The organism is Actinomadura sediminis (assembly GCF_042675525.1).
In the GTDB taxonomy this organism is placed as follows: domain Bacteria; phylum Actinomycetota; class Actinomycetes; order Streptosporangiales; family Streptosporangiaceae; genus Spirillospora; species Spirillospora sediminis.
This window is the reverse complement of the sequence record NZ_JBHTJA010000042.1, coordinates 1-56,138: the sequence shown is the minus strand read 5'-3', so window position 1 is coordinate 56,138 and position 56,138 is coordinate 1. Positions and strand designations below refer to the sequence as shown.

Genomic DNA, 56,138 nt, shown 5'->3' with positions numbered 1-56,138 from the left:
CGGGCTCGCGATCGGGCTCGCGACGGGATTGGCGGTGCGCGTGAGCGAGCGAGCCCAGCGGACGGCGGCCCCGGTGACGCCCATGAGCGGCATGCCCCCGGGCATCGCGTCCGTGCTGAGCGTGCTGCGGTCCTCGGCCGTCGTCGTGGACGCCGAGGACCGGGTGCTGCGCGCCAGTTCGGCCGCCCGGGCGTTCGGCCTGGTCAGCGGGGACCGGCTCGTCGTGGACGAGCTGCTGGCCATGGCGCGGCTCGTCCGCCGCGACGGGGAGATCCGCGAAACCGAGATACAGGTCGTCCCGTCCCGCATCCGCGCCCGCGCCGAGGGCCGCTGGTTCGCGGTGCGCGTCGCGCCGCTCGGGTCGCACGGCCTCGTCCTGGTCCTCGCCGAGGACCTCACCGACATGCGCCGCACCGAGGCGATCCGCCGCGACTTCGTCGCCAACGTCAGCCACGAGCTGAAGACGCCCGTCGGGGCGCTGTCGCTGCTCGCCGAGACCGTCGAGGGCGCCGCCGACGACCCCGAGGCCGTGCGCCGGTTCGCCGGCCGCATGCAGATCGAGTCCGTCCGGTTGAACAACCTCGTGCAGGACCTCATGACCCTCTCCCGGGTGCAGGGCGACGAACCGCTGCCCGACCTCGCGCCGGTCCCGCTGGACGACGTCACCGCCGAGGCCCTCGACCGCTGCCAGATCAAGGCGTCCAGCAAGGAGATCGAGCTCGCCACCGGCGGCACCGCGGGCCTGCGCGTCCGCGGCGACGCCGAACTGCTGATCACCGCGCTGCGCAACCTCGTCGACAACGCCGTCGCCTACAGCCCCGAACGCACCCGCGTCGTCGTGTCGACCCGCCGCTGCGACGACCGGTTCGTCGAGATCAACGTGACCGATCAGGGCATCGGCATCCCCGAGGCCGAAGTGGAGCGGATCTTCGAGCGGTTCTACCGGGTGGATCCGGCCCGCTCCCGCCAGACCGGCGGCACCGGCCTCGGCCTGGCCATCGTCAAGCACGTCACCAGCAAACACGGCGGGGACGTTACGGTGTGGAGCAAGGAGGGGTCCGGGTCGACGTTCACGATCCGGCTCCCGCTGCTCGACCCGCCCGTCCCCGCCGCCCTGAAAATCGCCCGGGAGGCAACACCGTGACCCGCGTTCTCGTCGTTGAAGACGAGGAGTCGTACAGCGACGCATTGGCGTACAACCTGCGCAAGGAGGGCTTCGAGGTGGCCGTGGCCGCCACCGGGCCCGACGCGCTGGACATCTTCGAGCGCAACGGTGCCGACCTCGTGCTGCTCGACCTGATGCTGCCCGGGCTGCCCGGCACCGAGGTGTGCCGGGAGCTGCGCACGAGGTCCAACGTCCCGGTGATCATGCTGACCGCCAAGGACAGCGAGGTCGACAAGGTCGTGGGGCTCGAGCTCGGCGCCGACGACTACGTCACCAAGCCGTACTCCCCGCGCGAGCTCATCGCCCGCATGCGCGCCGTCCTGCGCCGCCAGGGCGAGGACGCCGAGCCCCTCCCCGCGACGCTCGAGGCCGGTCCCGTCCGGATGGACGTCGAACGGCACGTCGTCAGCGTCGGCGGCGACCCCGTCCAGCTCCCGCTGAAGGAGTTCGAGCTGCTGGAGGTCCTGCTCCGCAACGCGGGCCGGGTGCTCACCCGCATGCAGCTCATCGACCGGGTGTGGGGCGCGGACTACGTCGGCGACACCAAGACCCTGGACGTCCACATCAAGCGGCTCCGCGCCAAGATCGAGGAGACGCCGTCCACGCCCCGGTACATCGTCACCGTGCGGGGCCTGGGCTACAAGTTCGAGCCCTGATCGGCGCCGCCCCTCCGCCCCGGCCGCGACCGGGGCGAGGGGTCGCGGCCGAACGCGACGAGGCCCGGACGGCGAGCGATCCGCCGTCCGGGCCTCGTGCGTCGCGCCCCCGGCGGCCGGATCCGGGGACGTTCGGTGCGCGGGGCCTCGCGGGCATCGGCGCGAGCCCGGACGGCCCCGCCCCGACGCTCGTCCGGAGGCCCGGGACGCGGAGGGGGAAAGGCGACGGCCGGGCACCCCGTGAGGGTGCCCGGCCGTCGCGTGCGTCGTGCCGGTCAGTGGCCGCCCGCGGCGCCCTCGCCGGTCGCCGGGGTCTCCGTGCGGCCGGGGGTCTGCTCGCCGCCGCCCGGGCTCGGCTCGCCGGTCGGGTTCTGCTGGTTGTCCGGGGTCTGCCCGCCGGTCGGTGACTGCCCGGTGTCCGGGCGCGGGCTCGTCGTGCCCGGCTGCGCCGTGCCCTGCGGGCTGACCAGCGGGTACGTCGCGTACTCCTGCTGGTGCGGGACGAGCGGGACCTGGATCTCCGCGGCCCCGGCCTTCTCGAACTGCAACCGGATCGGCACCAGGGCGCCCGCGACCAGCTCCTGCTTCAGGCCGCTCAGGACCACGCGCGGCCGCGCCGTGCCCGGCCTGCCCGTCGCCGTCGGCGCGGCGTCCGGGGTGCCGGCGGTGTTCTCGGAGGTCGGCGACTGCGTGGCCTCCGACGTGGCGCCGGGGCCGGTCGGCTGCACGGTGGGCGTCGTCTCGCCCGCCTCCGCGGGCGGCGGCGTCTCCGACTGATCGCCGCGGCCGGGCGACGGCTCCGCCGTGTTCAGGGCGCCCTCGTCGAGCAGCTTGACCAGCCCGCCCTCGCCGTCCGGCTGCGCGGCCGGAAGCGGGACGGCGCCGCCCTGGATGCGGGCGTCGGCGAACATCGGCGAGCTGACCGCGACGAGGCGGTCCGCGCGTCCCTTCACCTGGTTGATGAGGACGCCGTACAGCGCCAGCGAGGAGCCCGTCGGCGTCGGCCGGCCGGGTTCCGGCCCGAGCAGGAACATGTTCCGCAGCGCGATCTCGGTCGGCCCCTCCTGCGGGACGGCGGCGTCGATGGCGGCGGTCAGGCGGGTGGGGGCGGCGCTCTGCGGGGTCATGCCGGCGCCGCAGCCGGAGATCACCGGCGCGATGGCGACGGCGCCCGCGACGGCGAGCGTGACCACTCGACGGCTGTTACGGATCACGGCGTCGGTCTCCTCGTGGATAAGGCGTTGAGATCGGAAGATCGGCGTGAGACACGCCAGAGGAAGCGTAGCGAGGTCCGGCCGCGAACCCTGCTTCGGGGTGCCGACACGCGACGACCGCTCCGACAACCGCTCCGGGGAACGGCCGCGGCCCGGCGCGCCGCCCATGGCGTCCCGGGCGTCAGCCCACCGTCAGGTCCTTGATCTTCTGGTCCAGGTCCCTGCCCGCTTTCGGGTCCGGAACCACATGGGCGACGATCCCGTCCGGCTTGATCAGCACCGCGGTGAGCGCCGCGCCGGGCTTCGGCGCGTACGCGGCGGCCAGCAGGCCCCGCTCGTCCTCCACGACCAGCGGGGCGCCCTGGTGGGCGGTGCCGGCGCACTTCTTGACGTCCTTCGGCGGGACGGGCTCGCGGCCGCCGGCGCCGCGCGGATCGGGGACGAGCCAGAAGTTGAGCTGCGGCGCCCCCGTCCGGGCGGCGAGCTCGGCGATCAGCGGCCCGCAGCGGAACCCGGGCGGGACGATGCCGATCACCCCCGGACGCATCTCCCGCATCGGCTTGACCGACCCGTCCGCCAGCGTCACGTTCCCCGCCGGGAGCAGGCCGCCGACCTCCCCGGCGCTCGCGGTCGGGTTCGGGGCGAGCCGCGCGGTCGTCGGGCGGGGCGCGGGCTGCGGGCCGAACGTCGTCATCAGCACCCCGCTGATCAGCGCGACCAGCAGCGCGCCCGCGATGATCGGGACGGCGACGCCGAAGCGGGTGAGCGGGCCGGTGACCCGGCGGACCCGCGCCCGGCGCCGGCGGCGGCGCTCCTCCCGGCGGTAGGCGAGGACGTCGCGGTCGAGTTCGCGGGCGTCGTCGGGCACCACGATGTCGACGCGCGGAAGCCCGTAGTCGTCCGGGTCCGGGTCGCCGTCCGACCTCACGCCAGCATCACCATCCTCGATCCGCCGGTGACCGTCGTCCGCCTCCGTGGGAAGTGCGAATGTCCCGTTTGTGGTCCTTCCGGCGCTTCGTACCCGCGCTACGCGGCAGGCTCACCTTCCAGTATGAGGTGCTTGCGGGCGAAGCGCCGAAGCCTTCCCGGGGCGGGGTCTTGCCGTCCGCGCCGCCCGCCGGATAAGGGTCTCCGGGCCGCACGGACGTGACCGGACGGTCGCGTCACGTGACCGGAACAGGGGGCCGATGCACCATCAACGAGCTTTGTCAATGGTCCTATATGGGGGTTGACCTGCGCATATGCCGTCAAGGCCGGTGCGGCCTCGTTCGTTTACGTGCTATCCTGGTTCTAGCGGAAGGGGTACTTGTCACATGACTTTCCAGGTCGGCGACACCGTCGTCTACCCCCACCACGGGGCTGCTCGGATCGAGGCCATCGAGACTCGCACCATCAAGGGTGAGGAAAAGACCTATCTGGTCTTGAAGGTCGACAAGGGCGACCTGACAGTACAGGTTCCGGTTGAGAACGTCGAGGACGTGGGTGTCCGCGACGTGGTCGGCCAGGAGGGTCTGGAGAAGGTGTTCGAGGTGCTGCGCGCACCCTACACCGAGGAGCCCACCAACTGGTCGCGCCGGTACAAGGCGAACCTTGAGAAGCTCGCGTCCGGCGACGTCAACAAGGTCGCGGAGGTCGTCCGCGACCTGTGGCGGCGCGACAAGGAGCGCGGCCTGTCGGCCGGTGAGAAGCGCATGCTCGCCAAGGCCCGGCAGATCCTGGTCAGCGAGCTCGCGCTCGCCGAGAAGACCAACGAGGACAAGGCCGAAGCGCTGCTCGACGAGGTCCTGGCCGGCTGAGTTGGGCGCACGGTTTCCCCGGGTGGGCGTCGGTGTCGACGTCCACCCGTTCTCGTCGGAGCCGCGCCCGCTGTGGGTCGCCGGGCTGGAATGGCCCGGCGAGGGCCACGGCCTGGCCGGGCACTCCGACGGCGACGTCGCCGCGCACGCCGCCTGCGACGCGCTCCTGTCGGCCTGCGGCCTCGGCGACCTCGGCGCCGTCTTCGGCACCGACGACCCCCGCTGGTCGGGCGCGTCCGGCGTGACCCTGCTGCGCGAGGTCGCCCGCCTCGCCGACGAGGCCGGATACGACATCGGCAACGTCGCGATCCAGGTCATCGGCAACCGCCCGAAGATCGGCAAACGGCGCGACGAGGCCGCGAAGACCCTCGCGGAGGCCCTCGGCGGCGCCGACGTGTCGATCTCCGCGACCACCACCGACGGGCTCGGCCTCACCGGCCGCGGCGAAGGGCTCGCCGCCATCGCGAACGCCCTCGTCGTCCCGCGGTCATAGCCGCGACGGCAGCACCGTCCCCGACACCTCGCCCAGCGAGATCGCCGCGCCCCCGGCTCCCGGCGCCGACGCCCGCACCGTCACCGTGTCGCCGTCCTCCAGGAACGTGCGTTTCATGCCGTCGAGCTCCAGCGGCTCCCGGCCGTTCCAGCTCAGCTCCAGCAGGCATCCCCGGTGCTCCCGCTCCGGCCCCGACACCGTCCCGGACGCGAACAGATCGCCCGTCCGCAGCGGTGTCCCGTTGGCGGTCGCGTGCGCGAGCTGCTGCGGCGACGTCCAGTACATCGCCGCGAACGGCGGCCGCGCCGCCACCCGCCCGTTGATCAGCACCTCCATGCGCAGATCCAGCCCCCACGGCTCGTCGCACCGCAGGTAGTGCAGCGGCTCCGGGTCCTGCGCCGGCGGCTCCACCCGCGCCGCCTCCAGCGCCGCGACCGGCACCACCCACGGCGAGATCGACGTCGCGAACGACTTGCTCAGGAACGGCCCCAGCGGCGCGCTCTCCCACGCCTGCAGATCCCGGGCGCTCCAGTCGTTCACCAGGACGAACCCGAACACGTGATCGCGGAACGCCCACGTCGGCACGCCCCGTCCCGTGCCCGACGGCACCCCCGCCACGAACCCGACCTCCGCCTCGAAGTCCAGCCGCAGCGACGGCCCGAACACCGGCTCGTCCTCGTCGCCGGCCCGCCGCTGCCCCGACGGCCGCGCGATCGGCGTCCCGGACGGGAACACCGTCCCCGCGCGCCCGTGGTACGCGACCGGCAGCCGCTTCCAGTTCGGCGCGAGCGCCTCCCGGTCCGGGCGGAACATCCGCCCCACGTTCGCCGCGTGGTACTCGGACGAGTAGAAGTCCACGTAGTCCGCGACCTCGAACGGCCGGAGCAGCCCGACGTCCCGCAGCGGCACCAGATGCGGCTCCACCCGCTCCCGGAACCCCGCGTTCGTCAGCAGCTCGACGAGCCTGTCCCGGTTCGCCCGCCAGGCCGGACGCCCCGCCGCCATGAACGCGTTCAGCGACCCCGACGCGAACCACCGCCGCCCGTCGACCAGCCCGTCCGCCGACAGCCCCGCCAGATCCAGCACCCGGTCGCCGATCGCCACCCCCACGCGCGGCAGCTCCCCCCGCCGCGAGAACACCCCGTACGGCAGGTTGCCGATGCCGAACCCGCCGTCCGCGGCGCTCTCCACCCACGATTCGGTCGTCATGGAGACAGGTGTTCCCCGTTGTCGCGCATTCTGACCAGCCCGAGATCGTCGAGTCCCCGCACGAGCCCCGCCACGTCCGCCACCGCGAACCCCGTGAACGCCCGCCGCACGTCCCCGGCGGCCTCCGGGCCCAGCCCCCGCACCCCGTCCGCCAGCACGTCCGCCGGACCGGGTGCTCGCACCGCGGACGGGCGTCCCCCGCCGCCGGCCGCGTCGGGACGGTCCGGGGCGGACGGCTCGACGCCCGCCGTGAGCAGCACGACGCGGAGCAGGAGCGCCGGTGACGCGTGCGCCGCGGTGCACGTGAACGGCAGCTCGCGCTTCCGGCAGGCCGGGACGAACTCCGCCGCGTCCTCGGCCCGGAACTCGGCCCCGAGCGGGGCGCCGCGGGCGCGGGCGGCGGCGATCCGGTCGAGGGCCGCGAGCCGCCCGGGCCGGTGCCGGACGCCGATGAACGCGGGCACGTCCCCGGGGAGCCGCGCGATCGTCACGGCGGCGGCGCGCGCCTGATCGGCGTCCGGCGGCAGCGCGACGTGCACCGACACCGGCCGGACCCGCGGCTCGGCGCGCATCCCGTCCAGGACGCCCGGCAGCCCGTCCGTCCCGGCACCGGCGAGGACCGCGAGATCGAGCAGATCCTCCGGCACCAGATGGCGCCGCAGCTCCCCGAACCGCGCGGCCGGGCACCGCAGCCGCCCCACCGGCCGATGCTCCGCGAACCCCCGGTACGCGCGCAACGCCTCGCCCGCGGACGCGCCGCACGCGTCGAGCGCGGCGTCGTCGACGAGTCCCTCGAACACCATCCCCGAGACCTACCCCCGATCCCGCCCCCGAACGAGGGACGGCCCGTCCGGGCGGGCGTCAGCCGGCGGGCGGGGTGGGGCCGCTGCGGAAGGTCGTGGACGGCGGCGGGTGCGGCTCCCAGCGGTCGTCGGGGTCCGCGCCGGCGTCCGGGTCCTCGGCGCGGTCGGCGTCCGGGGTCTCGGAGTCGTGGTCGTCGAGGTCGGGCACGACGATGTCGGGCCGCGTCGTGCGCGCCTGCGCACGCGCACCGCGCGGCGGGCGCCCGGCGGCGCGCGCCACCTCGACGTCGGTCGGGAGCAGGGCCGGGACGGGCCGCGGCACCTCCTCCGGCTCGCGCTCGACGACCGGTTCGTCCGCCCACGCGGGCTCGTACCCCGGCGTGCGCCGGTGCCCGAGCCCCGACTCGCCCTCCGCCGACTCGTCCCGCGAGCTCTCGCCGGGCCGCCCCTCCCGCGCGGCTTCGGGCTCCCGTGCGGAGTCGGCCTCCCGCGCGGGTTCGTGCGCTTGTGCGGGTTCGTCTTCCCAACTCGGCTCGTTCCCCCGCGCCGGCTCGTTCCCCCGCGCCGGCTCGTCCTCCCGTGCGGGTTCGGGCTCCCAGACGGCCTCGTGTGCCCAGGCGGGCCCGTCCTCCCGCGCGGAGTCGGTCAACTGTGCGGGCCCGTCCTCCCGTGCGGGTTCGTCCTCCCGTGTCCGGGCGGGCGTGTGGGGCGGCGGGTCCGCGGGGGGCGGTTCGGTCGCCCAAGTGCGGTCGTGCGGGGTGCGGTCGTGCGGGGTGCGTTCGGGCTCGTCCGCCGGTTCGAGCGCGGGGACGGGCGGTGCGGGGGCGCCCGCGCGGGGGCGGGCGGGCTCGAGCACGGGGCCCGGTTCGACGAACGCCTCGTCCGGTTCGTCGAGCGGGAGTTCGTCCGGTGCGGGCGCGCGGGACGCCGGGACGACGCCCGGCAGGATGTCGAGGCCGGACGGACGCGCGGTGCCTTCGTCCTCCGGGAAGGGCAGGGCGGGGGCGTCCTCCGGTTCGGCGGACGCCTCGAGCGCGGGCAGCACCTTGACGTGGCCGCGCTGGGGCTCGACGGCCTCGGCGGGTTCGGCGCCCGGGCGGGCGACGCGGACCTGCTTGAACATCGTGAGCCACAGCCAGACGGCGAGGACGAGCATGACGTGCGGGGCGACGGCGACGCCCGCGCGGACGGGGTCGTCCGGGAGGGAGTCGAGGCCCCAGACGGCGTCCTGGACGGCGAGGGCGGCGAGTCCGGCGGCGAGCAGCAGGAGCAGCGCCCAGCGGAGCAGCCGCGTCCACCAGCGGGCGCCCCGGGTGACGACGAGCGACAGCAGCGTCACGCCGATCAGCGCGTCGGCCATCGCGGGGTAGATCGGTGCCCAGCGGTCGTCCACCCGCCCGGCGACGGCGAGGCCGCGCAGCGTGTCGTAGGTGAGCGCGAACGCGGCGGCGGCGAGCGCGGCGACGACGAGCCCGGCGGTCGCGGTGAGCAGCAGGCGCTGGGCGCGGCCGTAGCGGGCGGCGGGGGCGGGCGGGACGGGGTCGGTCGGCATGGCTCTCGTTCCGGGGGTTCGCGCCTGAGGGGTGATCTCCTTGTGAGGTTAGCCAGCCGGGGCGGCGCCGACTGCCCACTTCACCGTGATCATCTCGCGCTGCGTACGTTATGGGCCCCGACGTACGGTATGGGGAAACGTTCGGGTGGGGAGGGAGATCCCGTGCAGCGTGCAACCGATCGCAGGCGCGGGGTTTCCGCGCGCCCGCGGGTCCGGCGTCGTCCGGCCGGGTAGCGCGGTGGTGGTCTCCGGGGGCCGGCTGGGCGCGCCGGTCCGGACGTTCGACGCCCGTCCGGCCCGCCGCGGCGCGCTGGTCCGGCTGGCGGCGTGCGTGCTCGCGGCGGCGGCGTTGACCCCGCTCGCGGTGTGGGCGCTGGTCACGGGCCGGTGGGGGCTCGGGACGTCCGCGGCGCTGCTCGGCATGGCGTACGCGGGCGCGGCGGGCTGGATCGCCGGACGGGACGGCCTGTGGTCGGGCGTCCGCGTGGTGTCCCTGCACCCCGGGGGGATCGCGGTCGGCGCCGCCGAGTACGCGTGGGACGAGCTGGAGTCGGTCACCGTGTCCGGCGTCCAGCGCGGCGGGCGCGTCCGCTGGCGGTTCGCGGTCGCCGCGGCGGACGGGCGCGTCCTGCGGTTCGGCGATCCGCTGCCGGACGTGCGGGAACTCGGGGAGGCGATCGCCGGGGAGGTCGCGGACCGCAAGCTCGCCCGGCACCTGGCGGCCCTCCGGTGCGGCGAGCCGGTGCGGCTCGGGCCGTTCGCCGTCGATCTGGACGGTGTCGAGAAGGACGGCGAGCGGCTGCCGTGGAAGGCCGTCCGGGACGTGACGATCGACAACGGGCTCGTGTCCGTGTCGGGGCCGGGCGTGACGCTGGCCGCGCTCGCCGGCCAGGTGCCGGACGCGCTCGTCTTCACCGCCCTGTGTTCGCAGGTCAGCGCCCTCCAGGAATTTTCCTAGGGATTTTTCCGGCGAGAATGTCGAGGGCCCGGCGGCGGCTCCGATCCTTCGGTGACGGCCGCCGAGCCGAGGCGGCGCGAACGAAGGAGACCACCGTGAAGTACATGCTGCTGATCTACAACCGGCCCGGGTTCGTCGAGGAGCTGACCGAGGACGAGCGCACCGCGCTGTTCGGCGAGGTCGACGCGATCATGAAGGAGCTGCAGGAGTCGGGCGAGCTGGTCGGCGGGCAGGCGCTCGTCGACCCGTCGGAGGCCCGGACGGTCCGGGGCGGCGCGTCCGCCGCGGCGCCGCCCGTCGTGACCGACGGCCCGTACCTCGAGGCCAAGGAGCACCTCGCCGGGTACATCACCGTCGACTGCGAGACGCTCGACCGGGCCGTGGAGATCGCGTCCCGCTGGCCGGACGTCCGGTTCGGCGGGTACATGGAGGTCCGGGGGATCATGGGCGAGTCCGGGACGGAGATGTGACGACCCCGGGGACGCCCCCGCCGGCGGGCCGCGCCGTCGAGGATCTGCTGCGCGCCCTCGCGCCGCAGGTCCTCGGCGCGCTCGTCCGGCGGCACGGCGCGGGCGCGTTCGACGCGTGCGAGGACGCCGTGCAGGAGGCGCTGCTCGCGGCCGCCGTCCAGTGGCCGGAGCGGGGCGTCCCCGAGCAGGCGCGCGGCTGGCTGGTGACCGTCGCGTCGCGGCGGCTCACCGACCAGTGGCGCAGCGAGCGGTCCCGCCGCGACCGGGAGGCGGCCGCGGCCCACGACGCCCCCGCGCACGACGCGCCCGCCGACGCCGACCGGCCCGCCGACCGCGACGACGCGCTCACCCTGCTGTTCCTGTGCTGCCACCCGGCGCTGACGCCGTCGTCGCAGGTCGCGCTGACGCTCCGCGCCGTCGGCGGGCTCACCACCGGGCAGATCGCGCAGGCGTTCCTCGTCCCCGAGGCGACGATGGCGCAGCGGATCAGTCGCGCCAAGCAGAAGATCAAGGCGGCGGGCGCCCGGTTCGCTCCGCCCCCGCCGGACGAACGGGACGCGCGCCTGCGCGCCGTCCTGCACGTCCTCTACCTGATCTTCAACGAGGGGTACACGGCGTCGAGCGGCCCGGACCTGCAGCGCGCGGACCTCACCGCCGAGGCGATCCGGCTGGCCCGCGACCTGCACCGGATGCTGCCCGGCGACGGCGAGGTGACCGGGCTGCTCGCGCTGCTGCTGCTCACCGACGCGCGCCGCGCCGCCCGCGGCGGCCCGGGAGGGACGCTCGTCCCGCTCACCGAGCAGGACCGGACGCGCTGGGACCGCGCGGCCATCGCCGAGGGGACCGCGCTGATCACCGACGCGCTGACCTGGTCGCCGCCCGGCCCGTACCAGCTCCAGGCCGCGATCGCCGCCGTGCACGCGGAGGCGGAACACGCCGACGACACCGACTGGCGGCAGATCCTCTCGCTCTACCGCGTCCTGTCCCACCTGGCGCCGAACCCGATGGTCACCCTCAACGAGGCCGTGGCGCTCGCGATGGTGCACGGCCCCCGCGCGGGCCTCGACCGGCTCGCCGAGCTGGACGGCGACGAGCGCGTCGCCGGGCACCACCGGCTCGCGGCCGTCCGCGCCCACCTGCTGGAGCGGGCCGGGGACCCGCGCGCCGCGCGCGAGGAGTACCGGCGGGCCGCCCGCGCCACCACCAGCCTCCCCGAACAGCGTTACCTGCGGGCCCGCATCGCGGGGCTCGCGCACGAAGGAGACGAATGATGCGCACCGACACCCTGAAGGTCCCCGGCGCGACCCTGTACTACGAGGTCCGCGGCTCCGGCCCCGTCCTCGTCCTGGTGTGCGGCGGCATCTACGACGCCGAGGGCTACGCGGCCCTCGCCGACCGCCTCGCCGACCGCTACACCGTCGTCACCTACGACCGCCGCGGCAACTCCCGGAGCCCGCTGGACGACCCGTCCTTCCTGCAGAGCGTGGACGACCACGCCGCAGACGTGGGCCGGCTCGCCGCCGTCACCGACGAGCCGGTGCACGTGTTCGGCAACAGCTCCGGCGCCGTGATCGCGCTGGAGTTCGCGCTCCGGCACCCCCGGTGGGCGGCCGGCGTCGTCGCCCACGAGCCGCCCTACCTGGGGCTCCTCCCGGACGGCGAGGACTGGCCCGGCGTCCTCCGGGAAGTCGCGGACGCCTTTCACGACGGCGGTGCCGGTCCCGCGATGGGCCGGTTCGGCGCGGCGATGCGGGCGGACGGCGACGCCCCGGCGGAGGAGCGGCCGGAGGGCCCGGCGCCCGATCCGGCGATGATGGCGCGTTTCGCGGCGAACACCGCCGTGTTCGTCGGGAACGAGCTGCCCGTGTTCGGCCTGCACCTCACCGACTTCGACGCCCTGCGCGCCCACCGGGACCGGATCGTCCTCGCGGTCGGCGCCGACTCGGCGGGGCAGCCGCCCGAGCGCGCCGCGCGGGCCGCCGCCGAACGCATCGGCGTCCCGGTCGAGACCTACCCCGGCGACCACGGTGGTTTCGGCCCGCACGCGCCCGAGTTCGCCGAACGGCTCCACGCGGTCTTCTCGGCGTGGCCGCGCGGGTCGTCCCTGATCCAATAACCTGGGCCTGTGAGTCTGCGCCTTTACGACACCGGTACCCGTAGCGTCCGCACGTTCGAGCCCCTGGAAGAGGGCCGTGTGGGGATGTACGTGTGCGGTGCCACGCCGCAGGCCGCGCCCCACATCGGCCACCTCCGCTCCGGCGTCATCTACGACGTCCTGCTCCGCTGGCTGCGCGCGTCCGGCTACGACGTGACGTTCGCGCGCAACGTCACCGACGTCGACGACAAGATCATCGCGGTGGCGGCGGAGCGGGACGTGCCGTGGTTCGCGGTCGCCGAGGACAACCAGCGCACCTTCAACCGCGGCTACGACCTGCTCGGCTGCCTCCCGCCGACGATCGAGCCGCGCGCCACCGGGCACGTCCCGGAGATGATCGTGCTGATGCGGCGGCTGATCGACGCCGGGCACGCGTACGCGGCGGACGGCGACGTGTACTTCGACGTGAAGTCGTGGGCCGACCAGTACGGGCGGCTGTCGAACCAGCGGCTCGAGAACATGCGCTCCGCGGGCGACACGCCGAACGAGGACCTCAAGCGCGACCCCCGCGACTTCGCGCTGTGGAAGGGCGCGAAGCCGGGCGAACCGTCCTGGGAGACGCCGTGGGGCGAGGGCCGTCCCGGCTGGCACCTCGAATGCTCCGCCATGGCGACCAAGTACCTCGGCCCCACCTTCGACATCCACGGCGGCGGCGTCGACCTGATCTTCCCGCACCACGAGAACGAGATCGCCCAGTCCCGCGCCGCAGGCGACGGCTTCGCCCGCTACTGGCTGCACAACGGGCTGCTCACGGTCGACGGCGAGAAGATGAGCAAGTCGGTCGGCAACGTCGTCCTGCTGACCGACCTGCTCGGCAGGGCCCGCCCCGCCGAGATCCGGTACTACCTGGCCGCGGCCCACTACCGCTCCCTCATGGACTACACCGACGCCGCGCTCGCCGAGGCCGTCTCCGCCTACCAGCGGATCGAGGGCTTCGTCACCCGCGCCGCCGAGGTCGCCGGACCCGGCGAGCCCGGCCGCCTCCCCGCCGCCTTCACCGCCGCGATGGACGACGACCTCGGCGTCCCGCAGGCCCTCGCCGTCCTGCACGACACCGTCCGCGAGGGCAACGGCGCGCTCGCCTCGTCCGACGACGAGGCCGTGCGCGGGCACCTCGCGGCCGTCCGCGCGATGGCCGGGGTCCTCGGCCTCGACCCCCTCGCGGACGAGTGGACGCAGACCGGCGGGGACGACCTGCGGCCCGTCGTCGACGCGCTCGTCGGCGTCGCGCTCGAACAGCGGCAGGCGGCGCGCGCGCGGAAGGACTACGCGGCCGCCGACGCCATCCGCGACAGCCTCGCCGCCGCCGGGATCGTCGTCGAGGACACCCCGCACGGGCCCCGCTGGGAACTCAAGAAGGACTGAGCCCCCGGCCGCCCGGATAAACTGGGACGTTCGATTTCGGCGACGTCGCGAGGGGCAGGACCATGGCCAAGGGCAAGGGCAGGGGACCCACACCGAAGGCCGAGGACCGGCACTGGCACGGCAAGCGCCAGAAGGCCCGGGCCGTCAAGAACGCCAAGCGCACCGGGACGCCCACCGTCGGCCCCGGCGGCCGCAAGACCGCCGCGCCCGACCGCGCGCGCCCCACCCGTCCGGCCGGGGCCCGCCGCGCCAACGGGGAGGTCCCCGAGCTGGTCACCGGGCGCAACCCCGTGCTGGAGGCGCTCCGCGCCGGCGTGCCCGGCACCGCCCTCTACGTCACGTCCGGGACGGACGAGCGCGTCCGCGAGGCGATCCAGCTCGCCGCCGACCGGAACGTCCCCCTGCTCGAGACGGGCAAGAACGAGCTCGACCGGCTCACCGACGGCGCCGTCCACCAGGGCATCGCCCTCCAGGTGCGCCCCTACCGGTACGCGCACCCGGACGACCTGCTGAAGGGCGCCGCGCCCCTCATCGTCGCGGTCGACGGCATCACCGACCCCCGCAACCTCGGCGCGATCGTCCGCTCCGCGTCCGCGTTCGGCGCGTCCGGCGTGGTCGTCCCGGAGCGCCGCGCGGCGGGCGTCACCGCGGGCGCGTGGAAGACCTCCGCGGGCACCCTCGCGAACGTCCCCGTCGCGCAGGCGACGAACCTGTCCCGGCAGCTCAAGGCGTACCAGAAGGCGGGCTGCTTCGTCGCCGGGCTGGACGCGCGCGGCGGCGTCACCGTCGCCGACCTGGAGGTCGCGGCGGGCCCGTTCGTCCTCGTCGTCGGCTCCGAGGGCAAGGGGCTCGGCCGGCTCGTCGCCGAGACGTGCGACATGCTCGTCACGATCCCGATGCCCGGCACCGCCGAGTCGCTCAACGCGGGCGTCGCCGCGGGGATCGCGCTGTACGAGGTCAGCCGCCGCCGATAAAGTTCAACGTTAAGAGACTTGACGTTCGGGTAGCGGCCGTGGTGTTATCTCAACATTGAGATTATCAATGAGGAGACATCATGGCCGCCATCACCGCCCCCCGCGCGCTGAACACCAACCTGGGCGTCCTCGGCCTCGCCGCCCTGGCCCCCGCGAGCTGGGGCACCACCTACGTCGTCACCACCACCCTCCTGCCCCCGGACCGCCCCCTCCTCGCCGGCGTCCTGCGCGCCCTCCCCGCCGGGCTCGTCCTCCTCCTCGCCACCCGCCGCCTCCCCAAAGGCGCCTGGTGGTGGAAGGGCACCGTCCTCGGCATGCTGAACTTCGGCGCGTTCATGCCGCTGCTGTTCTTCGCCGCCTACCGCCTCCCCGGCGGCGTCGCCGCCACCATCGGCTCCGTCCAGCCCCTCGTCGTCGCCCTGCTCTCCCTCGGCGTCCTCGGCGTGAAACCGTCCCGCGCGATCCTCTACTCGGCCCTCGCGGGCACCGGCGGAGTCGCCCTGCTGACCCTCACCGGCGACGCCGCCCTCGACCCCCTCGGCATCCTCGCGATGCTCACCGCCACGAGCCTCATGGCGACCGCGATCGTCCTCGCCAAGAAGTGGGGCCGCCCCGAATCGCCCCTCGCCATGACCGGCTGGCAGCTCACCATCGGCGGCCTCGCCATCGCCCCCCTCGCCCTCCTCCTGGAAGGCGCCCCGCCCGCCCTCACCGCCGCGAACCTCCTCGGCTTCCTCTACCTCGGCGCCTTCGGCACCGCCCTCGCCTACGCCCTCTGGTTCCGCGGCATCGAGCGCCTCCCCGCGACCTCCGTCTCCCTCCTCGGCCTCACGAACCCCATGGTCGCGACCCTCGCCGGCCTGTTCGTCCTCGGCCAGACCCTCACCCCCTGGCAGATCGTCGGCTTCACCATCGCCCTCGGCGCCCTCGTCGCCGGCCAGACCCTCGACCGGAAGTGACCACCATGCGCATCGCCGTCTTCGGCGCCGCCGGCTCCATCGGCTCCGCCATCGTCACCGAAGCCCTCGCCCGCGGCCACCACGTCACCGCGATCGTCCGCACCCCCCGCCCCCTGCCCCCGGGCGCCGAACCCCGCATCGGCGACGCCACCGACCCCGCGTCCGTCGCACCACTGACCGACCACGACGTCGTCATCGGCGCCACCCGCCCCCCGCACGGCGAAGAGTCCGCGCTCCTGCACGCCACCGACACCCTGCTCTCGACCCTTGCAGGGACGAACGTCCGGTGCATGATCATCGGGGGTGCCGCGACACTCCGGATCCCCGGCACCCCGCGAACCGTCCTGCACTCGCCGCACGTCCACGACTCGTTCCGCGCCATAGCCGAAGCCTGCGCGGCCCAGCACTCCCGGTGCCTCGACGAATCCCGAACCGACTGGACGTACGTGAGCCCACCGGCCGTCCTCACCACGGGCCCCCGCACCGGCCGATACCGCCTGGGCGCCGACGAACTCGTCGTGGACCCCGCGGGCGACTCCACCATCTCGATGGCCGACCTGGCCGTCGCCGTCCTCGACGAGGCCGAACGGCCGAAGCACACCCGGGCCCGCTGGACGGTGGGGTACTAGCCGTCCGCGGGCGAGGTCACGGCGGCGTGCTGATCGGCCTGACCTCGATCGGCAACCCCGTCACCTGCGCGTACCGTGCGGCCAACGACAACGCCGCGTCCTCGTCCCCGGTCTCGATCACGACGAAGCCCCCGACGCACTCGTCCGCCTCCGCGTAAGGCCCGTCCCGCGCGACGCACTCGTCCCCGCGCATCCGCACCACCGTGCTCGCCCGCGGATGCTCCAACCCCGCCCCGAAGACCCAGTTCTCCGACAGCTCCAGATCACGCCGCAGGACCTTCAGCTCCGCCATGATGCGCTCCAGCTCGTCCGGCGGCGGCGCCTCGCCCACGGGCTGGATGATGTTCAGCACGTAACGCCCCACAGTGCCCCCCTCGAAGCGTCCGACACCCCCTCACTCCCCGGCCCGCGCCCGTCCAACCCCCGCCCCGCCGCGCACACCGCCGCCACGTCGACTACCATGCGGGACGAGCCGCGCCGGCGTAGCTCAATTGGCAGAGCACCTGTCTTGTAAACAGAAGGTTAGGGGTTCAAGTCCCCTCGCCGGCTCCCACGTAGAAGGCCCCTCCCGTTCCCGGAAGGGGCCTTTCTGTTACAGGAGCGTCTACGCGGCGGCGTCCATCCGGTCGGCGAAGGTGGTGGCCGCTTCGGTGAGCTGCTCGTTGACGACGTGGACGTGGACGCCCGCTGGAGCAGTGTGGTCGCGTGGACGTGCCGGAGGTCGTGCAGCCGAGCATGGGGGAGCGGCGCCGGATCGTCCTCGTTGCGCCGGGCGATCAGCGCTGGGCGCCCGGTAGCGTCGCGTGTGTGAGCGATGCGGCGATCGGTGCCTTCGTGGCCGGCCAGGCGGATGCTCGGCGGGTGACTCTGCGCCACCTTGCGGGTTGTGATCGAACCGAATTCATTGGGCTGGTGAGCGACAGCAAGGAATTGCACGAGCCGTGGATTTCTCTGCCGTCTGGTCCGGAGGAGTTTCAGGCTTACCTCGATCGTTATGAGCGGCCTGGTGAAGAGGCGGTGTTGGTTTGTTTGCGTGGGAGTGGGCGCATCGCCGGTGTGGTCAACATCAACAGCATCATCCGGGGGCGACTCCAGTCGGGCTCTGTCGCCTATGCCGCCTTCGCCCATGCCGCTGGTCAGGGTTACATGACCGAAGGGCTGGGGCTGGTGGTGCGTTACGCCTTCGAGGAGTTGCGGCTTCATCGGCTTGAGGCGCAGATACAGCCGGAGAACCACGCCTCCCTCAGGCTGGTTCGGCGGGTCGGTTTCCGGTATGAGGGCTACTCGCCCGAGTTGCTTTTCATTGACGGAGCCTGGCGAGACCACGAACGGTGGGCGATCACCAATTCTATGATCGACGTCTTTCCTGCGGCTCCGCATGCGACGTTGCCTGAACGTTGATCCTTCCCGGCGGGAGTTCGCTTGTCGTTACCGGGCCGGGTGCGTCTACGGTACGGCGATCTTGATGGTGTCCTCGACCCCGGCCCTCAGGGTGCCGATCTCGACCTCCTCGCCCGGTGCCGGGAGGTCGGACGGGCGGACGGTCTCGGGGGCGTGGAGGCCGATCCGCAGGACGCGCTTGCCGCGCAACGCGGCGTTCTTGTCGCCGCGAGGCACCCGGATCTCGTGGTCGTCGGCCGCGAACCGGTAGTCGCAGCCCAGGCCGAGCTTCGCGAACGTCTGCTTGACCTCGTCCAGTTCCTGCCCCTCGAGGGGCCGGACGGCGAGCGGCAGGGACAGGACCGCCTGCGCGCACAGCGGCCCGCTCACCCCCGGCATGGTCATCCGGACGGCCTGCGGGTTGCGAAGGGTGTACTGCTGGACCTGCAGGATGGGGAACCCGGATGTCGCGGCCGGCTTCTTGTCGGCGGGGTCGAACGGCAGCTCCCGGAAGACGGGCGCTCCGCTGCGGGACTGCGCGTTGAAGCCGTCCGTCACGATCTGGCTCAGGTTCTTGATGAACTTGTCGTAGTGCGCTGCGATGTCGCTCTGGACGCCGTACTTCTTGCGGGGCTCCTCGACGAGCGACAGGTCGGCGTCCAGATCCGCCGGGTCGACGAGCGCGTCGGTCACCCACCAGGGCGCCGAGTACGCGCCCTGGTAGCCCTGGATCAGGTACCGCTTGCCATCGTGGTGGGCTTCCACCAGCCAGTTGTGGATGCCGCCGAGGGTGCAGTCCAGGATGTAGATCTCGTTCTGGTCGGACGGTTTGAGCTTGAGCGCGTCCTCGATCTCGGCGGTCCAGGACTTTTCGCACTTCGTCTCCTTGATGGGGGAGATCGTGGCGCCGTAGTTGGCGCGTAGCCGCTTCACGGCGTTGAGGGCCACCGTGCCGCAGTTCGCCCAGGTGGTGCTGAGCTCTCTCTGCATCTTGGAGTGGGCTTCGCCTCCTTCGAGGGCCGACGCCCGCCAGCTCTTGAGCACCTCGCGCTCCGCCGGGAGGACGGCGTTGAAGATGGAGACGCTCATCAGGCGCCTGGCGGCGGCCGCGAGGTCCTGCCAGGTGGCGAACTCGTGCGCCTCCTCGGTGGTCTCGTCCCGGATGAGGGCGTTGACGTAGTCGACGAGTCCCTGGGCTCTCTGCTCGGTGTGGGCCTCTTTCGCCGAGGGATCGGCACGGCGGTCCGACTCGCGCGCGACGAGCGTGCTCGCGCCGTGCCGGACGAACTGCTTGATCGCGTCCTCGCCTTCGGGCGGCAGCGGAGCGGTCAGGGCATCCAGGGAATGGCTCTTGACGGTGAGGCGCATGATCCCCCCAACGTGATCATTCGAGCACAGAGTGTGCCGGGCGTTCAGTGTAGGTGTCACCGCATGTCAGAGCCATGAACCGGCTTTCGGGCGCCGAGCCGGAATCTGCGTTCCGGGCATGGCGTGTTGCCCCGGGTCAGCCGAGGTGCAGGTCTCGGTGGCGGAAGGCGGTCAGGCCCGTGGCGGCGAGGGCGGTGCTCGCGGCCAGGAGCCAGACGAACGGGGTCGCGGTGGCGTCGGCGCCTGGGAGGTCGGGGATGTGGGTGAAGGGGGAGAGGTCGAGGGCCCACTGGCCGATGTCGAGCATCGGGCCGACGAGGGTGACGAGGGCCGCGACGGCGACGGCGGCCCAGCTCGCGGACGTCAGGCGGGGGACGAGCCCGAAGAGCGCGACGGCGATCGCGGCGATGAGCCAGACGGCGGGGAGCTGCGCGAGTGCGGCGGTCAGGAGGGCGGGGAGTTCGCCGGGGTCGTGGACGAGCGCGGCGAGGGCGGCGCCCGTGGCGAGGCCGGCGATGGGGCCGGCGAGGGGGAACAGGAGGTGGCTGGACGCCCAGTGCAGTCGTCCGGTGGGGGTCGCGAGGAGGGGTTCGGCGCGGAGGGACGACTCCTCCGCGCGGAGTTTGAGGGTCGCGGAGACGGCGTAGCCCGCGGCGAGGAGCCCGAGCATGTTCATGACCATCGCGAAGTACGCGTCGGTGATGGTGGAGGTGCCGCCCAGGTCGGCGATGATGTCTTCGAGGTCGGGGTTGTCCTTGATGAGGTCGTTCATCCCGCCCGCGACGCCGCCGAAGACGAGCCCGAGGACGGCGAAGCCCGCGAGCCAGCCGTAGAACGGACGGCTCTGCAGGCGCCACCCGAGCCCGAAGGGGCCGCCGAGGCGGGGGGACGCCTCGGCGGGGCCGGGCCGCGGGGGGAAGATGCCCGCGGCGACGTCGCGGCGGGCCGACAGCCGCCATGCGGCGGCGACGAGGGCGAGGGTCAGCAGGACGACCGGGACGAGCAGCCACCAGCGTTCGTCGCCGAAGGGGCGCATGCGCTGCGCCCAGCCGAGGGGCGTCAGCCAGCCGAGCCAGGAGAGGGAGTTGCCCTCGCCGCCGGTGTCGGCCGCCATCCGGAGGACGAACGCGGCGCCGAGCGCGGCCATCGCGGTGCCGCGGGCGGCGCCGGCGCCCTCGGAGAGCTGGGCGGTGACGCCGGCGACGGCGGCGAAGACGATGCCGACCGCGGCCGTCTGCAGGCCGAGCGCGAGGGAGCCCGCGAGGGGCTGGTCCTGGGCGGCGACCGCGGCGGCCATGAGGAGCGCGACGACGATGTTGGCGGCGGTGGTGACGATGAGCGCGGCGGCGAGGGCCGCCTGGCGGCCGACGACCGTGGAGCCGAGGAGTTCGCGCCGTCCCGCCTCCTCCTCGACGCGGGTGTGCCGGATGACGACGAGCGCGGAGATCAGCCCGAGGGCGACGGGGACGAACGCGGACCGCTGGGTGACGAGGCCGCCGATGCTCGTGTCGTACAGGGGGCCGTACATCGCGAGGAACGTCGGGTTCGTCCCGCTGGTGGCGGCGTAGCCGAGGCGGTCGGCGGCGGTGGGGTAGAGGCTCTGGAACGTCGCGACGAAGTTCGCCGGGAGGACCGAGACGAACAGCACCCAGAGGGGGAGCAGGAACCGGTCGCGGCGGAGGACGAGGCGGACCATGCCGCCGGTGCCGACGAGCGCGGTCATGCCGCGGCCTCCTTGTAGTGGCGCAGGAACAGCTCCTCGAGCGTGGGCGGGCGGCTGGTGAGGCTCCGCACGCCGGCGGACGTGAGGTGCTTGAGGACGTCGTCGAGCCGGTCGGTGTCGACCTCGCAGCGGACGCGCGCGCCGTCGACGCGCAGGTCGTGGACGCCGGGGACGCGGGCGAGGCCGTCGGGGGGCGCGGCGAGGTCGGCGTCGATGGACGTGCGGGTGAGGTGGCGCAGGTCGGCGAGGGTGCCGCTTTCGACGGCGGCGCCCCCGCGGATGATCGTCACGCGGTCGCAGAGGGCCTCGACCTCGGAGAGGATGTGGCTGGACAGCAGGACGGTGCGGCCCTTGTCGCGTTCCTCGCGGACGCACTCCTGGAAGACCTCCTCCATCAGCGGGTCGAGGCCCGAGGTGGGTTCGTCCAGGATCAGGAGTTCGGCGTCGGACGACAGTGCGGCGACGAGGCCGACCTTCTGCCGGTTGCCCTTCGAGTAGGTGCGGCCCTTCTTGCGGGGGTCGAGCTCGAAGCGGTCGAGCAGTTCGGCGCGCCGGGCCTTGTCGATGCCGCCGCGCATCCGGCCGAGCAGGTCGATGACCTCGCCGCCGGACAGGTTCGGCCACAGCGTGACGTCGCCGGGGACGTACGCGAGGCGGCGGTGCAGTTCGGTGGCGTCCCGCCACGGGTCGCCGCCGAGGAGCCGGACGGTGCCGGCGTCGGCGCGCAGCAGGCCGAGCAGGACGCGGATGGCGGTGGACTTGCCGGCGCCGTTCGGGCCGAGGAAGCCGTGCACCTCGCCGGGACGGACGTCGAGGTCGAGCCGGTCGAGCGCGCGCGTCCGTCCGAAGGTCTTGACCAGGCCGGACACCTGGACGGGGTTCGTCTGTGTCACCGGGGTTCTCCTTGTTCGGGGGTTTCGACGGCACACCGGCCGCCGCCCCCGCGGTCAGGGGAGGCGGTGCGGTGCCGGGGCGGGCGCAGGGTGCGGGGGCGGGTCGGAGTCGGCCTTGCGGGCGGCGGCGGCGCTGGTGGACAGCCGCGGGAAGTCAGGCATCCCCGCCCTCTTCCGTGGCGTCCCGCATCTTCCGCAGGACCTCGCGGGTCTGCTCTTCGAGTTCCGGGGTGATCAGGTTGTCGGTGTGGACGTCCATGAGCGCCATCGCGAGCCGCGGGTAGCCCTCGGGGGTGAGGATGTCGGTGCCCAGCGTGCGGGAGAGGTGCTCGTTCAGGACGACGATCCCGAAGTTCATGGCGGTGATCACGGCCGCGTACGCGTGGAGGTCGTCGGTGGCGGGTTTGCGCATGCCGGTGGAGCCGCGGGCGAGGATGTCCTCGCTGAACTCCACCGAGTCGTCGAACAGCGTGCGTGCGGCGTCGGAGTCCTCCACCAGCGCGCGCGCCATGTACTGCTGGACGGGCAGGGCCGTCTGCATCGCGATCGTCAGGAAGTTCGGGTTCGCCATGCCGCCGGACAGCGCCTCTTCCTTGACCCGGCGGATCGCGTCGATGGCGTAGGCGTCGCAGGCTTCGCGCAGGGCGGCCTTGTTCGTGAAGTGGTGCTGGACGAGCGCGGGGGAGACCCCGGCGGCCTTCGCGATCCCGCGGATCGTGGCGCCCTTCTCACCGAGCTTGGCGAACTGCAGCATCGCCGCGTCCCTGATGCGCGCGCGCGTCGTCAGGTCTTCCGGCTCTCGCCGCTCGTCCACACCGGCCCCCATACGCCCGTCCAGTCCCTGTACGTTTGTACACTGTACGTCCGTACAGGGGTGCTCGGCAAGATGCGCGGGGGTGATGGCGGCGTTCCGGCGCCGGTTCAGCCGTTGGCGACCGCCGACGCGATGGCGGCGGCGACCGGGACGACCGCGAGCGCGGTCATGACGAGGATCTGCGGGGCCCGCCGCGACGGGTGCCGGTCCCGCAGGACGACCGTCCGCGCCATCTTGTCGTGCAGGCACTGCCGCAGCGGGCGGTCCCACAGCGTCCACAGGACGTTGACGAGCGCGAGCACGCCGATGACCGAGCCGGCGAACCCCCAGAAGACGGGATAGGCGAGCGCGCGTCCCATACCGCGGAAGGGCGTCAGGGGTTCTTCGGGCGCGTCGACGCCGGCGACCCGTATTTTCAGCAGGCACTTGCCGAGCGTGCGTCCCCAGAAGGCCAGTTGAAGGGCTTCGCAGAGATAAAGGCAGGCGAGAAAGAACACCGCGAGCGAAATCCCGACCGCGAGCGGGGTCTCGTTCTCCCCGTAGGCGTTCTCCTCGTACGTCAAAGTCAATACGCTGAACACGACGCCCGCGATGATCATGACGAGGACGACCTGGTCGATGATCCGCGCGGCCAGCCGCCGTCCGGCTCCCGCCAGGTCGAGGTCGGTGTCCTCGTCGCCCGGCGGCAGCCACGCCGAGGACGCGCCCTCCGGCGGCTGGTACCACCCGGGCGAGTCCTCGGGGACCGTGCCGGTGCGTCGCGGGTCGTATCCGTATTCGTGCATGGGGGCGCGACCCTTTCCGTTGGTGAACCGGATGGCGAAAGCCGTGAATCTCGACGCCGGACGGCCGGATGTGGCCATTTTCTCGATGGTGCGGCGGAGAATGGCGCGGAAGACATTAGCCAGCCCCGGGTGGGCTGTCCAATCGATTACCGCCGGTCGGCGGGCGCGGCGGTCAAGGAATGGCCGCGGCGGGCATGGCCGGCCGGCGGAGGCCATCGGCGGGCGCGCGGCGCGGGGACCGGCCGCGCCGGTGCCGGGACGCGGCGGGCAAGGGATTGTTCTGATTCTCGTCAATAGCGCATCGGCGATCTTGGTCCTTTGGTCTCATGGTGTCGCCAAATCGATACATAGAGTCATGTCGCGGATAGGGGGCCGGATGGTCGGGGGAACGGACGCGACGGCACGCCGGGGGGCGGAACGGGGCAGAAGGGTCCCTCCGGGGCGGTACGCGGCGATCGCCGGGGACGAGCGGTTCCGGCGGCTGGACCGCAGGTTCCGCCGGACGGTCGCCGTCGGCGCGGGCGCCTTCCTGGGGTGGTACTTCCTGTACGTCGCCCTGTCGGCGTTCGCGCGGGGGTTCATGGCGCGGCCGGTGGCCGGGAACGTCAACGTCGCGATGCTGCTCGGGGTCCTGCAGTTCGCCTCGACGCTGCTGCTGGCCGCCGCGTTCGCCGCCTACGCGCGGCGGCGCCTCGACCCGCTCGCGGACGAGCTGCGCGCCGAGGCGGACGGGCCGCCCGCGCCGCCGCCGGGGGCCGCGCCCGCCGCGTATCCCGCACCGCCGGGACGTCCGGCGCCCGTCGCGCCCCGCGCGTCGGACGGACGCTGGGACGTCCGGATGGGGGAGGCGCGGTGACGGAGCTGACCTTCGGGGTGTTCGTCGTCTTCGTCCTGATCACCCTCGGGATCACGGTGTGGGCCCGCGCCAACACGCGGGGAGCGGACGACTTCTACGCGGGCGGCCGGAAGTTCTCGGGCGCCCAGAACGGGACGGCGCTCGCGGGCGACTACATGTCGGCGGCGTCGTTCCTCGGCATCGCGGGGCTCATCGCGCTGTCCGGATACGACGGGTTCCTGTACTCGATCGGGTTCCTCGTGGCGTGGCTGCTCGCGCTCCTGCTCGTCGGGGCGATCCGCAACGCCGGGCGCTTCACGCTCGCGGACGTCCTCGCGCAGCGGGTCCGGCGGCAGCCGCCGGTGCGGCGCGCGGCGGTCGTCTCCACGGTCACGGTGTCGGTCTTCTACCTGCTCGCCCAGATGGTCGGGGCCGGGGCGCTCGTGTCGATGCTGCTGGGCGTGCACCCGGGCGAGCGGTTCCTCGGGATGTCGGCCGATGTCGCCGAGACGGTCACGATCGTCGTGGTCGGGTCGCTGATGATCTGTTACGTCATGTTCGGCGGGATGAAGGCCACGACCTGGGTGCAGATCGTCAAGGCCGTGCTGCTGATGGGCGGCACGATCGTCCTGACGGTGCTGGTGCTGAGCCGGTTCGGGTTCGACCCCAGCAGGATGCTCGGATCGGCGGCCGACGCGAGCGGCCGCGGCGACGCGTTCCTGCGGCCCGGACTGCACTACGGGCGGGACGTCGAGGGCGACCTCTACCGGACGATCATCGGCAAGCTCGACTTCTTCAGCCTCGCGCTCGCCCTCGTCCTCGGCACCGTGGGGCTCCCCCACATCGTCGCCCGGTTCTTCACGGTGCCGGACGCCCGCGCCGCCCGCACGTCCGTGTCCTGGTCGATCGGGCTCGTCGGCGCGTTCTACCTGATGACGCTCGCGCTCGGGTTCGGCGCGGCGGCGCTCGTCGGGCGGGAGCGCATCGTCGCCCAGGACCCGTCGGGCAACACGGCGGCGCTGCAGCTCGCGCACGCGGTCGGCGAGCACGTCGCCGGGCCGGTCGGCGGGGACGTGCTGCTCGCGTTCACCGGCGCCGTCGCGTTCGCGACGATCCTCGCCGTGGTGTCGGGCCTGGTGCTGGCGTCGTCGACGTCGCTGGCGCACGACTACTTCGGCCAGGTGCTGATGTTCGGACGTCCCCGCGAGTCGCAGGAGGTCGCGGTGGCGCGGGTCGCGGCGTTCCTGGTGGGGGCGCTCGCGGTCGTCCTGGCCGTCGTCGCCCGCGACCTCAACGTGGCGTTCCTGGTGGCGCTGGCGTTCGCGATCGCCGCGGCGGCGAACCTCCCCGCGATCGTCCTGTCGCTGTTCTGGCGGCGGTTCAACTCGACGGGCGCGGTCGCCGGGATCTACGGCGGGCTCGGCAGCTCGCTGGTGCTCGTGTTCTTCTCGCCGGTCGTGTCGGGGAAGGCCGACCCGGTGACCGGGCGGAGCCTGTCGCTGTTCCCCACGGGCGTCGACTTCCACCTGTTCCCGCTGGAGAACCCCGGGATCGTGTCGGTCCCGATCGGGTTCGCGTGCGCGGTCGCCGGGACGTTCCTGGCCCGCGAGAAGGCCGACCCGCTGCGCTACGACGACCTGTCGGTGCGGGCGCTCACGGGGGCCGGGTCGCACTGACGGCCGGGCCGGGTCGCACCGACGGCCGGGCCGGGCGTGGCCGTGTCCGGCCGGTGAGGCGAACCCCACAGCGCGGCATCGCGGGCGAGACGTTCCGCCCCGCCCGGAGCGTGCCTTAATGTGCCGTGTGCCCGGGCGGCGTGATGATCCCGTGGCAGAATGTGGCTCGCCGTGGAGCACGGTCGACACCGGGAGGAGGTGCGGCAGGGTGTCCCAAGCCGGTCGGCACCGTTCCCGGCGTGCTCGTCCGGCCCCGCGCCCCCCGCGGACCCCGATCCCGCGCCCGGCCCGGCGTCCGGCCCCGCGCTCGGCGCGGACGACCGCCGCCCTCGCCGTGGTGACGCTCGCGGCCGCCGCGGTCGTCCCGTTCGCGATGGCGCCCGACGGCCCGGACCGCACGCCCCGTCCCGTCCGCGGCGCCGCCGCAGGGGCGCCGGTCGCCGCCGCCGACCAGATCCGCGCCCGCGAATGGCACCTGGAGACGGTCCGCGCGGAGCGGGCGTGGAAGTGGTCCACGGGACAGGACGTCACCGTCGCCGTGCTCGACACCGGCGTCGACGCGAACCACCCCGACCTCGTCGGCAGCGTCGTGAACGGGCCCGACCTGACCGGCGGCGGGCGGCCCCCCGGCACCCGCTACTGGGGCCTGCACGGCACCTCGATGGCCAGCATCATCGCCGGTCACGGGCACGGCCGCGCCGGCTCCGAGGGGATCATCGGGGTGGCGCCGCAGAGCCGCGTCCTGTCGATCCGGGTGACGCTGGAGAACGACGACCCGCTGCGGCGCGAGCACCGGCGGGAGGCCGGGGACGGCGACGCGATCGCGCAGGGCATCCGGTACGCCGTCGACCACGGCGCCGACATCATCAACATGTCGCTCGGCGGCGGCCAGCAGTACTACAACGGCACCCCGGCGCAGGCGAGCGCGATCCGGTACGCGCTGAACCGGGGCGTCGTGCTGATCGCTTCCGCGGGCAACGACGGCTCCACCGCGAACCGGAAGAACTTCCCCGCCGCCTACCCGGGCGTCATCGCGGTCGGCGCCCTCGACCGGCGGCTGCGCCTGTGGGAGGACAGCAACCGGCACTCCCACGTCTCCGTGTGCGCACCCGGCGTGGACATCGTCAGCGCCGACAACGGCAAGGGCTACGTCGTCGGGACGGGCACGAGCGCGTCCTCGGCGATCGTCGCGGGCGTCGCCGCGCTCGTCCGCGCCCGCTACCCGAAGCTGACGCCGGACGAGGTGCGGCGCGCGCTCGTCCAGGGGTCCCCCGCCCGGCCCGGCCACCCGACCGGGTTCGCCGGCTGCCCGGGGACCGTGGACGCCGTCCGCACCCTGCTCGCCGCGCACAGCCTCAACAAGGTCTCGACCGGCCCCGTCCAGACGCCCACCCCGGTCCCGACGCCCGAACCGGTCGCGGAACCGGAGGGCGAGGGCACGGGCATGCTGCTGCCGCTCGTCCTCGGCGGCGGCGGGGTGCTGCTCCTGGTCGGGGTGACGCTCGGCTGGCGGCAGCGCGGGCGCCGCGAGGACGACGACGAGGAGACGATGCCCGAGTACGGGCTCCCCGGGCCGCCGCCCGACCCGGTGCCGCGCAGCCCCGCCCGCCCGCCCGCCGCCGCACCGCCGTCCGGAGGCGACGGGCCGCCGATGGCGCCGGTCAACGCGCCCCTCTGGCAGAACAACCAGGTCGCGCCGCCGTCCGGATACACCGACCCCGGGGCGCCGGTGCGCTTCGACCCCCCTCCGACCCCGGGCGCACCCCCGCCGGACGTCGCCCCGCCGCCCGTCCGATTCGAGCCGCGCCCGCCCCCGCACCCGTCCGGTGGCCCCGCGGGTCCGGACGCCCCACCGGTGTCGAACGGCCACGACTTCGGCGGCGCGAACGTCCTCGACGGCACCGCCCGCAACGCGACGAGCGAGACGAACGGGAGCCGTGCGGGCGGCGCGGCCTTCGCGGGCGACGGCATGTTCACGGGCGGCGATCCCCACGGGACGATCCCGGGCACCCCGCCCGCAGGGCGAATGCCCGCCGATGGCGGGACGTTCCCGGACGAGGCGGCGGCCGGGGCTCCTGCGGGTGGGACGCCGCTGGGCGGGATGCCCGCTGGTCGCGGGACGTTCGCGGGCGAGGCGGCGGGCGGGTCGCATGCGGGTGGAGCACCGGCGGGCGAGGCGCTCGGCGGCGGGACCCCCACAGGCGGGATGCCCGCCGATGGCGGGGGATTCGCGGGCGATGCGGTGTCGTCGGGAGATGAAGCGAACGGGACGGCCGCGAGCGGTGGAAGGTTCGCGGGCGGTGGGGCGGCCGGGGCGAGCCGGGCTTCCGTGGACGGGACGCCCGTAGGCGGGGAGTTCGCGGGCGGGTCGGCGAACGCCCCGGGCGGTGTCGGCGAGGACGCGGGGACCGGCGAGGACCGCGGCGCCGGCGAGATCCCGATCTTCGATGACGAGGCGTGGGAACGCTTTCGGCGGAGCGCCCTCGGGGGCACCGGCGTCCGCGACGCCTCGCCGCGGCCGGCCGTCCCGACGCCGCTGCCCGCGGGGGGCCCGGAGCCCGGTCGGCCGCCCGCGACCCCGGGCGAGGCCCCGCGGGACGGCGCGGGCCCCGTGCACGCGCCGTCCGGGACGACGCCGGCCGCGCCGGACGGTCCGGCGGGGCGCGGCGAGGCGGCGCCGGGCGACGAAGAGGAGTACCGGCCGCCCTGGTGGTGACCCGGCGGGACGCGTGCCGCGGGGCGCACGTCCCCGGTCGCGCGGTACTCCGGCGGGCGTAGGGCGGGAGTCTCCGGGCGGCCGATGACGCCCCCCGGAGCCGTCGCGGAGCATCGAACCATCCGATGAAACAGGAGGTCGATGACCATGTGGACGACGCTCGCGACGCAGATGCACCCCGGTGGGTGGTCCGACGGCGGGGACGCGCCCGCGTTCTGGCCGGTGTTCCCCGCCATGTTCGGGCTGTTCTGGCTCGCCGTGCTGGCGACCGGGTTCTACTTCATCCGCCGCCGCGTGACCGGAGGCGGGAGGCCGCACGGCGGCGGCGACCCGCTGAGCGGGGCGCGGTCGATCCTGGCCGAGCGGTTCGCGCGCGGCGAGATCGACGAGGACGAGTACCTGACGCGCATGTCGGCGCTGCGCGCCGACGCGTGACGGTCACTCGGCGCCGGCCTCTTCGAAGATCCGCTCGATGCCGTCGTCCGGGTACATGGGCGCCTGGGCGGCGGCCGCGTCGGCGAACCGGGTCAGCAGCCGCGCGAACTCGGCGCGCTCCCGGTTCGTCCAGCCGGCCATCAGTTCCTCGAAGTAGGTGCGGCGGAAGCGGTCGGCGACCTGCTTGACGCGGGTGCCGGCGTCGGTCAGCCGGAGGTTGGCGCGGCGCGCGTCGACGGGGGACGGGCGCCGCGACACCAGGCCGGCGTCGATGGCGTGCCCGACCAGCCGGCTGGCGGTCGACGGGTCGACCTCCAGCCGTTCCGCGACGGCTCCGACGGTGATCTCGGGGCCGTCGCCGTCGTCGTGCCCGGCCGCGTCGAGGAGCGCGGCGACGGCGTTGACGACCATCAGGTTGGACAACTGCAGGGGCCGGCCGTCCGGGCCCGCGGCGGTCTGCGCGCGGACCCGCTTCATCAGGTCGGGCTTGGCCCAGACGCGCCGCAGGTGGAACAGCGCGGTCGCGATCTCGGCCAGGGTCTCGTCGGGGACGTCGCGGTCGGACGACTCGGCAGGCCGTTCGGTTGCGCTGGTCTCCGTCGCCATGCAGCTGTCTCCCGTTCGTTCGGCGTACCGTCAACCCTAACCGGTGTACCGTGCACACGATCTTTATATGGGCCATATCTCGCCGGGTGTTTCCGCTGGGGCCGCAGCGCGGTTCCGGGACACGGGGCAAATGAAGATCTCCAGGTGAGCGGGGTTGTGATGCACTGAAACGGCGGCGGCCCGTTCCCCGCGAACCGCCGGTGGCCGTCCGCACGGGCGCGTACCATGGCACCCTGCCGAACCGGACGACCCGGGATCAGTGACCACAGAGGGGATCTCATGTCGGCGGCAGACACCCCCCGTGACGCCCTCCGACTGGACGTGAGCATGGACGAAGGCGCCCCCCGGCGACCCGTGACCGACGACCACCAAGCCGCTTCCCCCGAAGCGGACGCGGGTGTTCCCCGACCCCGCGCCCCCGAGCCCGGGACGTCCGGGACGTCCGGCGGCCCGGCCGAGGCCGGTGTGCCCGGCCCCCGGGCCCCGGAGCACGAGGCGGCCGAGACGGACGAGACGGACGAGACCGGCGCGGGCGGCGACGAGACCGCCGCGGCCGACGACCTCGAGCCCGGCGTCCTCGCGGACGACGACGCCGCGTTCCCGTCCGGGGGCCTCTCCGAGCGCGACCGCCAGATCCTCGCCTTCGAACGGCGCTGGTGGAAGTACGCGGGCGCCAAGGAGCAGGCCATCCGCGAGCTGTTCGACATGTCGGCGACCCGGTACTACCAGCTGCTGAACATCCTGATCGACCGGCCCGAGGCGCTCGAGTGCGACCCGATGCTGGTCAAGCGGCTGCGCCGGATGCGGTCGCAGCGGCAGCGCAAGCGCGCCGCGCGCCGCCTCGGCATCCGGCCCTGACCCGGCGAGACTGGTCCGCGTGACTACTCCCCGATCTGTGAAACGACTCGACGAACGTCCCGTGACGCCCGCCGGCGCCGAGGGGATCGACGCGATCCGGCGGACGCCCGGACGGGCCGTGCTCGCCTTCGACTTCGACGGCACGCTCGCCCCGATCGTCGCCGACCCCGCCGAGGCCCGCGCCGAGCCGCGCGCCGCCGGCACGCTGGCCCGGCTCGCCGCGCGCGCCGGCGCGGTGGCGATCATCACCGGACGTCCGGCGGCGGTCGCGGTCGAGTACGGCGGGTTCGCCGGGATCGACGGGCTCGTCGTCCTCGGGCAGTACGGGATGGAACGGTGGGAATCGGGCGAACTGAGGACGCCCGAGCCGCTCCCGGGCGTCGCCGAGGCGCGCGCGAAGCTGCCCGGCGTCCTCGAGGCGGCCGGGGCGCCGCCCGGGACGTTCGTCGAGGACAAGCAGCACGCGCTCGTCGTCCACACCCGGCGGTGCGCCGAACCCGAGGTGGCGCTCGAACGGCTCCGCGGCATCATCGCCGCCCTCGCCGAACGGACGGGCCTCGCGCTCGAACCCGGCCGGTTCGTCCTCGAACTGCGGCCGCCCGGCATGGACAAGGGCGTCGCGCTCCGCGCGTTCGTGGACGAACGCGACGAACGCCCGTCCGCCGTCCTGTTCGCGGGCGACGACCTGGGCGACCTCGCGGCGTTCGACGCCGTCGAGGCGCTGCGCGCGGAGGGCGTGCCCGGCGTGACGGTGTGCAGCGCGTCGAACGAGGTCACGAAGCTGGCCGAACGCGCCGACGTCGTGGTGGACGGCCCGTCCGGCGTGATCGATCTCCTCGACGCCCTGCTGGACGGCTCCGCCTGACCTCCGGCCCGCCGTGGGCTATCTGCGAGTGATAAGAGCCTCGTCCGGTTTTGTAGGTTCTCGCTCGACTACGGGGTCACCTGTGGATTCCGGTGACGATTGAGCCAAAATATGGTGCTCACAGGGGGAACCGCGCGAAGCTCCGGGGAGGCTGGACGTGAACATGGACCCGACGGTGCCACGTCGTCCCGACGGGACGGCGCCGCCGCCCCTTGCCCATGGCGTCGCGGCGCCTCCACCCGGCAACCCGATACCGCCCGGCGCGCCGACGAGCCCGATCGTCCACGGCCCGCCGCCGGGATGGACGCCGACCGGCGCCCCGGCACCGCCGCACGCGCCGGGAACCCCGCCGGGCGAGGCCGCCGGGACATACCGGACGGACGGCGTGTACCGGGGCGACCGGGCGCCCGCACCGGGAGGCGAACGCCCGCTCGCCCCCCACGCCCAGCAGGCCGCCGGAAGCGGCCCCGCCCCGACGCCCACGCCCGACGCCCAGCGGGCGTTCGCGCCGGGGGCGGGGGCCGTGGGCGGGTCGGCGTCCGGTCCGGCGAGCGCGCCGCTGCCCGGGGTCGGGGACGAGCCGGGGGCCGTGACCGGGCCGATGGGGGTGCGGGAGACCAGCGGCGTCCAGGTTCGGCTCGGCACGCGGGGCGGACGGGGGCGCCGGGAGCGGGCTCGCGCGGAGCGGGCGGCGGGGGAGCGGCCGGGGCCCGGCGAGCACCCCGGGGAGCGGCCCGGCAAGCGCGCCGGCAAGCGTGCGGGGATCGTCGCGGGCGGGGTGGTCGCGCTGGCGGCGCTCGTGATGGCGGGCGTCGTCCTGTCGTCGAGCACGCGTGAGGGCGAGGCGGGGAACGCGGCGTTCGGCGGTGAGGGCGGCGAGCGGCCGAACGGGACGGCGTCCGTCCCGCTGCCGGAGGCGGGGAAGCCGGTCGAGGTGGGCACGGCCGACGGTTCGCGTTACCGGATCGCGGCGGTGACCGCGGGGGTGAGCGACGGGACGATGCCGTCGACGCATTCGGCGGCCCCGTCAGGGACGTCCTACCCCTACATCGAGTACCTCCTGACGAACCCGAAGGACGAGCGGGTGCTGCTGGACTTCCCGGGGGACGTGTTCGTCAAGGCGGAGCTCGTGGCCGCCGACGCGCGGGGACGCTGCATGCCTCAGGCGGGGGTGCCCGAGGAGATGTGCACGCCGCCGACCAGGAGCCGCGTGGTCAAGACGCTGGTGGGCGGGGAGCCGATCCAGGGGGAGGGCGGCGACAAGTGGATGCCGCCCGGTTCGTCGTACCTGGTGCGTGCGACGGTCACCGTTCCGGTGGATCGCCGCATCGACGGCACGGACCTGGGGCTGTACATCTGGAAGCAGCTCTACATGAACGACCAGCTCGCCAAGCCGGCGCCGTTCCCGAGCTGAGCGAGGCCCGAGCCGACGAGAAGGGGCCGTCGCGCAGATGCGCGGCGGCCCCTGACCGGGTTCGCTCCTGGGTTCACTCCGCTTCGGGGTCATCGGCGAGGATCCCGTAGATGCGGCGGCGGGCGTCGTTGACGACGTCCAGCGCGCGCGCCTTCTGCGTCTCGCTGCCGACCGCCATGACCTGCTGCAGGGCGCCCATGAGCTGCCCGACGGCCTCGCGTCCCCGCAGGACGTTCTCGCCCGCGGCGTCGGTGACCTCTTCCCAGGGGGCGGTGGTCTGCTCGGCCGCCTCCGCGCGGCCCGTGTCGGTGAGCTCGAACAGGCGCTTGCCGCCGTCCTCGCGGCTGGTGACCAGGCCCTCGTCCTCCAGCATCTGGAGGGTGGGGTAGACCGAGCCGGGGCTGGGCCGCCAGACGCCGCCGGTGCGCTCGTCCAGCTCCTGGATCATCTCGTAGCCGTGCATGGGGCGTTCGGCGAGCAGCGCGAGCAGGGCCGCGCGGACGTTGCCGCGTCGGGTGCGGCGCCCGCCCCGGCCGCCGCGCCCGCCGCCCCGGTGGCCGTGCCCCCAGGGGCCGGGGCCGCCCGGGCCGAAGGGGCCCATGGGGCCTCCGGAGCCGAAGGGGCCGCCGCGCCGCGCGCGCTGTTCGAAACGCCGGAAGGGGCCGGGGCCCCGCATGTCGTGTGCATGCATCGCTGTCTCCTCATCTGATCGGTTGCGATGCATTAACGATATATCGCTAAGTTGTCGTTGGCAAGTGCCGGGTTCCGCGGGGGCCGAAACGAAACGCCCGGGCCCGCTCGTGGAGGACGAGCGGGCCCGGGCGCGAACGCGGCGTCGGACGCCGACGGCGGGGTCAGGGGCCGGTCACCTGCAGGTGGTCGAGGATGTCGGTGGTCGCCTTGCGGTCGTCGGTCTCCTTCACCCGGATCCAGAGCCCGAACCGGCCGGACGAGTGCCGCAGCCCGACCTCGGTGACCGACGCGGTCCCGGACGTGCAGCCGGTGAACCGCGTGATCGTCCCGGTGAGCGACTTGTCGGGCGACGTGTAGTTCTCGGGCCCGCCCTTCTGGCACTGCGGGTGCCGCGCGGCGGTCGGCGGCGGGAGCCGCCCCTGCCGCGGGTCGGTGGTGACGCCGATGAACACGCCGGGGACCGCCCCGTCGCCCTGGAAGCCGTCCACGCTCGTGGTCGCGCGCAGGACGGGACGCTCCTGCGGGTCGTTCAGCCCGACGATCGACGGCGCCCAGGTCTCCTCCGGCTGCAGCGGCCACGCCTTCGGCACCGCGGCCTTGATCTTGCCGCCGTTGTTGGAGACCTGGGCGAAGTCCTTCGGGATCGCCTTCTCCTCGCCGCCTTCCCCCGACCCGCCGCCGTCGCCGGAGAACAGGGTGCCGAGGAGGAGTCCCGCGACGACCGCGACCGCCAGCACGACCGCCGTGATGATCAGCGGCGTCCCGTACCGTCCGCCGGCGCCCTTGACCCGCCCGAGCGGCCCGCCGCCCCCGCCCTGCCGCGGCCCGCCCTGCGCGGGCGGGGGCGGCTGGAAACCGGTCGGCGGCGGCCCCTGGTCCGAGTGCGGCATCGGGCCGGGCGGCCGCCCCGCCGGGAACGCGGCCGTGCGCTGGTCGTCGCCGCCCGGTGCGGACGACGGATGCTGCGACGGCATCGCCATCGTGGCGTCGTCGGCGGCCCCGGACGACGACGGCCGCGCCGCGCCGAACGCGCCGCCCCCCGGACGCGAACCCGGGTGGTCGACGATCGTCTGGTCGCCGTCCGCGGCCGGCGGCGGGTCGAACCGCGTCTGCATGCCCGGCGGCACCGCCCCGGACGACGACGGGGACGACGACGGGGACGACGACGGGGACGACGCGGCGGGCGCGGGCGCCCCGTCGCGGCGGAAGTCCTGGACGGTGGCGTCCGGGTCGATCCGCGGTTCGGCGGGCGCGGCCGGTTCGGCCCCGGCCGCGCTCCCGGCCCCGGCCGGCACGGCCTCGTCGAGCATCGTCACGTCGGAGGCCGGGGGAGCGGGCGGCGGGGCCGGCGCGGAGGGCCGCGACGTGGCCCGCGCCGGCGGCGGGACGAGCGTGGACAGGGCCTCGGCGAACGCCTCGGCGGTCGGCCAGCGGTTCTCCCGGTCGACCTCCAGCGCGCGCAGCACGACCTGGTCCATCGCGGCGGTCACGCCCTCGCGCAGCTCGCTCGGCGGAGACTTCACCGGCGCCGGGCCGGGGGCCCGCCCGGCGAGCATGTGGTAGGTCAGCGCGCCCAGCCCGTAGACGTCCGCGCGGACGTCCAGGCCGCCGCCGAAGCGGGCCTGCTCGGGGGACATGTAACCGGGGGTGCCGACCGGCAGCGTGAACGCGCCGGACGCGTGCGCGAGCGCCTTCGCCAGCCCGAGGTCGGCGATCAGCAGCTTCTCGCCGCCGTCGGGGGTCGACTGGAACAGGACGTTCGACGGCTTCAGGTCCCGGTGGATCACGCCGAGCGCGTTGATGACCTCGACGCCGTAGGCGATCTCCTCGGCGAGCGCGATGGCCTCGTTGACCGGAAGCGGCCGTTCGCGCATCCGGTCGGCGAGCGTCCCGCGGTCCGCGTACGACATGACGAAGTACGGGCGTCTGTCGGGGAGTTCGCCGATGTCGTGCACCCGCACGAGACGCTCGGAGTCGGCGCGGCGCAGGATGCGCGCCTCTTCCAGGAACCGGTTGCGCACGTCGAGGTCGTCGACGAGGCTCCCGGACAGGACTTTGATCGCGACCGGCGACTCCAACGCGTCGTCGTGCCCGAGCCACACGGACGCGAACGCCCCGGACCCCAGGGCGCGATCGATTCGGTAACGGTCGACGTTCGGTGGGAAGGACACTCCCGTATCATGCCCAACAAACGGGGTGAGTGTGCGATCGAGCATTGAGGCACGGCATGGCATTCGATGAACGGACCGAGGAGCTGGCCCTGCTGGCCGCGCAGGGCGACCAGGCCGCCCTCAACGCGCTCCTCCGCAAGATCGAGCCGGACGTGCTGCGGCACGCCGCCCGGTTCCTGCCCTGCCGGCAGGACGCCGAGGAGGCGTGCCAGGACGCGCTGCTGCAGGTCGCGCGGAACATCCACCGTTTCGAGGGCCGTTCCCGGTTCAGCACGTGGCTGCACGTCGTCGTCGCGAACTCGGCGCGCTCCACCTACCGGTCGCTGAAGCGCCGCTCCGTCGAGCAGGCGGGCGAGCTGCCGCAGCAGCGCCCCGACCCGCGCCGCACCAGCGTCATCGCGGGCTCCCGCGTCGACATCCTCGACGCCATGGAGGACCTCGAGGCCCGCAAGCCCGACCTCATCCAGGCGCTCGTCCTGCGGGACGTCTCCCAGCTCGAGTACGCGGAGATCGCCGAGCAGCTCAAGCTCCCGCTCGGGACGGTCAAGTCGCGCATCCACGAGGCGCGGCGGCAGGTGCGGCAGACGCTCGGCGAGTCCTACACCTGAGCCTGGCCGCCGCGGGACGGCCGCGGCGCGGCGCCGTCCGCGGCGCCGTCCGCGTAGCGCGACGTACCCGGAAACGTCCGGACATCCGCAGGTCGGCGGGCGTCAAGGGTCGGTAATCGCGCCGCAACGATCCGTCGATGCGCCGGGCGCGGCGCGCGCGCCGCCGCGAGCATTCCGTGCATGTCACCAGGTCCCGCCGCCCGCACCGAGCGACCGATCTTCGTCATCGGCTGCCCCCGCTCGGGGACGACGCTGCTCCAGCTGATGCTGCACTCGCACCGGCGCATCGCGATCGCCCCCGAGACCAAGTTCGTCCTGCCCGGCTATACGCAACGGTGCGAGTTCGGTGACCTGACGGACACCGCGAACAGGCGGGCGCTGGCCGAGTGGATCACCGGCCGCCGGCAGACGAAGTTCCACGAGCTCGGCCTGGACGCCGCCGAGATCGCCGACGAGATCGTCGCGGCGCCGCCCACGCTCGGCTCCGCGTACGGGGTCGTGTTCCGGGCGTACGCGCGCAGGTTCGGCAAGCCGCGCTGGGGTGACAAGCGGCCGAGCTACGCGCGGCACGCCGGCGCGCTGCTGCGCATGTTCCCGGACGCCCAGTTCGTCCATCTCATCCGGGACGGCCGCGACTGCATCGCGTCGCTGCAGGAGATGCCCTGGTACGACCGCGACATCCACCACGCGATCTCCGCGTGGCGGGAGGCGATCGACCAGGGCCGCCGCCTCGCGTCCCGGCTCGGCCCCGACACGTACTACGAGCTCCAGTACGAGCGCCTCGTCGCCGACCCCGCCGACGAGCTGATCCGGCTCTGCGGCTTCCTCGGCGAGGACTTCGACCCCGCGATGACGAGCCCGCAGGGCCTCGCGCGCCGCACCGTCCCGCTGCGCAAGCGGTGGCACGGCCGCACGCACGACGCCGTCACGTCCACCCAGGTCGGGTCGTGGGCGCAGCGGCTCGACCCCTGGCAGATCAGCCTGGCCGAGGCCGCCTTCGGCGACCGCCTCGCCGAGTACGGGTACGAGCCGAGCGGCCTGCCCCGGCCCGCCGCCGCGCACCTCGCCCAGTACGCGAAGGTCGGCGCGCACCGCCGGATGGCGCACCGCAAGCAGGCCGTCCGGGAACGCTGGCGCCGCCACAACGAGCCGAACCCGGTCGAGTGCCTCCTGCCGCCCGAGCCCGCACGGCTCGCGTCCGGCGCGTGACGGACGCGGACGGCCGCGTCAGTCGAGCGCCGCGAGCTGCTCGGCGAACCAGCGCTGCGGCGGCAGCGCCGTCGCCGCCGCCGCGAGCCGGGTGCCGCGCGCCGCGCGCTCGTCCCGCGGCATCAGCAGCGCCCGGTGCAGCGCCTCGGCCGTCTGCGTCACGTCGTACGGGTTCACCATGAGCGCGTCGTCGGACAGCTCCGCCGCCGCTCCCGCCTCCCGCGACAGGACGAGCGCGCAGCCGCGCCGCGACAGCACCGGGCCCTCCTTCGCGACGAGGTTCATCCCGTCCCGGATCGGGTTCACCAGCAGGACGTCCGCGAGCCCGTAGGCCGCGAGGGAGCGCGGGTAGTCGTCGTTCACCTGCAGGATCAGCGGCTCCCACGCGGCGGTGCCGAACTCCTCGATGATCTGCTCGGCCGTCCGCCGCACCGCCGCCGTGTACTCGCGGTACTCGGGCAGGTCGTACCGCGACGGGTACGCGAACGCCAGGTGCACCACGCGTCCGCGCCACTCCGGATGGTTCACGAGCAGTTCCCGGTACGCCGCGAGCCCGCGCACGATGTTCTTCGACAGTTCCGTCCTGTCGACGCGCACGATGAGCCGGCGGTCGCCCACCTGCTCGCGCAGCGCGCGCGCCCGCTCCGCGACGTCCGGTTCCGCGGCGCGTTCCCGCAGCGCGGCGCCGTCCACACCGAGCCCGTGCACGCCGACGCGCGTGACGTGCCCGCCGCACGCGACCGTCCGGGCGGCGCGGTCGACGCGGGCGCCGGGCAGCAGCGCGCAGCAGTCCAGGAACGCCGAGGCCCACCGCTCGGTCAGGAACCCGGCGTGGTCGGCGCCGAGCACGCCCAGCAGGAGCTGCTCGCCGATGTCGTCGGGGAGCAGCCGGAAGTACTCGGGCGGCGCCCACGGCGTGTGCGAGAAGTGGACGATCTTCAGGTCGGGCCGCCGCTCGCGCAGCATCCGCGGGGCCAGCGACAGGTGGTAGTCCTGGACCGCGGCCTTCGCGCCCGGCGCGGCGTCCCGCGCCAGCGCGTCCGCGAACGCCGCGTTGTACGCCTCGTACGACTGCCAGTCCCGGCGTGCGCGGGCGTCGAAGTGGGGCCGCCGCGGAGTGTCGTACAGCAGGTGATGGACGAACCACAGCATCGAGTTCGCGATCTCGTTGTACGCGCGGTGGAACGTGGACGCGGGGATGTCGAGCATCCGCACCGCCGCGCCGCCGGTGTCGTGGCCCGCGAGGTCGATGCGCCCGTCGGGGGCCCGCCGCGCGGCCGTCCGGTCCGCGTCGCCCAGCGCCGCGCACACCCACAGGACGCGCGGGTCGGCGGGCCGCCCGGACGCCTCGCCCGCCGCGCCGTCCGCGTCCCCGGCGTCGCGGCCGTCCGGGGCCGTGCCGGTGACGGCGGCGAGGCCCGAGACCAGGCCGCCGCCCCCGCGGCGCATCGTCAGCGCGCCGTCGTCGGACAGCGAGAACGACACCGGGCCGCGGTTCGACGCCACCAGCACTTGGCTCATACCGGCAGGGTCTCAGTTGGGGTCGCGGGGCTTCAACGTGACCCGGGAGGTAGGGCGAAGGTGACGCAATCGCCTGATTAAGGGATCTTGCGGGGGGTAGCGGGCACGGATGAGCAGGAAAGAGACGACGAAGACGGTGCTCGTCGCCCTGACCGCCAACCTCCTCCTCGCCGTCGCGAAGATCATTGCCGGGCTGGCGTCGGCGTCCAGCGCGATGCTCGCCGAAGGCGCGCACTCCATCGGCGACAGCCTCAACCAGTTCTTCCTGCTGATCTCCATCCGCCGCAGCGCACGGCGGCCCGACCGCCGCCACCCCTTCGGCTACGGCAACGAACGGTACTTCTGGTCGCTGCTCGCCGCGGGCGCCATCTTCGTCGCGGGCGCGGGCTACTCGATCTTCGAGGGCGTGCTGACCATGACCGGCCACACCCGGGACGACACCGGCGCCGGCCTCGCCTTCGCCGTCCTCGGGCTCGCCGCCGTCCTCGAGGGGACGTCGTGGATCCGCGCCTTCCACCAGGCCCGCCTGGAGACCCGCCGCAGCGAGCACGACATGGTCGAGCACGTCCGCCGGTCGCCCGACATCACGTTCAAGACGGCCCTGTTCGAGGACTCCGCCGCGATGATCGGCCTCACGCTCGCCGCCACCGGGCTCGCCCTCCGCGAGCTCACCGGATCCGACTTCTGGGACGGCCTCGCGTCCGTGCTGATCGGGCTGCTGCTGGCCGGGCTCGCGTTCGTCATCGGCCGGGAGAGCAAGGGCCTGATCATCGGCCGCGCCGCCGACCCCGCCGTGCAGCGCGGCATCCAGGCCGAGATCGCCGGGGCGCGCGGCGTCACCGGCGTCGAGGCGCTGCTGACGATGCACTTCGGCCCCGAGGAACTGCTCGTCGCCGCGAAGGTGCACTTCTCCGACCACATCAGCGCCGACGAGGCCGAGGACGTCGCGGGCGCCATCGACCGCCGGCTCCGCGAGCGGTACCCGCTCGTCCGGCACGTCTTCCTCGACCCCACCCAGGCGCCCGGCGGCCCCCCGAAGGGCGCGCCGCCCGTGACGCACGTCCGCCCGGAGAAGGAGGGCGCGTGATCAAGAGCACGTCCGGGTAACGTCTCAAAGCGTGGAACCCGCCTGTCTACGATCCGGTCAGGTCATGTAAAGTCACGCATACGAGCCCAAAGAGCGCTCGCACAACTGAATACCGCTCATCCAGAGGGGTGGAGGGACCGGCCCTGCGAAGCCCCGGCAACCACCCGGCTCATGTGCGCTCGCGACCCCGCGAGGCCGGCCGGGAGAAGGTGCCAACTCCGGCCTGCGACCAAGGTGGCGCAGGAAAGATGGGGAGAAAGGCCTCGCCCTCATGGCAACCACGCCTGCCACCGCCGACCTCGGCCCCGCTACCGCCCTCGTCTGTCGCGAATGCGGTTCGACCAGCGAACTCGGCCCGTTCTACGCGTGCGACGAGTGTTTCGGCCCCCTCGAGATCTCCTACGACTTCGGCGGCATCACCCGCGCCGACATCGAGTCGGGCCCCCGCAACATCTGGCGGTACCGCGGCCTGCTGCCCGTCCCGTCCGACGTGGCGTCCACCCCCAACATCGAGCCCGGCCTGACCCGGCTCGTCCGCGCCGACAACCTCGCCGAGGCCCTCGGGCTGCAGAAGCTCTGGGTGAAGGACGACAGCGGCAACCCGACCCACTCGTTCAAGGACCGCGTCGTCGCCGTCGCGCTCGCCGCCGCCCGCGAACTCGGCTTCAAGGTCCTCGCGTGCCCGTCCACCGGGAACCTCGCGAACGCCGTCGCCGCCGCCGCGTCCCGCGCCGGGATCCGCTCCGCCGTGTTCGTCCCGTCCGACCTCGAGTCGCAGAAGATCATCACGACGGCCGTGTACGGCGGCACGTTCGTCACGGTCGACGGCAACTACGACGACGTGAACCGGCTCGCGTCCGAGATCGCCGGAGAGCAGGACGACTGGGCGTTCGTGAACGTCAACGTGCGCCCGTACTACGCGGAGGGCTCCAAGACCCTCGGCTACGAGATCGCCGAGCAGCTCGGCTGGCGGCTGCCCGACCAGATCGTCGTCCCGATCGCGTCCGGCTCCCAGCTCACCAAGATCGACAAGGCGTTCCAGGAGCTCATCAAGCTCGGCCTCGTCGAGGACCGCCCCTACAAGGTGTTCGGCGCGCAGGCCGCGGGCTGCTCCCCGGTGTCCGCCGCGTTCAAGGCCGGGCACGACGTGATCCGCCCGGTCAAGCCCGACACCATCGCCAAGTCGCTCGCCATCGGCAACCCCGCCGACGGCCCGTACGTCCTGGACGTCGCCCGCCGCACCGGCGGCGCGATCGAGGACGTCACCGACGAGCAGGTCGTCGAGGGCATCCGGTTGCTCGCCCGCACCGAGGGCATCTTCGGCGAGACCGCGGGCGGCGTCACCGTCGCGACCCTCCGCAAGCTGGTCGAGGACGGCGGGCTCGACCCGTCCGCCGAGACCGTCATCATCAACTCCGGGGACGGGCTGAAGACCCTGGACGCCGTCGCCCCGGTGGTCGCGCCGAGCGCGAACATCGCCCCGTCCCTGGAGGCGTTCCGCGCCGCCGGCCTCGCCTGAGAATCGAAGGAGCCGAACCATGAGCACCGTGTCCGTCCGGATCCCGACGATCCTGCGCACCTACACCGGCGGCGAGGCGGAGGTGAAGGCCGAGGGCGAGACCCTCCGCGCCGTCGTCGCCGACCTCGAGGCGAGCTACTCCGGCATCTCCGCCCGCATCCTCGACGACGCCGGCAAGATCCGCCGGTTCGTCAACGTGTACGTGGGCGACGAGGACGTCCGGTTCGCCGAGGGCCTCGACACCCCCACCCCGGCCGGCACCCAGATCTCGATCATCCCCGCGGTCGCGGGCGGCTGACGTCCGTCCCGTCCGTCCCGTCCGGCGCGCGACCGACCGCGCGCCGGACGGGCACAAGCCGACATCCCTGGGCCAATTGCCCGAACGGCAGATCAAGCCACATTTCGCAATGGCGTAATCGCGACATTTAACATCGCGCCGACGCACCCGAGGCCGTCGCTTTGCCACTCGCCGCCCCACCGCGTCGATCTTGACTCGTGCTGTCCGTCGGCTTGAGTTTTCTTGCCATTCCCTCTCGGAAGAGTTGAGTCGAGTGCTCGATTCCGAGCGCGCGGGTTCGCGAAGGAAAGGTATGGCATGAAGCGTATTGTGCGGGCAGTGGTGATCGCGGGCATCGCGGCGGGGGTGCCGCTCGCCACGGCTCCGGCGGCGATGGCGGACATCACGATCGTCTACGTGGAGAAGGCCGAGATCGGCCACAACGGCCCCACCTACGTCCTCGAGGAGGGCCCCGGCGACCTGTCGTTCAGCAGCGTCACCGGCTCGCCCAAGGCGCAGTCCGCGGTCGGGAACGAAGAGGTGAAGACCGGCAAGATCTCCAACACCGTCAAGGGCGGCAAGGGCAACAAGGCGGGCACCGAGGTCGAGGGCTCCGAGCAGGACCAGGAGGCCAAGGACCACGGCAAGAAGCACCACGGCGAGAAGCACGAGGAACACGGCAAGAAGCACGACGCCGAGAAGGACCACGGCAAGAAGCACGAGGACGCCGGAGCCCACGCCGAGCACGCGGACGCCAAGGAGGCGGGCGCCGAGCACGCGGACAGCGAGCAGGCGGGCGCCGAGCACGCGGACGTCCAGGAGGCGGACGCCAAGGAGACGGGCGCCCGCGAGGGCGCCGAGCCGGCGAAGTCGCACGACAAGCCGAAGCCGAAGAAGAAGCACGTCGTGAAGGAGATGACCGTCGGCCACAACGGCCCGACCATCGCCGCCGAGACCGGGCCGGGCGACCTGTCGTTCGCCAGCACCACGGGCTCGCCCAAGGCGCAGTCCGCCGTCGGCAACGAGGCGGTGAAGACCGGCGACATCTCGAACACCGTCAAGGGCGGCAAGGGCAACGCCGCGGGCGCCGAGGTCGAGGGCTCCGAGCAGGACGCGAGCGCCAAGTAACCGCCGAACGCGCCCCCGCGGGCGCGTGAACCGCTACCGACGGCCGTCCCGGACCGAACCCGGGGCGGCCGTTCGTCCCCGCCATGCCGCGACCGATGTTCGAGCAGCGATGTTCGCCCGGATCGACGTCGGTCAAGATGGTGCCGTGAGCGCTCGAGTGTTGCCCCCGAGGATGTCGCCCTCTTGCTCCGCGACCTGTGTATCCGTCTCGGGTTTTGCCTGCCCCCAAAAGACCTGGCCGAGTTCTGCGCTTCCCCACCGAACGACGTCGACTCGTTCACGGAGGCGGTCTTCCGAGCCGAAGGCTCGGACGCATCGCCGTACGGGGATCTGTGGCACCAGGTCCGGGAAATGGTGGCGCGGGCTTTCGAGGAAAGCGGCGCCTCCGGTTCGTGAGAACGGCGCACGCCCGTGGCGTCGTTCGTCCGAGAACGGACGCCACGTGCGGTCGGTCGCGAGCGGCGCCACCTTGCTCTCGAACGGCAAACGCCGGAGTAGCCCGGCGGCGCTTGCCCGTCAGCCGGTACCGTCTCGACCGTGTTCCCGGTCGATCCGTGCAAGTGTCGCCGCGAGATCGTCTCCGGTGGCTGCCGTATACATAGCCATCGCGGCGCTGGGGATGCGGCCTCTCTTGTTCACACTGAGCCCCTTCTCCTCTGCCCACGTGCGCAGCCTTCTTGCATACTCGACACGCGCGATGCGGCGTGCATAGGAAAGACCGCTTTCCCGCCTGGAAGCCTGTTGATCTGATGGACGGTGTTCGATCGAGGGGCACGCATGGCTTACAGACTCGTGTTCTTCTGCAAGGGAGCGGAGCAGGAGACCGCCGTGGGAGCCATGGACCGTGTGCTTGACACCCTGCTGGAGACCGGGCCGCCTCTGGTCGGCGAGTACCGGGGGCCTCCTGAGCCTCAGTCGGGCGAGTGGCTGGAACCTGACATCGATGTCGTCCATAGCTTCAGGCTTGTCACCGGGACAGAGCGGGAGGGCCCGCCCCCTGACTACCTCTTGCTTGAAATCCATGCGGGTGTGCGGTTCATCGCTGAAGACGTGATTGCGACGGACCCCGATGATGACCACGGCGTGTGGGGGAGCGAGCTCATGGTCATCATCACTCTGACTGGTGACCGTCCGGATTGGCCACTGGTGGATCGCATATGGACGGTGCTGGAAGGACTCTGGTCAGCGGTGCCATGGGACGAAATATCGGGCTTTGCGGTCGCGACCGAGACTCACAGACCGCTTCGAGGCGACATCTCGCCCTGAGGTGGGCCGACGGGCACCGTATCGACCACGGAAAGCGGTCCGAAGTGCCTATTCGCGCGGGCGGCCCCAGCCCGGCACGGGCGGCATCGCGCGAATGAGTGCTTCGGCGGGTTCATGGGGGTCGCGAGACCTCCTGGTAAGCGCACGCTCGATCCCCTGAATGCCGCGACCGTCAGCCGGACGCCGACGTTTCAACGCTGCGGCCGTCACCGAGTCGAGTAGATCGGGTCGGCGCCATGGCCTCTCCTCCGGCCTTCCACTTGGAGACCATGCGTTCACTGATGCCCAGGTGTCCGGCGCATTCCCGGATGCCCATGCGCTTGGCCTCGCGCGGGGATCGGTTTTCGCGGCCGGTCCAGGGGCCGTTAGAGGGGTTCTCCCGGAATCTCGCCGTATTCCTTGCGGAGGTCATCGAGGATGGGGTGTTCCGCCGGGAACTCGATGTCGTTGATTGCGGTGATCGCCCGGACGCCTACGGTCGTGTTGGTGGCGAATGCGGCTTGCATGCGGGGCAAATCCGCGACGTTGACCGGTGCCAGGGACGTCCGGTCGTGGGCCTGCTGGAGAAGTCGCATGGTGACGCCGGGTAGGACTTCGGCGTTCGGCCAGATTACTTGTTCGCCGTCGTAGAACCCGATGTTCCACGTGGCGCCCTCGGAGACGTAGGACTCGGTGTCGAGGAACAGGGCGTCGTCGAATCCGTCGAGTTGGGCGCTGCGGCGGTGGCGTAGGGCGCCGAACAGGCCGACGTGTTTGACCTCGGGGAGGTCGCGGATGTAGCTGGCGGTCTGGACGCGCATCGGTGCGGGTGGCATGGCGCCGGCGGGCCTGGTGGTGATGAGCACCTGTGGTTCGGCCTCGGTTCCGGGGTGACCGAGTTCCAGGGCGGGGTCGAACACGGTCACGCGAACGACGAACGAGTCGTCTCGTCCGGCGATGGCCTGGGCGACGAGTTCGCGTACGCGGTCACGGTCCAGTTCGGTTGCGAAGAGGGCGCGGCAGTCCCGAGCGAGTCGTTCCAGATGGTGCGAAAGGCCGCGAACCCGGTGTTCGTCGACTCGCATTGAGGTGAAGTGGCCGTAGTTGACGAGCGCAAGCGCCTGGAGTTGTTCGGAGGTGGCCGGTGCGCCGTTCAGTTCCGCCATGGCCTGAGTTTGTCAGTCCGCGGTCCGGCGGCACGTTGCCGGAGGCGGCGCGGGGGCTTCGTGTCTGACTGTGCGGAGCGGATCGTTCTCGCGTGCCTGTTCTGCGGGTGTCGGGGTGCGGGGGCGCACCCTGGAAGACGGCGACGGCAGTCGGGGCGGCCCTGGTCGGAGGCTCCGGGGCTGGTCAGGGTGGGTCGGCGGAGGTAGATGAAGCTTCCTGCGGAGAGGGTGCGCGTTGCTTGCACTCGACAGGGTAGAGTGCTAAAAAACGGTTGGCACTCCACTGTGGAGAGTGACAACTTCACAGTCTGGGTCGGGGCGATGAGGCTCTGGAGCGGCGGCGGAATGGCAGTCGTCGGCCGGGGTCGTCCGTCGCGGGCGTCGGCTCGATCCGTCTAAGCCACCTTGTTCCGGGAGGACTGGAGCCTATGGCTGCAAAGATGATCGCGTTCGACGAGGACGCCCGGCGCGGTCTCGAGCGGGGCATGAACCAGCTCGCCGACGCCGTGAAGGTGACGCTCGGCCCCAAGGGCCGCAACGTCGTGCTGGAGAAGAAGTGGGGCGCCCCCACGATCACCAACGACGGTGTGTCGATCGCCAAGGAGATCGAGCTCGAGGACGCCTGGGAGAAGATCGGCGCGGAGCTCGTCAAGGAAGTAGCGAAGAAGACCGACGACGTCGCGGGTGACGGCACCACGACGGCGACCGTGCTGGCCCAGGCGCTCGTGCGCGAGGGTCTGCGCAACGTCGCCGCGGGCGCCAACCCGATGTCGCTGAAGCGGGGCATCGAGGCCGCGGTCGAGCGGGTCAGCGAGGAGCTGTCCAAGCTGGCCAAGGACGTGGAGACCAAGGAGCAGATCGCCTCCACCGCCTCCATTTCCGCCGGCGACCCGCAGATCGGCGAGATGATCGCCGAGGCGATGGACAAGGTCGGCAAGGAAGGCGTCATCACGGTCGAGGAGAGCCAGACCTTCGGTCTGGAGCTCGAGCTGACCGAGGGGATGCGCTTCGACAAGGGCTACATCTCGCACTACTTCGTCACCGACCCCGAGCGGATGGAGGCGGTCCTCGAGGACCCGTACCTCCTGATCGTCCAGGGCAAGGTGTCGGCCAACAAGGACCTGCTCCCGGTCCTCGAGGGCGTCATGCAGTCCGGCAAGCCGCTGCTGATCATCGCCGAGGACGTCGAGGCCGAGGCGCTGGCGACGCTGATCGTCAACAAGATCCGCGGCATCTTCAAGTCCGTGGCCGTCAAGGCCCCGGGCTTCGGCGACCGCCGCAAGGCCATGCTGGGCGACATCGCCACCCTCACCGGTGGCCAGGTCATCAGCGAGGACGTGGGCCTCAAGCTCGAGAACACCACGCTCGACATGCTGGGCCGCGCCCGCAAGGTCGTCGTCGCCAAGGACGAGACCACCATCGTGGACGGTGCCGGTGACGCCAACGAGATCGCCGGTCGGGTCAACCAGATCCGCACCGAGATCGACAACACCGACTCCGACTACGACCGCGAGAAGCTCCAGGAGCGCCTGGCCAAGCTCGCGGGCGGTGTCGCGGTCATCAAGGCCGGCGCCGCGACCGAGGTGGAGCTCAAGGAGCGCAAGCACCGCATCGAGGACGCCGTCCGCAACGCCAAGGCCGCGGTCGAGGAGGGCATCGTCCCCGGCGGTGGCGTGGCGCTGCTGCAGGCCGGCACCAAGGCGTTCGACAAGCTCGAGCTGCAGGGCGACGAGGCCACCGGCGCCAACATCGTCAAGCGCGCTCTCGAGGAGCCGCTGAAGCAGATCGCCGTGAACGCCGGCCTCGAGGGCGGCGTCGTGGTGGAGCGGGTCCGCAACCTGACCCCGGGCGAGGGCCTGAACGCCGCCACCGGCGACTACGTCAACATGTTCGACTCCGGGATCATCGACCCGGCCAAGGTGACCCGGTCCGCGCTGCAGAACGCCTCGTCGATCGCCGCGCTGTTCCTGACCACCGAGGCCGTCATCGCCGAGAAGCCCGAGAAGAACGCGGCCCCGGCGGGCGGCATGCCCGACGCCGGCGGCATGGACTTCTGATCGGGTCCACGCCCACCCGAAACGGGTGAACGGCCACAAAAGGGGGCGGTCCTTCGGGGCCGCCCCCTTTCGCGTGCGCGGAAACGAGCGAACCGATCCTCGATCACGTGCGTCCGATCCCCACATTCACCGACTTCGGAAGGATCGGGATGAGCGACGCACTGCCCCGGCTGCTGGTCGATCCCCCCTGGGAAAGGGACGCCCGCGCGTACCGCGAGGCGACCAGGGCCGCGGCGAAGGCGGTCGCGCTCGTCCCCGGGCTGGAGCCGCCCGCGGACCGGAGCCTCGTGTGGGCGGACGGCGAGCGGGAGGAATGGCTGAAGCTGTGCGACAGGCCGTCCTATCTGTCCGACAAAGAGAAGACGATCCTGGAGAGCGAAGGGTGGCCCGGACTCGTCCGGGCTTACAAGGACGGCACGGTCACCTACACGCCGAACCAGACGTTCATGTTCAAGCAGGGTCCCGAGGAGCTCGTCCGGCCCCTTCTGGCGGACTGGCGCACCGTCCCCAAGGGCGGCTGGGGACCCAAGGGCGACGACCTCAAGGCGCTGTTGGCCCGTTTCGAACTCGGCGCCCGCCACATCGTGTTCCCGCACGCCAAGGCCGACCGCGCCCGGGGCGCCCGGGCGCTGCTGCCCGTGCTCGACCTGGAGACGGCCGTGCTGATGGCGCACTGGCTCTCCCAGGGGTCGGGCCGCCGCATCGCCGACGAGTGGCTCGCCCGTCACGGCGCCGGCGCGGTGCCGTTCCTGGTCCCGGACGCGCTGGGCAAGGCGCGCGTCCCGCGTGACAAGGCCCGGGCGGCGCTGGCCCGCATCGCGTCCCGGCACGGCGTCCCGGCCGTGGCGGACGCCGCCCGCCGGTACGGCGACCGCGCCGCCGAAGCCGTCGAGGGGTTCCTCACCGAGGACGGTCCGCAGGCCGCGCCGAAGCCGCCCGCCAAGCCGCCGAAGGTCGCCTGGCTGGACCGGGACGGGCTGCCCGAGGTCCGCCTGCGGGACGGACGGGCGCTGCCGCCGGAGGCGATCGAGAACCTCATCGGCGCGCTCACCTTCACGACCCTCCCGTGGAACGGCGACCTCAGGACGCTCCCCGGGCTCGACGAGGTCCTGGACCGGTGCGACCGCGCCTCGCTGTCCGCCTTCGGCCTGGCGGTCTTCGAAAGCTGGATCGCCGCGCGCACGCCGTCCCGCAGCGGCTGGGTGCTCGACCAGCTCTGCCTGCTGGCCGACGACGCCGCCGCCCGGCGGCTCGGCGCCCTGCTGCTCAAATGGCCGGGATCGGGCACCGACAAGCACGCCGTGCAGGTGCTGCGGGCGATCGGCACCGACACCGCGCTGGCGTGGCTCGACCGCATCGCCCGGCGCGCGTCCGCCCCCGGCCGCCGCCAGACGGCCGAGCAGTGCCTGGCCATGGCGGCGAGGGCGCGCGGGCTGTCGGCGGACGAACTCGCCGACCGGCTCGTCCCCGACGTCGGCCTCGACGCCGCCGGGACGCTCGTCCTCGACTACGGTCCCCGCCGCTTCACGGTCGGGTTCGACGAGGAGCTGCGGCCGTTCGTGACCGACGAGGCGGGCGGGCACCGCACAACGCTCCCGAAGCCCGGTGCGAGGGACGACGCCGACCTCGCCCCGGCCGCGTACCGGCGGTTCGCCGAGCTCAAGAAGGACGTGCGCGCACTCGCCGGCGACCAGATCCGGCGGCTCGAACGGGCGATGACGTCCGGGCGCCGCTGGACCGCGGGCGAGTTCGAGCGGTACTTCGTCGAGCACCCGCTGCTGCGGCACATCGCCCGCCGGCTCGTCTGGACGACCGGCGGGACGGCGTTCCGCATCGCCGAGGACCGGACGTTCGCCGACGCCGCCGACGCGCCGGTGACGCTCCCGGACGGCGCGCGCGTCGGCATCGCGCACCCGCTCGGCCTCGGCGACGCGGTCGCGGCGTGGGCCGAACTGTTCGCCGACTACGAGATCGTCCAGCCGTTCCCCCAGCTCGGACGGCACGTGGACGAGTTCACGGCGGCCGAGCGCGACACCGGGCGGCTGGCGCGCTTCGAGGGCGCGACCGTCCCGACCGGCGCGGTCCTCGGGCTGCTGAGGAAGGGTTGGGAGCGCGGCCCCGCCGAGGACGGCGGCGTGTGCCACCGGGTCGTCCGCCGCTTCCCCGGCGACGCGCCCGACCTGGTCGCCGAGCTGGCCCCGGGCATCGCGGTCACCGCCGTGGACGTCTTCCCCGAGCAGACGCTGCGCGAGGTCCGGTTCACCGCGCCCCCGCGCGGCGCGCTCGACCCCGTCACCGCCTCCGAAGTCCTGGCCGACCTCGCCGGCCTGGGATGACGCCCCTCCCACCTCTTGTAAGGAGCACGAGCCGTGTACCAACTGTTCAACTCCCCGGTGCTGACGGTGGACCAGCCGCGGCGCGCCCCTTCCGCCCGCTCCGAGTACAAGGTGTTCGACGGCCGCGGCACGCTGGTGGCGCGCGCGGCCGAGGGCGACGTCTCGGCGCTCAAGAAGGCGTTCCGGATCGTCATCGGGGACGGCGGCGCCGGCCGCGTCGTCCATGTCGAGAGCCCGGACGGGCACCCGCTGCTCACCGTCCAGGGGGGACCGAACTGGGCGATGGTGCACCTCCCGGACGGCACGGTGGTCGGGTCGATCCGGGAGGCGCCGAGCCGCCGGCACGCGTTCGACATCCTGGACGCGGCGCAGCGCCCGATCGGCGGCATGGACGCGGGCCCCTGGCGGCGCAAGTTCAGGATCGTCGACGCGAACGGCACCCACGTCGCCCAGATGGACAAGAAGTGGAAGGGGTTCGCGACCGAAATGGCCCTCAGCGCGGACAAGTACCGGCTGGACATCCACCAGGCGATCGCCGATCCCCTGCGCACCCTGGTGGTCATGTCTCCGCTGGCGATCGACCTGATCCTCTACGAGGGCAAGGACTGGATCCCCGGCTGACCCCCGCACGGAACCCGCACCGCCCGGGGCTTTCCCTCGGGCCCGGCCCTTGGCAGGATCGCCGCTTGGATGGACGGCGCGGACCGCGCCGGACGCCACGGAGGCGGCCCGCGGCCGCGGTTCGGGAAGGCGGGAGGACGCGTGAGCGAAGTGTTCAGCTCTCCGGTGCTCAGGATCGAACAGCCCCGCAGGGGCCCGTTCGCGAAATCGAAGTACCGGGTCATGGACGGGGACGGGACGACCGTCGCGGTGGCCGACGAGACCGATCGGCGGCGCGGCGACGCGCTCCGCACCGCCTTCCCCGGCAAGTCGGACCTGGACGCCCGCGCGGTGCTGCTGAGCACGCCCGACGGTGAACCGCTGCTCGTCGTCGACAAGCGCAAGGGGCGGGCCCTCACCGAGGTGCGCCGCCCCGAGGGGGACGTCGTCGGCTCGTTCGTCACCCGGCGCGTCGGCCGCTTCTACGCCGTCCACGACCCGGACGGGACGGCGGTCGGCGACGTCGAGGTGGACATCCCGCGCAACAACTTCGCGGTCCGCGACCCGGACGGGAAGAAGGTCGCGCACGTCCGCAAGAAGTGGGCGGGGGTGGTCACCCACCTGCTGACGACGGCCGACAAGTACGAGGTCGAGATCTTCGACCCCGTGCCGGAGCCGCTGCGCACGATGGCCGCGCTGACCGCGATCGTCATGGACATGAACCTGCACGAGTCGAAGGACATCACCTGACCGGGCCGCCAACCGGGCCGCCGCCGGTCAGGGGTGCGGCCGGTCAGGGCCGCAGCCGGTACCCGACGCCCCGGACCGTCTCGATCCGGGCCGTGCCCAGCTTGCGCCGCAGGTACCGGATGTAGACGTCGACGATGTTCGACCCCGGGTCGAAGTCGAACCCCCACACCTGGCTGAGCAGTTGCTCGCGGGTGAGCACCTGGTCGGGGTGCCGGCAGAACACCTCGGCCAGGGCGAACTCGCGCGCGGTGAGCTCGACCGTCCGCCCCTGGATGCGGGCCCGCCGGGTCCGCAGGTCGAGGTCGAGGTCGCCGGCCCGCAGCACGGTCGCCTCCGGGATCCGCTCCGTCCGCAGCCGCAGCCGGACGCGCGCGAGCAGCTCCTCGAACGCGAACGGCTTGGCGATGTAGTCGTCCGCGCCGCCCTCCAGGCCCGCGACGGTGTCCGCCACCGTGTCCCGCGCCGTCAGGATGATCACCGGCATCGTGACGCGCTCGCCGCGGAGCCGCCGCAGCACCGTGAAGCCGTCCTGCACCGGCAGGCCCAGGTCCAGGATCATCAGGTCGAACTCGCCCGTCCGCGCGTGCTCGTACGCGGACAGCCCGTCGGCCACGACCGACGTCGTGAAACCGTTCGAGCGCAGCCCCTTCTCCAGGAACGAGGTGATGCGCCGCTCGTCCTCGGCGATCAGGATCCGGTTCACCGCATCACCTCCGGAGCGGGCAGGACGACCGTCGTCGCGCCCGCGTCGACGACCGGGCGCAACGGGATGTCGAGGACGAACTGGGCACCGCCTTCCAGCGGGCTCTGCACGAACGCCGTCCCGCCGTGCGCCTTCGCGATGGACGCGACGATCGTGAGCCCCAGCCCCGCGCCCTCCGCGGGCCGCGGCCCCGACCCCGCCCGGACGAACCGTTCGAAGATCCGCTCGCGGTCCTCGGCGGCGACGCCCGGGCCGGTGTCGCGCACCCACAGCAGCACCGACCCGTCCCGCACCGCCGAACCCACCTCGATCGTGTCGCCGTCACCGGTGTGCCGCACCGCGTTGGACGCCAGCTGCATCAGCGCCTGCGTCAGCCGCTGCGCGTCGCCGAGCACCCGCACCTCCGCCACCGCGCCGACCCGCCACCGCCGGTCGCCGAGCCCGCGCGACTTCGCGACGACGTCCACCGTCAGGTCGGCGAGATCGATCTCCCCGAGGTCCAGGAAGTCCGGACGGTCCGCCTTCGCGAGCATGATGAGGTCGTTGACCATCCGGTTCATCCGGTCGAGCTCCTCCATCAGGAGCGTCCGGGTCTCCTCACGTTCGTCCGGGTCGTCGCCCATCAGCTCCAGATGCCCCCTGATGACGGTGATGGGGGTGCGGAGTTCGTGGCCCGCGTCGTCCAGGAACCGCCGCTGCGCCGCGAACGCCGACTCCAGCCGGTCGAGCATCCGGTTGAACGTGGACGCGAGCGCCGCGACGTCGTCGTTCCCCCGCACGAGCAGCCGCCGCGTCAGATCCGACTCGCCGATCTGCTCGGCGGTCTGCCGCACCAGCCGGATGGGCGCGAGCACCCGCCCCGCGATGAGCCAGCCGACCACGCCCGCCACCGCGAGCGCCCCGAACGCCGTGAACCCGAGCACCCGCGTCGTCTCGTTCACCTCCTCGCGCAGCGCGTCCCGGAACTCGACGACGACGAGCGCCGCCTGCCGCGGGTCGCCGTCCATCCGCACCGGCAGCACCGCGTACCGGACGTCGCCCGCGCTCGACTCCGCCCACCCGTACGTCGGTTCCTTCGCCCGCGCCGCCCTCGCGACGAACGCCCGGTCCAGGTCGAGCCGCGCCAGCGGGTCCTGCGCGCTGCGGTTCACGGTGCGCCCGTCCACCACGGAGAAGAACGTCTCGTAGCCGTCCGGCAGGTTGTGGACGAGGTAGCGCTCCAGCAACTCGGTGAGGTCCGTCGCCCGCCGCCCCGTGGCCGGATCGACGCCGTTGCCCATGTAGCTGCGCAGCTTGTTGGCCTCGTGCGTCAGCTCGTTGTCGACCCGGTCGTTCAGCCGCGCCGACAGCACCGACCACGTCACCGTCACCGACCCGGCCAGCGCCAGCCCGACCAGCAGCAGCATCCAGCCGACGATCCGCGCCCGCGCGGTCACCCGGACCTCACCCGTCATCGCCGTCGTCCCCGTACGCGCCGTCGTCCCCGTAGGCACCGTCATCGTCGTCGTCGCCCGGCCGGACCGGCGGCGGCGACACCGCGCGCCCGCCCTGCCCACCGGACGGCGACGCGCCCGGCGCCCCCGGCGCCCCGGGCGAGCCGGGCGCCCCGGAGGAGCCGGGCGCCCCGGACGAGCCGGGCCCGCTCGTCCCCGGGGACCGGCCGACCTCGATCGTCCCGCCGAGCGACGGCGGCGTGCTCTGCCGCGCCTGGACGACCCCCACCACCGCGGCGACGAGCAAGACCCCGCCCACCGCGATGCCCACGCACCACCTGCGTACTGAAACCGACATGGTGCCAACCTCGCACGCGGCCCCGGAGCCCGCGGTTAAGGCCACATGAGAAGCCTTTCATCCGGCCGGGGCCCCGCGCCGCGGACCGCGCGTTCGATGAACGCTCTTTCATCCGGCTCTCACCCGAGTCCCATCGCGGCCGGAGACCGTACTCGATGAACCGGACCGTAACGAGGAGGAAGCCCGTGGCTGAACACGTCCTGTACGGCCTCGCCGCGAACCTGACCGCGATCACCGTGCTGGCGCACGTCATCTACTTCCGCCGGCACCACCGCAGGGACCTGCGGCTGGCCTACATCGCGGTCAACGTCGGAGTCTTCACGGTGGTCTCGCTGCTGCTGGCCGAGCGGGCCGACGTCGCCGTCGGGTTCGGGCTCTTCGCCGTCCTGTCCATCATCCGGCTCCGCTCGGACGCCATCACCCAGGAAGAGGTCGGCTACTACTTCGTCGCCCTCGCCCTCGGCCTGGTCAACGGCATCGCCGCCGTGATCCCGTGGCTCGCCGTCCTGCTGGACGCCGTGCTCCTCACGATGATGTACGTCGCCGACCATCCCCGCCTCGCGCCCCGCACCCAGCGCCGGGTCGTCACGCTCGACGTCGTCCACGCCGACCCCGCCGCACTGCACGCCGACCTCGAACAGCGCCTCGGCGGAACCGTCCTGTCCTGCACCGTCACCGAGGTCGACTACGTGCGGGACGTCTCGATCGTCGACGTCCGGTACCGCCGGCCCGCCGCGAAGCCCCGCCCCGCCGCGATCCGCACCCCGTACCCGACGCGTCCCGCGTCGTCCGTGAACGGCGAGGCGCGATGACCGTCCTCACCGAGCTCGCCGCCGACGGGACCGCCGCGGTCGCGCGCCTCACCGGGGCGCTGCCGTCCATGTCCCTCGCCCAGGTCCTCGACCGCGCCGAACTCCAGACCCGCGTCGACCGCAAGTACCTGGTGCCCGCCGAGCTCTGCGCCGCGATGCTCCCGCGCCTCGACGGCGAGTACGCGGCCCTGGAGATCGACGGCCGCCGCGCCTTCCGCTACTCGTCCGCCTACTTCGACACCCCCGACCTCCTCACGTTCCGCCAGCACCGGCAGGGACGGCGGCAGCGCTACAAGATGCGGACCCGCACGTACATGGACAGCGGCGAGTGCATGTTCGAGGTCAAACTGTCGGGCGCCCGCAACGCCACCGACAAACGCCGCATGCCCTACGACGCCGCCCGCCGCACGACCCTCGACGGCACCGCCCGCGCCTTCCTGCAGGACGTCCTCCTGTCGGCGTACCGGACGAACCCGCCGCGGGCCGTCGTCACCAGTGCGACCACCGACTACCTGCGCTCGACGCTCGTCCAGTTGTCCGGCCCGGGACGCGTGACCTTCGACACCGCGCTCACCTGCACCGACGGCGAGGGCACCACGATCGCCGCCGATCCGGACATCGTCCTGATCGAGTCGAAGTCCGCGGGCGGTGAGGGCCCGGTGGACCGGATCCTGCGGGACCGGGGCGTCCGCCCGGTGAAGATCAGCAAGTACTGCGTGGCCGTGGCGGTCCTCTATCCCGGCGTCCCCGCGAACCCGTGGCGCCCGGCCGTCCGCACCTATTTCGATGCTCCGCATCCCCTTTGGAACAGGGCATGGCGGGGTAGATAGGCGACGTGCAAGTCGCTCCGAGACGTAGCGGTGACTGGTGGATCTCGCCCGCGATCCCCGCGGTGGCCAACGCGGCGCTCGCCGCGCTCTGGGCGTTCACCGCGCTCGGCGGCTGGGGCGAGCAGGCGTTCTGCGGGGCGGGCGGCGCCCACGACCCGACGTGCGCGACGGGCTTCGAGAACGCCGTCCTCGCATCGCTCGCCGTCGTGATCCCCGCGGTCGTCCTCGCGCTGGCCGCCCCGGCGATGTCCCGCGTCCGGCGGCACCCGGACAGGCTCGGAATGATGCTGACGGCCGCGGCGTTCCTGTGGGTGGGCGCCGAAGGCATCCTGTTCCTCGGCGGCTACCTGGCCCAGTACAGCTGACGCCCTTCCCGGGCATCGGCCCAGGTGAGAGACCCACCCGGGCGACATTTCCGGCACTCGCCGGACGGCTCCGAGGAAATTTTCGCGCGCCGGTTTGACGTGCCGTCCCCGGGGGCATAATGTTCTCTCCGCCCCACCGGGGAGCGGGACGCCGAGAGGTGGCCGGCCCGAAGGGGAACCACACCCGACCAAGCAGGCGCGGCTCCGCCGTGCCCGCCGATCGGTTGTGGGTCGGAAACGGTCGGTTTTGACAAACCAGCCGGATCTGATGAAATAGCACCACCGCCGGGAAGGAACCGCGCAAGCGGAACCCGAAAGGCGTATCGGGAAAAGCCGGAAATTGACAAACCGGCCGGAACCGATAAAGTAAGAACAGTCGCCCCGGAGCGAGGGCCGCGAGAGCGGGCCGAGCGCGGTGGGTGTCCGTTTCTTGAGAACTCAACAGCGTGTTAAAAGCCAGTGCCTTTATCGATCCGGCCGGCAGGCCGGGTCACCCCCGAGGCT

Annotated in this window: 53 protein-coding genes, 1 tRNA gene, 1 pseudogene and 1 riboswitch (1 of these 56 running past the window's edge); of the genes and pseudogenes, 35 read left to right on the top strand and 20 right to left on the bottom strand. The window is 73.1% G+C overall.

Annotated elements, in window-relative coordinates; all coding sequences use genetic code 11:
- Both ACFQ11_RS20735 and ACFQ11_RS20730 read left to right on the top strand, forming a co-directional pair.
- Nucleotides 1-1,144, top strand: partial view of a sensor histidine kinase gene (locus tag ACFQ11_RS20735; RefSeq protein ID WP_378301021.1) — the 3' portion only. Its footprint begins 38 nt before the window's first position; 1,144 of the gene's 1,182 nt are visible here — the last part of the coding sequence; the start codon falls outside the window, past its left edge; the stop codon is at nt 1,142-1,144.
- Nucleotides 1,141-1,821 carry a winged helix-turn-helix domain-containing protein gene (locus ACFQ11_RS20730; RefSeq protein WP_378301020.1) on the top strand — a complete coding sequence of 227 codons (681 nt, stop codon included), beginning with the start codon at nt 1,141-1,143 and terminating at the stop codon, nt 1,819-1,821. The genes ACFQ11_RS20735 and ACFQ11_RS20730 overlap by 4 nt, the downstream gene beginning before the upstream one ends.
- Nucleotides 1,822-2,096: 275 nt before the next feature.
- Here the strand turns inward: ACFQ11_RS20730 and ACFQ11_RS20725 are convergent, their stop codons facing one another.
- Both ACFQ11_RS20725 and ACFQ11_RS20720 read right to left on the bottom strand, forming a co-directional pair.
- Nucleotides 2,097-3,035 (bottom strand): hypothetical protein, encoded by a 939-nt coding sequence (locus tag ACFQ11_RS20725; RefSeq protein WP_378301019.1) that lies wholly within the window; start codon nt 3,033-3,035, stop codon nt 2,097-2,099.
- Between the two features lie 181 nt (nt 3,036-3,216).
- On the bottom strand, nt 3,217-3,963 hold the full coding sequence (locus ACFQ11_RS20720) for a hypothetical protein (protein ID WP_378301017.1): 747 nt from the start codon (nt 3,961-3,963) through the stop codon (nt 3,217-3,219).
- A 385-nt stretch (nt 3,964-4,348) separates the two neighbouring features.
- Here ACFQ11_RS20720 and ACFQ11_RS20715 point away from each other — a divergent pair, with 385 nt between their 5' ends.
- On the top strand, nt 4,349-4,831 hold the full coding sequence (locus tag ACFQ11_RS20715; RefSeq protein WP_026404819.1) for a CarD family transcriptional regulator: 483 nt from the start codon (nt 4,349-4,351) through the stop codon (nt 4,829-4,831).
- Between the two features lie 22 nt (nt 4,832-4,853).
- Nucleotides 4,854-5,324 (top strand): 2-C-methyl-D-erythritol 2,4-cyclodiphosphate synthase, encoded by a 471-nt coding sequence (ispF, locus tag ACFQ11_RS20710; protein ID WP_378301014.1) that lies wholly within the window; start codon nt 4,854-4,856, stop codon nt 5,322-5,324.
- Here the strand turns inward: ispF and fahA are convergent.
- Genes fahA through ACFQ11_RS20695 form a run of 3 tightly spaced genes read right to left on the bottom strand, consistent with a single transcriptional unit; the run spans nt 5,319 to nt 8,888 of the window.
- Complete coding sequence (gene fahA, locus ACFQ11_RS20705) at nt 5,319-6,533, bottom strand: fumarylacetoacetase (protein ID WP_378301012.1); 1,215 nt, start codon at nt 6,531-6,533, stop codon at nt 5,319-5,321. The genes ispF and fahA overlap by 6 nt on opposite strands.
- Complete coding sequence (locus tag ACFQ11_RS20700; protein WP_378301011.1) at nt 6,530-7,336, bottom strand: hypothetical protein; 807 nt, start codon at nt 7,334-7,336, stop codon at nt 6,530-6,532. Before ACFQ11_RS20700 ends, fahA begins: the two co-directional genes overlap by 4 nt.
- 58 nt (nt 7,337-7,394) lie before the next feature.
- Nucleotides 7,395-8,888, bottom strand: coding sequence for a DUF2637 domain-containing protein (locus ACFQ11_RS20695; protein WP_378301009.1), 1,494 nt, complete (start codon nt 8,886-8,888; stop codon nt 7,395-7,397).
- Between the two features lie 169 nt (nt 8,889-9,057).
- Here ACFQ11_RS20695 and ACFQ11_RS20690 point away from each other — a divergent pair, with 169 nt between their 5' ends.
- From ACFQ11_RS20690 to ACFQ11_RS20655, 8 genes are all read left to right on the top strand, one after another.
- The gene (locus ACFQ11_RS20690; RefSeq protein ID WP_378301007.1) at nt 9,058-9,846 is read left to right on the top strand and encodes a DUF6585 family protein; all 789 of its coding nucleotides are present in this window, start codon (nt 9,058-9,060) and stop codon (nt 9,844-9,846) included.
- A 104-nt stretch (nt 9,847-9,950) separates the two neighbouring features.
- On the top strand, nt 9,951-10,316 hold the full coding sequence (locus ACFQ11_RS20685) for a YciI family protein (RefSeq protein ID WP_378301027.1): 366 nt from the start codon (nt 9,951-9,953) through the stop codon (nt 10,314-10,316).
- Nucleotides 10,313-11,587: an RNA polymerase sigma factor gene (locus ACFQ11_RS20680; RefSeq protein ID WP_378301005.1), complete on the top strand. Its 1,275-nt coding sequence runs from the start codon at nt 10,313-10,315 to the stop codon at nt 11,585-11,587. The genes ACFQ11_RS20685 and ACFQ11_RS20680 overlap by 4 nt, the downstream gene beginning before the upstream one ends.
- On the top strand, nt 11,587-12,432 hold the full coding sequence (locus ACFQ11_RS20675; protein ID WP_378301003.1) for an alpha/beta fold hydrolase: 846 nt from the start codon (nt 11,587-11,589) through the stop codon (nt 12,430-12,432). Before ACFQ11_RS20680 ends, ACFQ11_RS20675 begins: the two co-directional genes overlap by 1 nt.
- A 9-nt stretch (nt 12,433-12,441) precedes the next feature.
- Nucleotides 12,442-13,836 carry a cysteine--tRNA ligase gene (cysS, locus tag ACFQ11_RS20670; RefSeq protein ID WP_378301001.1) on the top strand — a complete coding sequence of 465 codons (1,395 nt, stop codon included), beginning with the start codon at nt 12,442-12,444 and terminating at the stop codon, nt 13,834-13,836.
- A 62-nt stretch (nt 13,837-13,898) separates the two neighbouring features.
- On the top strand, nt 13,899-14,810 hold the full coding sequence (rlmB, locus tag ACFQ11_RS20665; protein WP_378300999.1) for a 23S rRNA (guanosine(2251)-2'-O)-methyltransferase RlmB: 912 nt from the start codon (nt 13,899-13,901) through the stop codon (nt 14,808-14,810).
- Between the two features lie 80 nt (nt 14,811-14,890).
- Entirely contained in the window at nt 14,891-15,769 is an 879-nt protein-coding gene (locus tag ACFQ11_RS20660; RefSeq protein WP_378300997.1) for an EamA family transporter, read from the top strand.
- Nucleotides 15,770-15,774: 5 nt separating this feature from the next.
- Nucleotides 15,775-16,398, top strand: coding sequence for an NAD(P)-dependent oxidoreductase (locus tag ACFQ11_RS20655; protein WP_378300995.1), 624 nt, complete (start codon nt 15,775-15,777; stop codon nt 16,396-16,398).
- Between the two features lie 16 nt (nt 16,399-16,414).
- Here ACFQ11_RS20655 and ACFQ11_RS20650 read toward each other — a convergent pair whose 3' ends face one another.
- On the bottom strand, nt 16,415-16,762 hold the full coding sequence (locus ACFQ11_RS20650) for a YciI family protein (RefSeq protein ID WP_378300992.1): 348 nt from the start codon (nt 16,760-16,762) through the stop codon (nt 16,415-16,417).
- A gap of 112 nt (nt 16,763-16,874) precedes the next feature.
- Between ACFQ11_RS20650 and ACFQ11_RS20645 the strand changes: the two genes are divergently transcribed.
- Both ACFQ11_RS20645 and ACFQ11_RS20640 read left to right on the top strand, forming a co-directional pair.
- Nucleotides 16,875-16,947, top strand: a tRNA-Thr gene (locus tag ACFQ11_RS20645).
- A 156-nt stretch (nt 16,948-17,103) separates the two neighbouring features.
- A complete protein-coding gene (locus ACFQ11_RS20640; protein WP_378300990.1) occupies nt 17,104-17,799 on the top strand; it encodes a GNAT family N-acetyltransferase in 696 nt (231 codons plus the stop codon).
- Nucleotides 17,800-17,844: 45 nt separating this feature from the next.
- On the opposite strand, the gene ACFQ11_RS20635 is transcribed toward ACFQ11_RS20640, so the two are convergent.
- From ACFQ11_RS20635 to ACFQ11_RS20615, 5 genes are all read right to left on the bottom strand, one after another.
- The gene (locus ACFQ11_RS20635; protein ID WP_378300988.1) at nt 17,845-19,146 is read right to left on the bottom strand and encodes a hypothetical protein; all 1,302 of its coding nucleotides are present in this window, start codon (nt 19,144-19,146) and stop codon (nt 17,845-17,847) included.
- A gap of 136 nt (nt 19,147-19,282) precedes the next feature.
- Entirely contained in the window at nt 19,283-20,869 is a 1,587-nt protein-coding gene (locus tag ACFQ11_RS20630) for an ABC transporter permease (RefSeq protein ID WP_378300986.1), read from the bottom strand.
- Nucleotides 20,866-21,762: an ABC transporter ATP-binding protein gene (locus ACFQ11_RS20625; protein WP_378300984.1), complete on the bottom strand. Its 897-nt coding sequence runs from the start codon at nt 21,760-21,762 to the stop codon at nt 20,866-20,868. The genes ACFQ11_RS20630 and ACFQ11_RS20625 overlap by 4 nt, the downstream gene beginning before the upstream one ends.
- A gap of 154 nt (nt 21,763-21,916) precedes the next feature.
- The gene (locus ACFQ11_RS20620; protein WP_378300982.1) at nt 21,917-22,576 is read right to left on the bottom strand and encodes a TetR/AcrR family transcriptional regulator; all 660 of its coding nucleotides are present in this window, start codon (nt 22,574-22,576) and stop codon (nt 21,917-21,919) included.
- A gap of 107 nt (nt 22,577-22,683) precedes the next feature.
- Entirely contained in the window at nt 22,684-23,361 is a 678-nt protein-coding gene (locus ACFQ11_RS20615; protein WP_378300980.1) for an RDD family protein, read from the bottom strand.
- A 376-nt stretch (nt 23,362-23,737) separates the two neighbouring features.
- Here ACFQ11_RS20615 and ACFQ11_RS20610 point away from each other — a divergent pair, with 376 nt between their 5' ends.
- The 4 genes from ACFQ11_RS20610 (at nt 23,738) to ACFQ11_RS20595 (ending at nt 29,023) form a co-directional block, all read left to right on the top strand.
- The gene (locus ACFQ11_RS20610; protein ID WP_378300978.1) at nt 23,738-24,217 is read left to right on the top strand and encodes a DUF485 domain-containing protein; all 480 of its coding nucleotides are present in this window, start codon (nt 23,738-23,740) and stop codon (nt 24,215-24,217) included.
- The gene (locus ACFQ11_RS20605; protein ID WP_378300977.1) at nt 24,214-25,872 is read left to right on the top strand and encodes a solute symporter family protein; all 1,659 of its coding nucleotides are present in this window, start codon (nt 24,214-24,216) and stop codon (nt 25,870-25,872) included. Before ACFQ11_RS20610 ends, ACFQ11_RS20605 begins: the two co-directional genes overlap by 4 nt.
- A 337-nt stretch (nt 25,873-26,209) precedes the next feature.
- Nucleotides 26,210-28,588, top strand: coding sequence for a S8 family peptidase (locus ACFQ11_RS20600; RefSeq protein ID WP_378300975.1), 2,379 nt, complete (start codon nt 26,210-26,212; stop codon nt 28,586-28,588).
- Between the two features lie 141 nt (nt 28,589-28,729).
- Entirely contained in the window at nt 28,730-29,023 is a 294-nt protein-coding gene (locus tag ACFQ11_RS20595; RefSeq protein ID WP_378300973.1) for an SHOCT domain-containing protein, read from the top strand.
- Between the two features lie 3 nt (nt 29,024-29,026).
- Here the strand turns inward: ACFQ11_RS20595 and ACFQ11_RS20590 are convergent, their stop codons facing one another.
- Nucleotides 29,027-29,629, bottom strand: coding sequence for a MarR family winged helix-turn-helix transcriptional regulator (locus ACFQ11_RS20590; RefSeq protein WP_378300970.1), 603 nt, complete (start codon nt 29,627-29,629; stop codon nt 29,027-29,029).
- Between the two features lie 609 nt (nt 29,630-30,238).
- On the opposite strand from ACFQ11_RS20590, the pseudogene ACFQ11_RS20585 reads away from it, so the two are divergent.
- From ACFQ11_RS20585 to ACFQ11_RS20575, 3 genes and pseudogenes are all read left to right on the top strand, one after another.
- Nucleotides 30,239-30,487: pseudogene (locus ACFQ11_RS20585) on the top strand (DUF3263 domain-containing protein); the annotation flags it as partial.
- Between the two features lie 37 nt (nt 30,488-30,524).
- The gene (gene otsB / locus ACFQ11_RS20580) at nt 30,525-31,352 is read left to right on the top strand and encodes a trehalose-phosphatase (protein ID WP_378300968.1); all 828 of its coding nucleotides are present in this window, start codon (nt 30,525-30,527) and stop codon (nt 31,350-31,352) included.
- Between the two features lie 157 nt (nt 31,353-31,509).
- Nucleotides 31,510-32,766 (top strand): hypothetical protein, encoded by a 1,257-nt coding sequence (locus tag ACFQ11_RS20575; protein ID WP_378300965.1) that lies wholly within the window; start codon nt 31,510-31,512, stop codon nt 32,764-32,766.
- Between the two features lie 73 nt (nt 32,767-32,839).
- Here the strand turns inward: ACFQ11_RS20575 and ACFQ11_RS20570 are convergent, their stop codons facing one another.
- Both ACFQ11_RS20570 and ACFQ11_RS20565 read right to left on the bottom strand, forming a co-directional pair.
- Nucleotides 32,840-33,457, bottom strand: coding sequence for a PadR family transcriptional regulator (locus ACFQ11_RS20570; RefSeq protein ID WP_378300963.1), 618 nt, complete (start codon nt 33,455-33,457; stop codon nt 32,840-32,842).
- 163 nt (nt 33,458-33,620) lie between these two features.
- The gene (locus tag ACFQ11_RS20565; RefSeq protein WP_378300960.1) at nt 33,621-35,630 is read right to left on the bottom strand and encodes a serine/threonine-protein kinase; all 2,010 of its coding nucleotides are present in this window, start codon (nt 35,628-35,630) and stop codon (nt 33,621-33,623) included.
- Nucleotides 35,631-35,686: 56 nt separating this feature from the next.
- Between ACFQ11_RS20565 and ACFQ11_RS20560 the strand changes: the two genes are divergently transcribed.
- Entirely contained in the window at nt 35,687-36,238 is a 552-nt protein-coding gene (locus ACFQ11_RS20560; protein WP_378300958.1) for an RNA polymerase sigma factor, read from the top strand.
- Nucleotides 36,239-36,418: 180 nt separating this feature from the next.
- Entirely contained in the window at nt 36,419-37,447 is a 1,029-nt protein-coding gene (locus ACFQ11_RS20555; RefSeq protein WP_378300956.1) for a sulfotransferase family protein, read from the top strand.
- An 18-nt stretch (nt 37,448-37,465) separates the two neighbouring features.
- On the opposite strand, the gene ACFQ11_RS20550 is transcribed toward ACFQ11_RS20555, so the two are convergent.
- Nucleotides 37,466-38,968, bottom strand: a complete 1,503-nt coding sequence (locus tag ACFQ11_RS20550; protein ID WP_378300953.1) for an alpha,alpha-trehalose-phosphate synthase (UDP-forming) — start codon at nt 38,966-38,968, stop codon at nt 37,466-37,468.
- 109 nt (nt 38,969-39,077) lie between these two features.
- On the opposite strand from ACFQ11_RS20550, the gene ACFQ11_RS20545 reads away from it, so the two are divergent.
- The 4 genes from ACFQ11_RS20545 to ACFQ11_RS20530 all read left to right on the top strand — a co-directional run bounded on the left by ACFQ11_RS20545 (nt 39,078) and on the right by ACFQ11_RS20530 (nt 42,979).
- A complete protein-coding gene (locus tag ACFQ11_RS20545) occupies nt 39,078-40,055 on the top strand; it encodes a cation diffusion facilitator family transporter (RefSeq protein WP_378300951.1) in 978 nt (325 codons plus the stop codon).
- Between the two features lie 113 nt (nt 40,056-40,168).
- A riboswitch (SAM riboswitch) is annotated at nt 40,169-40,310 on the top strand.
- 16 nt (nt 40,311-40,326) lie between these two features.
- A complete protein-coding gene (gene thrC / locus ACFQ11_RS20540; protein WP_378300949.1) occupies nt 40,327-41,574 on the top strand; it encodes a threonine synthase in 1,248 nt (415 codons plus the stop codon).
- Nucleotides 41,575-41,593: 19 nt separating this feature from the next.
- A complete protein-coding gene (locus tag ACFQ11_RS20535; RefSeq protein ID WP_378300947.1) occupies nt 41,594-41,872 on the top strand; it encodes a MoaD/ThiS family protein in 279 nt (92 codons plus the stop codon).
- Between the two features lie 297 nt (nt 41,873-42,169).
- Nucleotides 42,170-42,979, top strand: coding sequence for a hypothetical protein (locus tag ACFQ11_RS20530; RefSeq protein WP_378300945.1), 810 nt, complete (start codon nt 42,170-42,172; stop codon nt 42,977-42,979).
- A 516-nt stretch (nt 42,980-43,495) separates the two neighbouring features.
- On the opposite strand, the gene ACFQ11_RS37850 is transcribed toward ACFQ11_RS20530, so the two are convergent.
- Entirely contained in the window at nt 43,496-43,651 is a 156-nt protein-coding gene (locus tag ACFQ11_RS37850) for an Lsr2 family DNA-binding protein (protein WP_449193581.1), read from the bottom strand.
- 105 nt (nt 43,652-43,756) lie between these two features.
- On the opposite strand from ACFQ11_RS37850, the gene ACFQ11_RS20525 reads away from it, so the two are divergent.
- Nucleotides 43,757-44,245 carry a hypothetical protein gene (locus ACFQ11_RS20525; RefSeq protein WP_378300943.1) on the top strand — a complete coding sequence of 163 codons (489 nt, stop codon included), beginning with the start codon at nt 43,757-43,759 and terminating at the stop codon, nt 44,243-44,245.
- A 365-nt stretch (nt 44,246-44,610) separates the two neighbouring features.
- Here ACFQ11_RS20525 and ACFQ11_RS20520 read toward each other — a convergent pair whose 3' ends face one another.
- Complete coding sequence (locus tag ACFQ11_RS20520; protein WP_378300941.1) at nt 44,611-45,390, bottom strand: aminotransferase class IV family protein; 780 nt, start codon at nt 45,388-45,390, stop codon at nt 44,611-44,613.
- Nucleotides 45,391-45,818: 428 nt separating this feature from the next.
- Between ACFQ11_RS20520 and groL the strand changes: the two genes are divergently transcribed.
- The 4 genes from groL to ACFQ11_RS20500 all read left to right on the top strand — a co-directional run bounded on the left by groL (nt 45,819) and on the right by ACFQ11_RS20500 (nt 51,133).
- Nucleotides 45,819-47,447 (top strand): chaperonin GroEL, encoded by a 1,629-nt coding sequence (gene groL, locus ACFQ11_RS20515; RefSeq protein ID WP_378300938.1) that lies wholly within the window; start codon nt 45,819-45,821, stop codon nt 47,445-47,447.
- 149 nt (nt 47,448-47,596) lie between these two features.
- Nucleotides 47,597-49,783: a DUF4132 domain-containing protein gene (locus ACFQ11_RS20510; RefSeq protein WP_378300936.1), complete on the top strand. Its 2,187-nt coding sequence runs from the start codon at nt 47,597-47,599 to the stop codon at nt 49,781-49,783.
- Between the two features lie 33 nt (nt 49,784-49,816).
- Nucleotides 49,817-50,404, top strand: coding sequence for a phospholipid scramblase-related protein (locus tag ACFQ11_RS20505; RefSeq protein ID WP_378300934.1), 588 nt, complete (start codon nt 49,817-49,819; stop codon nt 50,402-50,404).
- Between the two features lie 141 nt (nt 50,405-50,545).
- Entirely contained in the window at nt 50,546-51,133 is a 588-nt protein-coding gene (locus ACFQ11_RS20500; protein ID WP_378300932.1) for a phospholipid scramblase-related protein, read from the top strand.
- A gap of 43 nt (nt 51,134-51,176) precedes the next feature.
- Here the strand turns inward: ACFQ11_RS20500 and ACFQ11_RS20495 are convergent, their stop codons facing one another.
- The 3 genes from ACFQ11_RS20495 to ACFQ11_RS20485 are packed head-to-tail and all read right to left on the bottom strand — an operon-like array spanning nt 51,177 to nt 53,600.
- Nucleotides 51,177-51,836, bottom strand: coding sequence for a response regulator transcription factor (locus ACFQ11_RS20495; RefSeq protein ID WP_378300929.1), 660 nt, complete (start codon nt 51,834-51,836; stop codon nt 51,177-51,179).
- Nucleotides 51,833-53,290 carry a sensor histidine kinase gene (locus ACFQ11_RS20490; protein ID WP_378300927.1) on the bottom strand — a complete coding sequence of 486 codons (1,458 nt, stop codon included), beginning with the start codon at nt 53,288-53,290 and terminating at the stop codon, nt 51,833-51,835. Before ACFQ11_RS20490 ends, ACFQ11_RS20495 begins: the two co-directional genes overlap by 4 nt.
- Entirely contained in the window at nt 53,280-53,600 is a 321-nt protein-coding gene (locus ACFQ11_RS20485; RefSeq protein ID WP_378300925.1) for a hypothetical protein, read from the bottom strand. The genes ACFQ11_RS20490 and ACFQ11_RS20485 overlap by 11 nt, the downstream gene beginning before the upstream one ends.
- A gap of 212 nt (nt 53,601-53,812) precedes the next feature.
- On the opposite strand from ACFQ11_RS20485, the gene ACFQ11_RS20480 reads away from it, so the two are divergent.
- The 3 genes from ACFQ11_RS20480 to ACFQ11_RS20470 are packed head-to-tail and all read left to right on the top strand — an operon-like array spanning nt 53,813 to nt 55,634.
- Entirely contained in the window at nt 53,813-54,439 is a 627-nt protein-coding gene (locus ACFQ11_RS20480) for a DUF4956 domain-containing protein (RefSeq protein ID WP_378300923.1), read from the top strand.
- Nucleotides 54,436-55,269 carry a polyphosphate polymerase domain-containing protein gene (locus ACFQ11_RS20475; RefSeq protein ID WP_378300921.1) on the top strand — a complete coding sequence of 278 codons (834 nt, stop codon included), beginning with the start codon at nt 54,436-54,438 and terminating at the stop codon, nt 55,267-55,269. Before ACFQ11_RS20480 ends, ACFQ11_RS20475 begins: the two co-directional genes overlap by 4 nt.
- A 5-nt stretch (nt 55,270-55,274) precedes the next feature.
- Nucleotides 55,275-55,634 carry a hypothetical protein gene (locus tag ACFQ11_RS20470; RefSeq protein WP_378300919.1) on the top strand — a complete coding sequence of 120 codons (360 nt, stop codon included), beginning with the start codon at nt 55,275-55,277 and terminating at the stop codon, nt 55,632-55,634.
- The last annotated feature ends 504 nt before the right edge of the window (nt 55,635-56,138 follow it).

Coding starts and splice junctions, on each gene's coding strand:
- ACFQ11_RS20715 (WP_026404819.1), top strand. CDS start 4,349: ATGACTTTCCAGGTCGGCGACACCGTCGTCTACCCCCACCACGGGGCT.
- fahA (WP_378301012.1), bottom strand. CDS start 6,533: ATGACGACCGAATCGTGGGTGGAGAGCGCCGCGGACGGCGGGTTCGGC.
- ACFQ11_RS20700 (WP_378301011.1), bottom strand. CDS start 7,336: ATGGTGTTCGAGGGACTCGTCGACGACGCCGCGCTCGACGCGTGCGGC.
- ACFQ11_RS20695 (WP_378301009.1), bottom strand. CDS start 8,888: ATGCCGACCGACCCCGTCCCGCCCGCCCCCGCCGCCCGCTACGGCCGC.
- ACFQ11_RS20685 (WP_378301027.1), top strand. CDS start 9,951: ATGCTGCTGATCTACAACCGGCCCGGGTTCGTCGAGGAGCTGACCGAG.
- ACFQ11_RS20675 (WP_378301003.1), top strand. CDS start 11,587: ATGCGCACCGACACCCTGAAGGTCCCCGGCGCGACCCTGTACTACGAG.
- rlmB (WP_378300999.1), top strand. CDS start 13,899: ATGGCCAAGGGCAAGGGCAGGGGACCCACACCGAAGGCCGAGGACCGG.
- ACFQ11_RS20660 (WP_378300997.1), top strand. CDS start 14,891: ATGGCCGCCATCACCGCCCCCCGCGCGCTGAACACCAACCTGGGCGTC.
- ACFQ11_RS20655 (WP_378300995.1), top strand. CDS start 15,775: ATGCGCATCGCCGTCTTCGGCGCCGCCGGCTCCATCGGCTCCGCCATC.
- ACFQ11_RS20635 (WP_378300988.1), bottom strand. CDS start 19,146: ATGCGCCTCACCGTCAAGAGCCATTCCCTGGATGCCCTGACCGCTCCG.
- ACFQ11_RS20630 (WP_378300986.1), bottom strand. CDS start 20,869: ATGACCGCGCTCGTCGGCACCGGCGGCATGGTCCGCCTCGTCCTCCGC.
- ACFQ11_RS20615 (WP_378300980.1), bottom strand. CDS start 23,361: ATGCACGAATACGGATACGACCCGCGACGCACCGGCACGGTCCCCGAG.
- ACFQ11_RS20610 (WP_378300978.1), top strand. CDS start 23,738: ATGGTCGGGGGAACGGACGCGACGGCACGCCGGGGGGCGGAACGGGGC.
- ACFQ11_RS20595 (WP_378300973.1), top strand. CDS start 28,730: ATGACCATGTGGACGACGCTCGCGACGCAGATGCACCCCGGTGGGTGG.
- ACFQ11_RS20590 (WP_378300970.1), bottom strand. CDS start 29,629: ATGGCGACGGAGACCAGCGCAACCGAACGGCCTGCCGAGTCGTCCGAC.
- ACFQ11_RS20570 (WP_378300963.1), bottom strand. CDS start 33,457: ATGCATGCACACGACATGCGGGGCCCCGGCCCCTTCCGGCGTTTCGAA.
- ACFQ11_RS20560 (WP_378300958.1), top strand. CDS start 35,687: ATGGCATTCGATGAACGGACCGAGGAGCTGGCCCTGCTGGCCGCGCAG.
- ACFQ11_RS20555 (WP_378300956.1), top strand. CDS start 36,419: ATGTCACCAGGTCCCGCCGCCCGCACCGAGCGACCGATCTTCGTCATC.
- ACFQ11_RS20550 (WP_378300953.1), bottom strand. CDS start 38,968: ATGAGCCAAGTGCTGGTGGCGTCGAACCGCGGCCCGGTGTCGTTCTCG.
- ACFQ11_RS20545 (WP_378300951.1), top strand. CDS start 39,078: ATGAGCAGGAAAGAGACGACGAAGACGGTGCTCGTCGCCCTGACCGCC.
- thrC (WP_378300949.1), top strand. CDS start 40,327: ATGGCAACCACGCCTGCCACCGCCGACCTCGGCCCCGCTACCGCCCTC.
- ACFQ11_RS20535 (WP_378300947.1), top strand. CDS start 41,594: ATGAGCACCGTGTCCGTCCGGATCCCGACGATCCTGCGCACCTACACC.
- ACFQ11_RS20530 (WP_378300945.1), top strand. CDS start 42,170: ATGAAGCGTATTGTGCGGGCAGTGGTGATCGCGGGCATCGCGGCGGGG.
- ACFQ11_RS20525 (WP_378300943.1), top strand. CDS start 43,757: ATGGCTTACAGACTCGTGTTCTTCTGCAAGGGAGCGGAGCAGGAGACC.
- ACFQ11_RS20520 (WP_378300941.1), bottom strand. CDS start 45,390: ATGGCGGAACTGAACGGCGCACCGGCCACCTCCGAACAACTCCAGGCG.
- groL (WP_378300938.1), top strand. CDS start 45,819: ATGGCTGCAAAGATGATCGCGTTCGACGAGGACGCCCGGCGCGGTCTC.
- ACFQ11_RS20510 (WP_378300936.1), top strand. CDS start 47,597: ATGAGCGACGCACTGCCCCGGCTGCTGGTCGATCCCCCCTGGGAAAGG.
- ACFQ11_RS20490 (WP_378300927.1), bottom strand. CDS start 53,290: ATGACGGGTGAGGTCCGGGTGACCGCGCGGGCGCGGATCGTCGGCTGG.
- ACFQ11_RS20475 (WP_378300921.1), top strand. CDS start 54,436: ATGACCGTCCTCACCGAGCTCGCCGCCGACGGGACCGCCGCGGTCGCG.